Consider the following 57,671-nt stretch of genomic DNA (forward strand, 5'->3'; position numbering starts at 1 on the left):
GAAAAACAGGCCGCTTAAATTAACCAGGGGTGCCAACTACCTTGACACTTACCGTGACCGACAGACCGCATAATAGGTGATCAAATGGATACGACCGAAGAGTTAAATGGAACGTACTTCTACCACGGAGAAAGCAATCTATCTCCGAGTGAACTTTTCGATGTAATTTTCCTTGAACAATTTTGTGATGAGTTAGGTATTGGCATCGAATCTGGTGCAGCTATTTTATCCGGCCAACCATGGTTAAAGACACGACAAAAACCAGGGGCAGCAATAAAAGGCACAAGTGTTATATCTAAATATGGGAGAATGCTTCTGAGAGATGCACGAACTCCATTTGGTATTAGAGTTCCGACACCCATAGGCTTTAAGATGCAAAAGACCAACAAACTTGCCGCAGTTATCGCTCGTTATGTTCCCTGGTTGGGCTGGATTGGTCTTGTGAACTCAATTTACCAAATATCAAGAAAAACTCAGGCAAAATACAACCTGATAGCCCGTCCAAAAGATCGCATACAATGGACATCCTTTTAATGAAAAGTATTCAAGACCAAGTTTTAGACTTGTTTAAAGAAGAGATATCAACCTGTTTAGATAGAAACTGGAAAGAAATCCCTCTGGAATTTGGCTATGATTTATTTAATGCTCCCGGCGATGACCTACATGAGGTATTGGATAAATTTGAGAAAAAATTCAACGTGGATTTATCTGGTGTCAATTGGTCGTGCTATTTTCCGTGGGAAAACACACCGCTAATAAAACGGTGGTTCAAAGTGAAACGTGAAGATGTAGAGAGAACCCGCAAGCCATTAACCGTGGAAATGTTTGCCGAATCAGCCGAAGCAGGAAAATGGCTTTATGACTAAGCAACTATAATGTGTATTAGCTCAGACCTGAGCTGACAGTTACCGCTTATTTATACAGGTATCTGTCAGGTTACATCTGGCTTAAATTCTTCTCAGCCCAGATGCGCTTTCCATCAAGTAATGTTTCCATCGGTGTTCGCCCACAGCACATTTTCCCCTGATGCGTTCGCTCATCATTATAATAAGCCAGCCATTCGGCAGCAACACCGATGCGTTCCGCAAGCTTCAGAGCTTCGTTGCGAAATTCAGGCGGGTGCTGTTTACGGGGCTTTTTTGAATTGATGCTGGTTTTGTCATGAGTCACCTCTGGTTGAGAGTTTACTCACTTAGTCGCGTGTCCATTGTTCGCGAGCAAGATCACGACCAATACTGACACGGAATTCCATAGTCCGTTTTTAAGCGTATTGTAGTCATTTTTATGTCAAAAATATTGTGAGATAATTTCTCTGAAATTATATATAAGAGCACATAGTGAGACCACAAGTAGAAATAATGATGAGATGATTTCAATTTTCCGGCCATGTTTTTCCGGTATCCATCGCCCCACAGTCAGGATATAAAGCGATAAAACGCTAAAATCGAAAATAATCCAGACAAGCGATAACGTCATAATGCTGGCTGTGAAATCCTGAGTCACTGCAATAAACTGTGGAAAAAAAGAGATAAAAAAAAGAATATCTTTTGGGTTTGAAATACCCGTTAAGAATCCTCTTGCCAAGCCCCCTCGTTCGCTTATTACTGTCTTTCCTTCAATATTTCCTTTTCCGATATTTTGCCACAAACTGGTTGTGGCCCCCCAGCCAATAAACAGCGATCCTACTATACCCAGTAGACACAAAAAAACAGGGGGGAGGGACACCACACCTGCCAGCATCAGGGCGGCCAGCACAATCAGAACCAGAGAAGCACCATTCGTGCCGACTACTGTGGCAAAGGCCTTCCGGCTGCCATATCGTGCCGCTGTTCCGGTGACCAGTGCAACAACCGGGCCGGGAGTCAGCAACAATGTTAAAACCGCCAGCATGTACGTCCCCAGTAAAGTCATGTTCATGACTTTTTTTTCTCCTTATGAATGTGAAGCGGGCAGCGACTAAACTCAGCAGCACCGGGCTCCCTGAGCTGGTACTGCTTCCATTCCAGATTGTTCTCATCACCATAAAATCCCAGCTCGTCAGGTATATGACCGTTGTTATAGTTACGGACGCGCATTCTTATTTTTTCTCTGACTTTAATTCCTTTAATATCCTGATGGCTGGCCAGAATATCAAAATGGGCCCGGGGATTGATGATAAAAACCACCCGTTGCCCCAAATTCCTGCTTCTAAAGCGTTTATGGCCGGGACAACTGATGTTGATAAATAATTCCGTCCCGCCAAAACAAAATGACCAGGCACTATCATCAGGAGAATCCGGAATTGCATCCGGCCAGGAATGAAGATCGCCATCATGCATTTCCTGCAGGCGCTGCCAGGCAAAGAGGTGGGCTGCATCCAGGCTTTCAAAATCAGACGGTTCAAATATCATCACCAGTGGACTGTAAAGCCGCTCTTCGGGCCGGGTGTTATGCGTGCGGTCGATAAATGCCCTCATACTTTCCAGCATGTTATGCAACATCTCCTGATGGCTAACAAAAGTAAAAAGGAGCGAGTTGATTTTCCAGGCGTGCCGACCAAACAGGCAGGGAAAGTCAGAGTCATTAAGACGATCCGAGATATCTTTAAAACCCTCCAGTCTCCAGTCGCTGGCTGAATCAGTCTTTTTGTAGCCCCGAATTAACATTGTGAGGTCTGCCTGCCTGACTATTTTTCCATTGTTAATCAATCCGTTATTCATCTCATTTCCTTATGTGTATAGTCTTGATGTACGGTATTATTCCCACGGGGCAGGGTATTGAAAAACGGAAAAAGCTGCGATTTAATGTGAGTTAAACTCACATTTGATCATTAATATGACCCTGCCACCTCTTTATGCTTTACGCGCTTTTGAAGCTGCCGCTCGCCTTGGATCATTTAGTAAGGCCGCAGTACAGTTGAACGTGACACCAGGTGCTATTAGCCGTCATATCCGTACTCTGGAAGAGTGGTTTGGGTGCGAACTTTTCCAGCGCAAGGGCCCACGGGTGGAGGTGACAGATGCAGGTCGTACACTGGGAAGACAACTGACTGAAGGGTTCCTGTCTCTTGAATGTGCCTGCTATGCTTTTCGTAGTAACAGCCGGGAGATCCGTCTGAAAGCGCCATCCACGCTGACCATGTGCTGGCTGCTGGATGTGCTGAATGCCTTTCGTGAACATAACTCAACACCGGTAATTGAGATCTCCAGCGTCTGGATGGATATTGATACCGTGGACTTCAATAGAGAACCTTATGACTGCGCGATCCTGCTGGGAAATGGCCGATTTGGTGCGGATACGGAAAGTCGTCCTCTGTTTGATGAATGGCTTGTTCCACTGTGCACACCGTCATTCGTCAGCCAGGTACAGAGGGACATTTTCAGTTGTGAACTTATCCATCCTTCACCTGATCGACGTGACTGGCGAAGATGGCTTAAGCGGACCGAAAAATTCGGCAATCTCAATACTGCCAGGGGTAAGGTTTTTGACACCCTTGAACAGGGAAACCTGGCGGCAATAAGTGGTCACGGTATTTCGGTTGGTGATTTACTGCTTAGTCTTGAGGCGATTAAAAGCGGCCTGCTGGCTTTACCGTTCACTGAAGCCGTTTCTACCGGGGATGGTTACTGGCTTGTCTGGCCAAAAGGTACACCGCGTAGAAAGAATATTGGACTGCTTTATGACTGGTTAAAAGATGCTGTGCCTCATCAGATTCCAGAGGAAGTTGTCCTTTTGCGCTAATAAGGGATTAGCCACATCAATATTATCAACGGCTTGGAAGTGTCTAGATTATCTATGGCGATTCATATCTCTTAAGTTAAGAGACTTCTACTGTCTGGTTTTCCATGGGGCCCATTCAAGCGTGTTTTTAGTCTCCTGTTTACCTCTCTCTCAAAGAGTTTAGTCTCCAGGATTACCGGGACGGTTCACTCAAGATTTATGTCTTTTTGACTCTCTATTTGACCTGTACTTTTTTATCTTTAAATAGATCATTTCCCTTGCATCGTAAGTTATAAGTAGTGAAATTGTTTCTCTAAATAGAAATCCTGCGATAAATAACAATACTCCACTTGAAATTCCAAAAAACCAGCGTTGTTTTTTTATTAATGATTTTATGAAATACGATACTCTTTGACTATTAAATGAATCACATATTGTATCTATCGTTATGTTGTCGAGGTTTACTTTTATTTCATTTTTTTTGGTGCATTGTTCTTTCTTTATGATCCATGAGTTTTCTGATCTCCCTAAAAAGCTATATTCCATTGCTTCGTTAGCATTAAACCAAAACCAACCAGTGCCATCTATTTTTATTAATCCGGCTGGTTTTATTGCTATCACAAATGCACCCAAGAAAGCAAAAAAAGGCACGAATAAAAACATAAAAATACTTGGTGGAATAGCTTTGTTTACTTTCTTTATTTTCAGTGTATCAATTTTTAAGTTTCTTTTTAATTTTGCAATTAATTTAAAATCCAGTTCGTATTTTCTAACCCATGACTCAAGTTGAGCTGTCTGCTTTTTAGATATAGCATATGTGTTATAGTGATAATTAAACTTTTCTATTTCGATTATTTCGCTAAGCAAATCACCACTTCTTTCACATTTATGACCTGTCCAGAAAACCCAAAACCTATCCGATAAAGAGAAGCCTGACTTTGCCTTGTATTTTATAAAAAAAAGAGAGCTTATTGCAAATAAACCAACGATAAGAAATAAGATGAATTTATTTTCGATAAGTGCTGATATTGGGGAAATAAAAGCATCCAACAATGTATTCATATTTAACATACCCTCATAAATTAATATCTCTCAGATACAACTATTTTTTAGTGGCCACGCTCTAACGATACCAACAATGCCATCCATCGTTATAAGACTACTTTACGTTCATGGGAGTACTCATGCTGGTTATAAATCCTTCCCTACTTAAAAAAACAAACCAAAATTATTAATATAATAAGTTAGATATGAATTTATTGCTTTAATAAATATATGATTATTTATCTTTACTCTACACTACCCATTTAATTCCGATATATAACCATCCGTTCAGAATAACTACTTTATTATATAGCTAGTTTATATCTTTCACCTTCAACTCGCCTTTATCTAGCCACACGGAAAAAGTCACACTATAACTATTCCCATTTTTCATAGTGTGATCTTCTTTTATCCGTATTGCATTAATAGAAAACACATATGATTTACCTGGTTCAAAGGTAAAGCCGAAATTAGAGATGCATTTATTTGAATGTAAACCAGGTGCATTTTCAATAGTAAATTGTCTATCTACCACATTTTCACTATTACCAATCTCATTTATACTTAATAAAGATATGCTTTCGTTTTCAGTATCAGGCAGCGTAACACAAATACCATCCCCTACTACACTTACATTAGCCCGATGATTTTCTGGGCGAGTATCATTTATGTGGCAGGATGTTAAAAATAAAACAGAAATAAATACACTTATGCTTTTCATCATATCGTTTTCTTATAAAATTGATGCTGGCAATATTTTTCTATATAGAAAAATGGCATTATTATCTAATGCTCCCTGAAAACCAGCCTGACGGCCAATTTCGCTTTTCAGACCATTTACACCATATTTTTTTAATAAAAAGTAATCGGCAATAATCTGAGCTTGTTGCTCCATGCTGTATTTACTTAAACTCTTATTCAGATCGATGGTATATTTGTAAGTTGATGCCCAGCTAAATAAACCTCTTGTTCTAACCCACATTCCGTTCTGATGTTGCCAGACATGTGTCATTTCATGCATAAAAAAATGCTGGTTAGATTTTGAAGCTAAAGAGAAATCATTAAGATATGTTTCTTTTCTGAAATACATTTCACCATTTGGTGTCATCCCAACAAACTTCCCTTGCAAACCAAATGGAAGATAACTATCACAATGAACCCATACCTTATTCCATTGAATTGAACTACCGAAAACTGTCTGAGCTAAATTTTTCTCCCCTAATGTTAAGAGGCGTAAAGAATTTTCCGTTTCCATAAGTAATCCTTCGTTAGAAACACAAACACGATCATAATGAGTAAATGATAAATCCTGTGTAAAAGAAACTAAACAGGAGATATATTTTTAGGAATTATGCTCGAAAACATAAAAATATCCAATTACTCATTGCCATTTACATAATAGTATGCCAAGGAAGCCTTTCCATATAATCCGCCCAAATTTGCAACCACTTCCTACATTCAGCATCATAAGTATAAAGGTTAGAGATCCCTTCCACGCCGCCACGAGTATGGCCCAGTACAGCCTCGGCAACCTCATTCGGACACTGTAGCGTGGTAACCCTGTGTGCGCAGTACGCCGCAGGTCATGAGGCGTCCAGTGAGGCATATCAAGCATTTGACCGCTTTCACGTAAACACCATGAGTTTTCTGTGAGGTACTTCTGTTGGATTGATTTCTTAGTTGCCTGTGAAGGGAATAGATATTTATCCGAGTTGAGGCGCAGGACTTTAAGAAAATCGACAGCCTGAGTGGATAACTGGACATACCGTTCAACACCGGTTTTGGTTTCCCGAAGATGTATGGTGCCGTTTACAAGATCCACATCATCCCAGGCCATATTGCATACTTCACCCGTCCGGCTCCCGGTCCAGAGCGTCAGACGCAAAACGTTTTTTGATCGTTGGCGTATACGCCGACCCCGGCAGCCAACGTAAAAATTGAGCCAGCTCTTTTTCACTTAAAATGCGCGTACCGTTCACTGGTCAGTTTGATTCTGGTCTGTCGCAGACTGGACTTTGCCAAAAGAGCCGGGTTAGCAAAGCTGTCTTCAAACCTGCCCAAACCAATGGCAAATTCCTAAGCAGAAGAAAATTCACGCAACAGACTGCCCACCTGTACCTTTACACCACGTTCGATGACACCGTTAACCAGTTCAACGATATCTTTACGCGTGACCTCCGCAGCGATGCGCTTACCCAATTTGGCCGCCGCATCATTTTGCAGGGTTCGGCGTACTTCGAGTTGCCCCTTTTTCTTACGCGCCCCTGGAATAATTTTCCCATCCACACTTTTGCGATCTTCTATACGCTCAGTCAGGTACAGTTCAACCAGTCCCTCAATGGTCAACTCAGCAATCTTCGGCTTTTGACTTTCTTCCTTTAGCCGAAGCTTCTCTTTTTTCAGCTCAGTGGCAGGACAACGCCCTTCCTTCCTGATTTGCTTTAACGCCTGCAATTTCATTCTTGCCATTGCTAACGAAGTTTGCGGGAAGCTTCCAATTTTTACCTGTGACAGCTTATTGGTCACTGGGCTAGTATAGCGGTAGAAAAAGGTCTTGATACCTGAAGCGCCACAGGAGACACGTAAACCCCGCTTTTCACCCGTATTGGATTTATTTTTATCCGCAGGCTTCATCATTTCGATAGCTTTGGATGACAAAGGTTTACCTGCCGGTTTATCTGTCATATAAGATCCATTTTCATGGTTAACTGATTGATTTACTGAGACTGAAATCCAGTTATCGCTGCTAAGTGTAGGTTGTGCGTTTATGCAGTGCAATTAAACCATAACCTACAGAACAACCTGCACTTTTGCCTACATTAACAAGTAGGATTTAGTGATTTTTTGTGAGACGACGTGATACTTAATGAGAACAAAAAAAATCACAATTAACTTTAAATTCAATGGAATATATAAACCATGTCGCTGAATGACAACATAAACGTAAATTCGCACACCCCCATGATGCAGCAGTACCTTCGCCTGAAGGCTGAACATCCAGAAATTCTGCTGTTTTACCGTATGGGAGACTTCTATGAGCTGTTCTATGATGACGCAAAGCGCGCTTCCCAGTTACTGGATATTTCGTTAACCAAACGCGGGGCGTCGGCAGGTGAGCCGATTCCCATGGCGGGCGTGCCTTATCATGCGGTGGAGAACTATCTCGCCAAACTGGTGCAGTTAGGGGAATCGGTCGCTATCTGTGAACAAATCGGCGATCCGGCGCTCAGCAAAGGCCCGGTAGAACGAAAAGTCGTCCGTATCGTCACGCCTGGCACCATCAGCGATGAAGCGTTATTGCAGGAACGTCAGGATAACCTGCTGGCTGCAATCTGCCAGGGTGAGCGCGGCTTTGGCTACGCCACGCTGGATATCAGTTCCGGTCGTTTTCTGCTGTCTGAACCTTCCGACCAGGAAACTATGGCGGCAGAACTGCAACGCTCCAATCCAGCCGAACTGCTCTATTGTGAAGATCTGGCGGCCATGTCGCTGATCGAACACCGCCGCGGGCTGCGCCGCCGCCCAATATGGGAGTTTGAGTTAGATACCGCCCGTCAGCAGCTTAACTTACAGTTTGGCACTCGTGACCTCAGCGGTTTTGGCGTGGAACAGGCCCAGTTGGCGTTGCGGGCGGCTGGCTGTCTGTTGCAATACGTGAAAGACACGCAGCGCACTTCGCTACCACATATTCGCTCGCTGACCATGGAACGTCAGCAGGACGGGATCATCATGGATGCCGCCACCCGCCGCAATCTTGAGATCACCCAGAATCTGGCGGGCGGCACTGAAAATACCCTTGCCTCGGTACTGGACAAAACCGTCACACCAATGGGCAGCCGCATGTTAAAGCGTTGGCTGCATATGCCGGTTCGGGATGCTAACGTCATCGTCAATCGTCAGCAGAGCATCGGCGCGCTACAGGACTTCTTCGCCGACCTCTCTCCCCTGCTCCGTCAGGTCGGCGATCTGGAACGTATTGTGGCCAGACTGGCGCTGCGTACAGCCCGTCCCCGGGACCTGGCGAGAATGCGTCACGCGTTTCAACAGTTGCCACTGCTGGATGCTATGCTGGCCGATCACGACACGCCGCATCTGCAAACACTGCGCCTGCAAATGGGGCAATTCGATGAATTAAGAGAGCTGCTGGAAAGAGCGATTGTCGAAGCGCCGCCAGTACTGGTGCGTGATGGCGGTGTGATTGCTCCCGGCTACAACGAAGAACTGGATGAGTGGCGAGCGCTGGCCGATGGGGCGACAGATTATCTTGAGCGTCTGGAAATCCGTGAACGTGAAAAGCTGGGGCTGGATACGCTAAAGGTCGGGTTTAATGGCGTGCACGGCTACTACATTCAGGTCAGCCGCGGACAAAGCCATCTGGTGCCGATCCATTATGTGCGCCGCCAGACACTGAAAAATGCCGAGCGCTACATCATTCCTGAGCTAAAAGAGTATGAAGATAAAGTGCTGACTTCCAAGGGGAAAGCACTGGCCCTGGAAAAAACGCTGTATGACGAACTGTTCGATGTGCTGTTGCCGCATCTGGAAGCGCTACAAATCAGTGCGACCTCTCTGGCTGAGCTGGATGTGCTGGCGACGCTGGCAGAACGAGCCTGGACGTTGAATTATCACTGCCCGACCCTGACTGACAAGCCAGGTATCAAACTCATCGCGGCCCGCCATCCGGTTGTCGAACAGGTCCTGAAAGAGCCGTTTATCGCCAACCCGCTGTCACTGTCGCCACAACGCCGAATGCTGGTGATAACCGGGCCAAACATGGGAGGTAAAAGTACCTATATGCGTCAGGCGGCCTTGATTACCTTGATGGCCTATATCGGCAGCTACGTTCCTGCCGATGAGGCGCTAATTGGACCGATCGACCGCATCTTTACCCGGGTAGGCGCAGCTGATGATCTGGCCTCGGGGCGTTCAACTTTTATGGTGGAAATGACCGAAACCGCCAATATCCTGCACAACGCCACTGAATACAGTCTGGTGCTGATGGATGAAATTGGCCGGGGTACTTCAACCTATGATGGTCTGTCGCTGGCCTGGGCTTGTGCCGAAAGTCTGGCTAACCGCATCAAAGCGATGACACTGTTTGCCACCCACTATTTCGAGCTCACCACCCTGCCGGACAAAATGGAAGGCGTAGCAAACGTGCATCTGGATGCGCTTGAGCACGGCGATACCATCGCCTTTATGCACAGCGTACAGGAAGGTGCAGCCAGCAAGAGTTATGGTCTGGCCGTTGCCGCCCTCGCTGGCGTGCCCAAAGAAGTTATCAAGCGGGCGCGGCAGAAGCTGAAAGAGCTGGAAACCCTGTCTGGCAACGCCGCCGCCACTAAAGCCGATGGCCCGCAGTTGCCGTTGCTGGTAGAGGAAACCTCGCCGGCGGTGGAAGCATTGGAAGCACTGGATCCTGATTCCCTGTCGCCACGTCAGGCGCTGGAGTGGATTTACCGCCTCAAGTCACTGCTGTAAAACTGACCTGCATATCCCACACGGGGCTTTTTTCATGTAATAAAAAAGCGATGACCTTTAAAGCCATCGCTTTTTTTATGAAGATCAAACTAAGCTGAATCATTCAACTTGCAGAAAGACCGTCGGCGAACAAACCCCAAACACCTACTCAGCTAAGGCGACTGGGGTGCGCCCACCAATGCATCTACAGCTTGCTGTATGAACGTACTTTGTGGTTACTCACGAAACAGGGCTTCAATATTCAGTCCCTGCGCTTGCAAAATCTCACGCAAACGACGAAGACCTTCAACCTGAATCTGACGAACACGTTCACGTGTCAGACCAATTTCGCGTCCCACATCTTCTAACGTAGCCGCTTCATAGCCTAACAGACCGAAACGACGCGCCAGTACTTCACGCTGTTTGGCGTTCAGTTCGAACAACCATTTGACGATGCTCTGCTTCATATCATCGTCCTGGGTGGTATCTTCCGGACCGTTATTTTTCTCATCGGCCAGAATGTCCAGCAGCGCTTTCTCAGAATCCCCCCCACCTAACGGGGTATCAACCGAGGTAATACGTTCATTGAGACGCAGCATACGGCTGACATCATCAACAGGTCTGTCAAGCTGCTCGGCAATCTCTTCGGCACTGGGTTCATGATCCAGCTTATGGGCCAGTTCACGCGCAGTGCGCAGATAGACATTCAGCTCTTTAACAATATGGATAGGCAAACGGATTGTACGGGTCTGGTTCATGATAGCCCGTTCAATAGTCTGACGAATCCACCAGGTCGCATAGGTTGAAAAACGGAACCCTCTTTCAGGATCAAATTTCTCAACAGCACGAATTAACCCAAGGTTACCTTCTTCAATCAGATCCAGCAAAGCCAGACCACGATTGGTGTAACGCCGGGCTATTTTCACGACCAGACGTAAATTACTTTCAATCATGCGACGCCGGGATGGAATATCACCACGCAACGCACGGCGAGCGAAGAACACTTCTTCCTCTGCCGTCAGAAGCGGGGAATAACCAATTTCACCCAAATAAAGCTGCGTCGCATCCAGTACGCGTTGTGTAGCCCCCTGCGATAACAGTTCTTCCTCTGCTATGTCGTTATCAACAGGTTCATTACCGACAAGAGCCTTCTCATCAAAAACATCGGCTCCATTTTCGTCGAATTCCGCATCTTCATGTAACTCGTTAACTTTCAGCGTATTTTGGCTCATATGCGGCTCCTACCCGTGATCCCAGGGCAGAACACCAGGGCTCTGCCGGTTTATCGCTGCGGCAAATAGCGCAACGGGTTTACGGATTTCCCCTTGTAACGAATTTCAAAATGCAATCTAACCGAGCTGGTGCCGGTACTACCCATGGTCGCAATCTTCTGACCCGCATTAACTTCCTGCTGCTCGCGGACCAGCATCGTGTCGTTATGGGCGTATGCACTCAGGTAATCATCATTATGTTTGATGATAATCAAATTACCGTAACCGCGCAGAGCATTACCGGCGTACACAACACGCCCGGAGGCAGTTGCGATGACAGGTTGTCCTCGCGATCCCGCGATATCAATACCTTTATTGCCCCCTTCAGAAGCAGAAAAGTTATCGATTATCTTACCGTTAGTTGGCCAACGCCAGCTTCCCACAGGGGTAGTACTGTTCGTTGTACTGCTAACGGTCGGAACGGTAACCGGCGCTGTTGTCGTTGCAACAGTATTGGTGCCGGATGAAGGTAACATTTTGCCTTCACTTGCTTTACCTGAATCCTCAGAATACGTAATAACTGGCTGCTGTGCAACCGTCGTGCTCTGGATTTGTCCTGGGGAACTCTGCGTGGCAACTCCGCCCGCTTTATCATCCTCTGCGGTAATGGCATTGCCGCCAGTCAACGTCCCACCAGAGCTATTACTCACCTGCAATTGCTGACCAACATGAAGACTGTATGGTGAAGACACATTATTTCGCTGTGCTAAATCACGAAAATCGTTACCGGTAATCCACGCAATATAGAACAACGTATCACCACGTTTAACCGTGTAAGTCTGTCCGCTATAACTACCTTTAGGAATATTACCATACGACCGATTGTAAACTATGTGCCCATTCTGGGTCACAACGTTATCATTTTCACCACTGGCGCTGGCAGCCATCGCCGGCGAGCTGGCCGCATTAGACGAATTGGCAGAAGCAGAAATTGCAGGTGGACGGGTGACCAGACCATTGCCACCCGATTCACTGTTCATCCCAGAGTCATTACCGCCATCGACGGAGCTGATAGGGGCCTGAGTATTATCGCTGGAACAACCAGCTAACCAAAAACCAACCAGTGAAACGGCCACAATACGGCGCAAGTTAAATCCCGGGCTTCCCGTGCTCATTTATATCCCCCGTTACGGCAAAACAATATCAACTATCCGGACGCACGCGCCGCAAAACCTGGCGCCAGCAATAAGTAACAACTAAAATTGATTGCGATAGTAACAACATCGTCGCCCTACTGCCAATTCACAGATGTATACAATGACGAACAATTCAGGCCAGATCGCCCTTCACCAATGGCACGAATCTAACCGGCTCGATAGTCTCCACCACAAACTCCCCTGCCTGGCGTGTAATGCGCTTTAGCTGCTGATGCTCTTCACCCACCGGCAGTACCAATACGCCCCCCTCATTCAACTGCGACATCAGTTCCACCGGGATTTCCGGTGGCGCGGCAGTGACGATAATGGCATCGAAAGGCCCGCGGGTACGCCAGCCCAACCAACCATCACCGTGGCGGGTCGAGACATTATGTAAATCAAGCTGTTTCAGGCGGCGCTTGGCCTGCCACTGCAGCCCTTTGATCCGTTCAACAGAATAAACATGTTCGACCAGATGAGCCAGAATGGCAGTCTGATACCCCGAACCGGTACCAATTTCCAGCACCCGGGACGTCGGCGTCAGCCCCAGTAATGACGTCATTTTCGCCACCATGTAAGGCTGTGAGATAGTCTGACCGGAACCAATAGGTAGCGCCATATTCTCCCAGGCTTTATGCTCAAAAGCTTCGTCGACAAAACGCTCTCGCGGCACACTCTCAATCGCTTTCAACAACCGCTCATCGTCGATACCCAGTTGGCGCAGTTGGGTCAACAGGGTATCAATGCGCCGAATCACCATTCGCGGCACACCTCCGCATTAGCCAGCCAGGCCGTCACTACCTCCTGCGCATTATGGGCCGTTAAGTCCACATGCAGCACGGTGACTGAAACATATCCTTCGTCAACGGCGGCAAAATCGGTATCCGGTCCGGCATCACATTTTTCACCTGGCGGCCCAATCCAGTACAGGGTGTTGCCGCGTGGGTCCTGCTGCGCGATCACCTGATCGCTGGGATGACGGCGACCACAACGGGTCACACGAATCCCCTTCAGCGCAGAAAGAGGCCGGTCTGGGACATTAATATTGAGAATACGTCCTGTACGCAGCGGTTCACGCAACAGCGCACGTAATATTGAGCAAGTTACCGCAGCAGCAGTATCATAGTGTTGGTGACCATCAAGAGAAACCGCCAGAGCGGGTAACCCAAGGTGACGCCCTTCCATCGCTGCCGCAACAGTACCGGAATAAATCACGTCATCCCCCAGATTAGGCCCGGCATTAATACCGGACACCACAATATCGGGTTGTGGGCACATCAAAGCATTGACGCCCAGGTAAACACAGTCAGTTGGTGTGCCCATCTGTACCGCAATATCGCCATTAGGATAGCTGAAAGTACGAAGCGGCGTTTCCAGCGTGAGCGAATTGGATGCGCCACTGCGATTGCGATCGGGAGCCACGACTTGCACGTCAGCAAATTCGCGCAATGCCTTAGCCAGCACCTGAATACCTGGCGCATGAATCCCGTCATCGTTACTCAGCAATATTCGCATCTAAATCACAACCCCTTGATTTAAAACTATTATCTATTATTCCACACCACAAACATCCAACGACCAGTTGCACTGTCAATACGACAGCGGGCTGGCTCTGATACGGTGTTCAAAAACAGGCAAAGTGCATTCTATCGCGTAGAGGCAGTCAGTGGTAGCCAGAAGCAATGACACTGGCAGATATCAACAGATTGAGTGAAGGAATGTGACCATAATGGTACAAAATATCCAGAGAATACATAGCCATGTATAAAGTTAAGACGCCGTCCGGCACATAATACAGTGGAAAATTCAGCCGTTTCCCTGAATAGGCTCAGGCAGGGCAGAACGTTCAGGCTGAAGGCTTTGCGCCAAAATTTTACTTAAAATATGTTTGAAAGCCTCATTATTATTATCCCTTCGCCAGATAAAATATAAAATATTGTGCAACAAATGGATGGGATCTAATGGTCGATAAACAACATTATCCAGTTTAAATGTTGCCGCACTTTGTGGTACCAGAGCCATACCAAAGTTAACATTAACCAGAGACAGGATATTGACTGTACTGCTTTCATAAAGTACAAAGTTAGGTTTAACATCCGCTTTATAAAAAGCTTCCATCAATAGATCATAAAAAGGTTTCCAGGACGCTGAATACATAATAAAGGATTGATTATCAAGATCCTCCAGTCTGATAACAGCTTGTGATGCCAATGCATGATTTTTAGGGATCGCCACAATAAATGGCTCATTGATACAAATACGGCTATCTATATTAGCGCGTGTCGGGACAATTCTCGAAATCCCTAAGTCATTCTGTTGCAGATAAACAGACTCTATCAGCTCATAAGTCGAAAGTTGATGCAAAGATATTTTTATAAATGGATACTCCTTTTTCAGCATGGCGAGAATTCTGGGTAAGAATTGATAAAAAGCATTAGCGACGAATCCCAATGAAACCGATCCTTCTTCACCATTAGCTATCTTATTGGTGAATTGTTCGACCTGATGTATATGTTCCAGTAATTTTCTGGCTTCCCGATAAAACGCTTTTCCAGCCGAGGTTAAAGCAACAGAACGCGTACTTCGGTCGATAAGTTTTACATTCAGTTGGAATTCAAGTAACTGAATTTGTCTCGTTAACGGCGGCTGGCTCATATTAAGCGATACGGCGGCCCGTCGAAAATTCAATTCTGTCGCCACCGCAACAAAACAGCGGAGTTGGTTCACATTAAGCATGACTTATTCCACACAAAATCCCAACCTGGATACATCAGTTCAAACTAGGTCACCCCCCTTTTTTTTGCAATCTCACCCGCTGGGAGTGTGATTTTGGTCAAAATAAATCGCGCTATTACAGAGTGGGTATCAATGTTCAAGATGGACTACTTAGTCACTAACACATTGATATATCCCGCTAAGATAATCAATATCTTTAAAAAAGGTGACTCTAATCACATTAAAAAAAAATTTTCATTCCATTTAAAGCATCAATTATGACAACAAGTAAATTAGACAGACTGTCAGCAATTAATCATGCTGAATGGAATATTGATATTTAATTTTTCATTAACATTATTAATTGTATTAAATTTCTGCCAAGGAGTCCTTAATGCCAATTATTAATCGGGTCGAAGTCATTGAATTTAGCTATGATGTGAAAGATATGGGTGCCGCTTTCAACAATGCGCATAATCATGTCGGCTACGTAAAAGGATCAACCCTTAGTTTGTCAAAATACGCACTGGTGGTTGACTGCGATGACGGATCACGCGGTGAATACGTGGCACTTTGGGGGGCCACCAAACCGGCACTGGCACAAACACTGATGCTTGCCGGTGATTTGCCGGGTCGTGACTCTGATCAGCGGGAAGCGTTTTATACACAATGGAACCGTCGCCTTTGCCATATGGATCATATGGGACAAGGGCCAGTGGATATCGTGTTGTGGGATCTCGCCGGTAAACAATGCGGAAAATCTATTTCACGTATGGTTGGGCAATATCGCAATAAACTGCCTGCCTACGCCAGTACCTATCATGGCGATGAAGGTATGTTTGATAGTGTTGAAGCGTTTACCGATTTTGCCGCAGCATGTTATGACATGGGTTATCGCGCGTTTAAACATCACGGCTGGTTTGATGGCGATCCACAGCGCGAAGCGTCTTTGATTAGAGCGTTAGGTAATACCGTCGGCGATAAAATGAAGCTGATGTATGATGCCGCTTCTGATCTTAAAACGTTTGCGGATGCTTTATATGTCGGGCACGCCTGTGACGATGCCAACTTTTTCTGGTATGAAGATCCTTATCGGGATAACTCAATCTCCGCATTTTCTCATAAAAAATTAAGAAGTTTACTTAAAACACCTTTGCTTATTACCGAGCATGTCAGGGGACTGGAAGCCAAATGTGATTTTATCCTGGCGGGAGGGACGGACTTTGTCCGCGTTGATCCCGAATATGACATGGGGATTACTGGTGCGCTGAAAACCGCGCATATGGCCGAAGCGCTGGGGCTGGATGTAGAAATTCATGCTCCCGGCCCCGCACATCGTCAGCTAATGGCCACCATTCGCAATACTAACTTTTATGAGTTAGCCGAAGTGGGACCAAAATTAAAAAATATTTTACCCCCTTGTTATGCATGTGGTTATCAAGACGAACTGGATTCCATTGACAGCCAGGGGCAGGTGACCGTACCCGATGGTCCGGGATTAGGCGTTATCTATGACTGGGACTGGCTTAACCGTCACGTCACTAAACGGCATATATTCGAAAAATAGCCGTTTTATGCTAACGGATAATTCGACTAATTCCCATTAGATACATATTAGTTGAGCGTGAGGCTCAGCTTTTAAGAGAGTTTTTATGAATAGCGCATATTTTTCAGGTGTGAATGCAGCGGTACTCACAGCATTCAACAGAGATTTATCGGTTAATTATGAAAAAACCGTCGAGCATGGCCATTGGTTACTCAATAATGGCTGCAATGGACTGGCTGTTTTAGGTACAACCAGTGAAACAAACTCCCTGAGTCTGAATGAAAGGGAAATGTTGCTGGAAAAAATGATTGATGGGAATATCCCCGCTGAAAAAATGCTACCCGGCACCAGTACGTGCGATATTCCCAGCACCGTGAAATTAACCCGCCATGCAGAGCGGATGGGGTGTCGTGGAGTATTACTATTGCCGCCATTCTATTATAAATCACCCTCTACACAAGGATTATTTGATTATTATAGTGAAGTTATTGGACGTGCAGGTGGTGACATAAAAATCTATCTATATCACTTTCCTCAGCAGTCCGCCATTCCTGTCACGCTGGATCTGGTTAAACGTCTATTGGATAAATACCCTGATAAAATAAAAGGCATTAAAGACAGTAGCGGTGACTTTCAAAACACCAAAGCCTATATAGATAATTTTTCCCAATATGGATTTGAAGTCTATTCCGGTGCTGATGCCAGCTTCCAGGAAGTACTAAAAATTGGTGCTGCTGGCTGTATAACGGCAACAACAAACCTTGTTTCATCTTTAGCTGCAAAAATTTACCAGCATTATAACGATAAACAAGGTAATCACGCGCAAGAAAAATTAACTGCAATGAGAAAGATTGTAGCAACAGGCGATACCATCCCGACCGTAAAAACACTGCTTAGCGCAATAATGAACGATAATACCTGGGAAACGGTCCGCCCTCCGCTCTGTTCACTGTCTCCCTCTCTTAAGACACAGCTTCTTTCATCTTATGCCGAGTTTATTAGCGTATAGCGGAGTCATTGCCATGGATCTTACAATGAATAAAGCGAATATAAGATATACGATGCCCGAGTCCATTGGAGGCGCGATGCTGATGCTTTATATCACCAGAATCACGAAAAAAAATTTGTATAATTCCCCGTATAAATAAAACACCAACCTGTATGCCTACAATGATTTTAAAGAGGTCTTCAGCATGTCAAAAATAATACCTTATCAGCCATGTGATCATTATTTTAAGATTTGAATTATGACGAAAAGAGTATTCCATTAAAACGGAAACCAGACGAGTACATCATACTCATTATGTTACCTTTTAATGGTTCTCCAATAACAACAAGCCACCTGGCGCATGGAGATCCACATGCCGATATCGTTAAAGGCGTTCGCCGCCCGTTCAGATTCAAAAGCAGCGGCCAGGACACATGTCCGTTATTATGTGCTTGCACTGATCCTGCTGGTTACCGCTATCAATCTTGGAGACCGGGCTAATCTTTCTATTGCAGGGGATGGCCTGTCCCATGACCTGGGTTTAGATTCGGTCACCATGGGCTATCTTTTTTCCGCTTTTGCCTGGGCCTATGTGCTGGGTCAGTTGCCTGGCGGCTGGTTTCTGGATCGCTTCAATTCGGTTAAGGTCTATGGTACCGCTTTGTTTTTATGGTCATTCCTCACTTTCCTCCAGGGAACGGTCGCCTGGCTACCGCAGGGCATGATCGTCGCGACGTTGTTCGCACTACGTTTCCTGGTCGGACTGGTCGAAGCCCCGATCTATCCGGCGAACAATTATATTGTCGCGGCCTGGTTTCCACTCACCGAGCGTGGGATGGCCACCGCGATATTCTCTTCCGCCCAGTATGTGGCCATGATCGTGTTCGTTCCACTCATGGGCGTCATCAGCCATGTTCTTAGCTGGCACTATGTCTTCTGGTTTATGGGGTCGGCAGGCATGCTGCTGGCGCTATTCTGGTTTTGGCAAATGCGTAGCCCGGATAACCATCCCCGCGTAAACCAAGAGGAACTGGAATATCTGAGAAAAAACGGCGCGCTCATTGATATCGAAGCAGCCAAACGCCGCTCATCCCCGCCCAAACTGTCTTCCATCAGTATCCTGTTTAAAAGCCGGATGATGCTGGGGATCTACATCGGTCAGTACTGTATTACTGCGTTGCAATATTTTTTCATCACCTGGTTTCCTATTTACCTGGTGAAAGGACGGGGAATGAACATTATGGAAGTCGGATTTATCGCCGCACTCCCCGCGGTATGTGGTTTTATCGGCAGCATTCTGTGTGGCATCCTCTCTGATCAATTGATGAAACGTTGGGGATCGGTGACCCTTGCCCGCAAAACTCCCTTTATCATTGGTATGGCTTTAGCGACCGGGCTGGTTTTCTGCAACTTCACCCATTCTATCTACGTCATCGTGGCGTTAATGTGCCTGGCACTATTAGGCAAAGGTCTGGCCCAAATTGGCCTGGCGGTGGTTGTGGATACCTCCCCTCCCCCTATCGTCGGGATGGCCACCGGTATATTTGGTATCGCCGGTAACATTTCCGGGATAACCACGCCTGTTGTCATTGGTTACACCATTCATGCTACGGGCTCGTTCGAGCTGGCGCTGTATTTTGTCGGCGCTCACGCACTGATCGCCATGTTGAGCTATCTGTTTATTGTCGGGCGTGTGCAGCGTCTGGATATGACTGAAAATATCCCCACAGGAGTCGAAGTAAAATGATGCCAGCTAATTCCAAACGCTTTACGCTTTGCAGCCTTGAACGCTTTTCACTCGCGCTACTGATGCGCGCGGGTGTACCAGAGGAACGCGCACTCCCCATGACTCAGCGCATGCTGGACGCTGATCTGCTCGGTCACAGCACCCACGGTTTGTGGTTTATGAGCGCCTATCTGGAACGCATCGCCGCGGGACAAATTTCTCCGCAGGCAGAATTGCAGGTCATCCATGACCAGCCCAATGCCTTCGCATGGCATGCCCACCGCGCCCCCGGCGCATGGGTAATGCACATAGCTACTGAAGAACTCTTACGCCGGGTCGGTTCTCATGGCGTGGTCAGCGCCACGATTGCCGACTGCTCACACATTGGCTGCCTGCAAACCTACCTGCTGCCGCTGGTTGAAAAAAACCTGTTAGTGACGCTGTGCGCCACCAATCCGGGTGTACGCTCTGTCGCGCCTTTCGGCGGTAGCGATTCCGTTTTAACGACCAATCCGGTGGCCTGGGGGATACCGACGCGGGGTGCACCGATTCTGATCGATCAATGTACCTCGGTAGCCAGCAATACGTTCTTCAAAAGTTTCGCCGCTAAAAAACACATGTTGCCGGAAGCCTGGTTACTCGACAGCACCGGGCAACCAACCCATGATCCGGCGGTCCTGCAACATACGCCGCCTGGCAGTATTCTTCCGCTCGGTGGTCTGCAACTGGGTTATAAAGGGTTTGGTCTGGGCCTGATGGTTGAAGCGTTCAGTCTGGCGCTGGGCGGCAGCGGCAGACGCCAGGAACCTGATATGTATGGCCAGGGGGTGTTTATTCAGGTGATCGATCCAGACTGCTTTGCAGGACGAGAAGCTTTTCTGGATGAAATGGATTATCTGGTCGCCAGTTGTAAAGCCAGCCGACTGCGCCCGGATTCAAAGGAAATTCGCCTGCCTGGCGAGCGGGCGCTTGCTGAACGCGAGCAGCAGTGGGTTCAGGGTATCACGTTGAACGAAGAGGTGCTGTCACGGCTACACCCCTGGACAGAACATTTCGATCTTCCTTTCCCGGAGTCACTGCCGCATTGAAACCGTATCGGAGTCATCTGCGGCTATTCATGGACAGCCGTGTTACTCCCCGATCTCGGCCTCATCCTGCTGATGCAAGATTTCCCGTATCACACTGGTGGCGTAACTGCCCGCGGGTAGCCAGAAGTTGAGCTCGATAGTGACGTTATCCTGCCATTCCCAGCGTAAATCACGCGGGATAACCAGCATCGCACGACGAGCGGCCGCCACCTTCTCACGTTCCAGCAGGCCAGTCAGTCCCGTTTCATCCACCAGGCTTTGTTGTTCAAATGCCAATGCCTCGCCTTGTGTTCCCCAGTCGCCGCTGCCGGGAAGCGGAGCGGTGACCCGCAGTTCATTGTTGAGTACCCGGGTCTGTAATACCGCCAGTTCCACCTCTTCAGCGACAAACCAGCTACCGCGACCAGTAAGCTGGAGCGCATCTCCCGCCAGCACTGAGGACAGCGACCCCAGTTGCGCCAGACGATCACTCACGACCTGGTTGAACAGCGCGCTGCGGGCAGCGGAAAGCAGGAAGCTACGTTTATTACGCTCGCGCACGCGAATTTCATCTGCCGCCCAGCGTCGGGCCTGCAACAGATTATTGTCGTTATGTCCAAAACGCTGTGCACCAAAATAATTGGGTACGCCAGTGGTGGCGATCTGCCGCAGACGTTGTTCCACTGCGTCATGATCGGAGACTTGACGCAGGATAAGCGTAAAAGTGTTGCCCTGCAGAGCACCGGTACGCAATTTGCGACGATGACGGGCGCTTTCCAGCACTTCGCAACCCGCCAGTTGAAAAGCGGAGAAGTCCGGCGTTTCTTTACCCGGTATACGCAAACAAAACCATTGTTCGGTCACCGCATGGCGATCTTTCATCCCGGCAAAGCTGACATCACGCGGGTGAATAGCGGCAAATTTTGCCAGCGCCTCGGCTACAAAACGACTATTGCAGCCATTTTTGCGCACACGCACCAAAAAATGTTCGCCATCGCCATCTGGCGAGTACCCCAGATCTTCAATAACAATAAAATCTTCCGGGTTCGCCTTCACGACCCCGGTAGCCACAGGCCGCCCGTGCAACCAGCTCAGCTCGGCACATCCCATCACTGCTCCACCTTAAACAGCAGCGCCACCGCCTCACAAGCAATGCCTTCTCCCCGACCAGTGAAACCCAGCTTCTCGGTCGTGGTTGCCTTAACATTCACCTCATCCATATGAATACCCAGGTCTTCGGCGATGTTAATGCGCATCTGCGCGACGTGCGGCAACATTTTCGGTGCCTGAGCAATCAGGGTCACATCGACATTACCAACACGGTAACCTTTCTTTTCAATCTGACGTAACGCTTCACGCAATAACACACGGCTATCCGCGCCTTTATAAGCCGCGTCGGTATCCGGGAACAATTTGCCGATATCCCCCAACGCCGCCGCACCCAGTAGCGCATCGGTCAGCGCATGCAGTGCCACGTCGCCATCGGAATGGGCCAGCAAGCCTTGTTCATAAGGAATTCGTACACCGGCAATAATCAGCGGACCTTCGCCGCCAAACGCGTGAACATCAAAACCGTGGCCGATACGCAAATCCAGCTCTCCTTAATCAGGTGATTGTGTCAGGTAAAATGCCGCCAGCGCCAAATCCTCTGGCCGCGTAACCTTAATATTGTCGCTACGGCCCACCACCAACTCCGGATGGTAGCCACAGTATTCAAGCGCTGAAGCCTCATCTGTGATGGTCGCTCCCTCGCGTAACGCTCTCTGCAGACAATCCCGCAGCAGTGTCAGAGGAAACAGTTGCGGCGTCAGTGCATGCCACAACGCCTCGCGCTCTACCGTATGCGCAATGGCTTGTTTACCGGTTTCTGCACGCTTCATCGTATCGCGTACCGGCGCGGCGAGTATCCCTCCCACCTGGCTGGTCGCAGTGATAGTCAGTAAACGCGTTAAGTCATCGAGATGCAAGCAGGGACGCGCAGCATCATGCACCAACGCCCAACGCGCAGTAGGGGCGGCCAGCAAACCAGCCAGCACAGAATCGGCCCGTTCTTTGCCGCCTTGCACCACCGTGATACGTGGATCAGCCGCCATCGGCAAGCCAGAAAAGAACGGATCGGTCGGGCTGACGGCAACGATGATGTGTCGGATGGCCGGATGGGCCAACAGACTGTCGAGCGCATGCTCAAGGATGGTTTTTCCGCCAATAGAGAGGTACTGCTTAGGGCATTCGGACTGCATGCGGCTGCCAATCCCGGCGGCGGGAACGATGGCAATAACGTCCGGAAAGGAACCTGCAATATCCATAAATTATCGTTGCTGATTGTTCAGGTTACCCTGCTGCGCGTTTCGTTTGTTTTGATCCGGCACAAGGCGATAAAAAGTCTCACCAGGTTTGATCATCCCCAGTTCATTGCGTGCACGCTCCTCAATTGCTTCAGAACCGCCGTTAAGATCGTCGATTTCTGCAAACAACTGATCGTTGCGCGCTTTTAGCCTGGCGTTACTGGCCTGTTGCACTGCAACATCGTCATTAACGCGTGTATAGTCATGTATGCCGTTCTTGCCTAACCACAGCGAATATTGTAGCCAGCCGAGTAATACAAGTAACAGCAGCGTAAGTTTTCCCATCCCCGCCCCCTGAAAAACGGCTCAATCATCCCATAACTTTCCATCCGACTCCACTCCACCGGTGAAATAGCCACAGATTGGCGAATTGATGAGCAATCCCCAACCTTCAAAGCGCACTTCAGGCAAAATTTTGTAACCACCGGGGGCATTCAGACATCAAATTTTACCGCGAATGCGACAGAGTCATACGATCCAGTCAGTTACCAGCCGCTTAAAAGCGTGAATAATAACCAAAAAAGGCTGAGCACCGCCACTGCCGTGAGCAACAACGTCAAGATCAGATGACCGCGCAATAATACGCTGACTGCGATACCCATCAATACCGATACCGGCAGTAACGCCAGGAAGAAAGGCCAGGTGTAGAGGAAGAAAAACAGCGTATTGGAGCCGTACAGAATAAACGGGATCGCGAGGGCGAACCAGTAAGAGGCGAAACCCGCCACCCCTCCGGGGAACGACCAGGAAATCTCTTCCTGGTCTCGGTCTTCTTTGCGGGCCAGCATGGGCGTAACATTATGCATAGGTATCCTGTTGGCGCGAAAAACGGCCCGCTCTGAGGCGTTTTGCCGTAGCTATCTCAGGGTTTGATAATATCGCGCTCACGCAGCAGATCTAACACTTGAACCAGCAATTTTGTTACCAATTGTTCGCCATTGAGGTGGATTTCAGGTTCGACTGGCGCTTCATAAACCGCGTCAATGCCGGTAAAGTTACGCAGTTCACCCGCACGGGCTTTCTTGTATAATCCTTTAGGATCACGCGCCTCACAAATTTCCAATGGAGTATCAACAAATATTTCGATAAAGCGCCCTTCACCTAACATATCCCGCACCATCTGACGCTCGGCACGGTGTGGCGAGATAAACGCGCTTAGCACCACCAGCCCGGCATCAACCATCAGTTTGGCCACTTCACCGACCCGGCGGATGTTCTCCTTACGGTCATCATCGCTGAAGCCAAGATCACGGCATAAACCGTGACGCACGTTGTCGCCGTCCAGTAGATAAGTACTGACCCCCGACTGATGCAAAGCCTGCTCCAGCGCGCCCGCCACGGTAGATTTACCCGAACCGGAAAGCCCGGTAAACCACAATACCACCCCCTGATGGCCGTGCTGACGCTCGCGTTCCGCTCGCGTGACCGCATGCGCATGCCAGACGACGTTTTCATCATGTCCGGCGGCCATCTTATTTATCTCCCAAAAGATCGCGCGCGCCCCAGTGTGGGAAATGGCGGCGAATCAACGCGTTCAACTCCAGCTCGAAGGCGCTGAAATTACGGTTGTCCGCTATCACCTCGTCCAACGGCTCGAGGATCATCCCCGCCCCAACAGTGACGTTGCTCAGACGATCAATAAAGATCATCCCTCCGGTTACCGGGTTTTGCTGGTATGTGTCCAGCATCATCGGTTCGTCAAACGTCAGGTCGACCAGGCCAATGCCGTTCAGCGGCAGGCTTTCCGCCGTGTGCTGCGTCAGACTGTTGATCTCCACCTGATACTGGATACTTTCAACCCGGACGCGCGTCTTCTTACCGGCAATTTTAATGTCGAAACGCTGCCCCGGCGCCAATGGCTGTTCCCCCATCCATACCACATCAACGCTGGCGCGCCGCACAGGTTTCATTACCGCATCAGCGTCGACCAGCAGATCGCCACGGCTGATATCGATTTCATCCTTCAGCACCAGGGTCAACGCTTCACCGGCTTGCGCCTCGGGTAAATCGCCATCGAAGGTCACAATACGGGCAATGGATGACTCCACGCCGGACGGTAACACTTTCACCCGCTGCCCAACCTGCAGTGAACCGGAAGCCAGTGTCCCGGCATAACCGCGGAAGTCAAGATTAGGACGGTTGACATACTGGACCGGGAAACGCATCGGCTGCTGCTCCACGACACGTTTGATTTCGACAGTTTCCAGCACGTCCAGCAAAGTCGGACCACTGTACCAGGGCATCGCCTCGCCCGAACTCGCGACATTTTCGCCTTCCAGCGCCGATAGCGGCACAAAGCGAATATCCACATCAGCCGGTAACTGCCGGGCAAAATCCAGATAGTCCTGCTTAATCTGCTCAAAACGCGCGACGCTGTATTCCACCAGGTCCATCTTGTTGACGGCGACAACCAGGTGTTTAATGCCCAGCAAGGTGGAGATAAAACTGTGACGCCGGGTCTGATCCAGCACGCCTTTGCGAGCATCAATCAACAGGATAGCCAGATCACAGGTTGACGCGCCAGTTGCCATGTTACGGGTGTACTGTTCGTGTCCTGGCGTATCGGCGATGATGAATTTACGCTTCTCAGTGGAGAAATAACGATAAGCCACATCGATGGTGATGCCCTGCTCACGTTCGGCCTGCAAACCATCCACCAACAGCGCCAGATCCAACTTTTCACCCTGGGTGCCATGACGTTTGCTGTCGTTATGCAGCGAAGAGAGCTGGTCTTCATAAATCTGGCGCGTATCGTGCAGGAGACGACCAATCAGCGTGCTCTTGCCATCGTCGACGCTGCCACAGGTCAGAAAGCGCAGCAGGCTTTTATGTTGTTGAGCGTGCAACCAGGCTTCCACGCCACCCTGGTCAGCAATTTGTTGTGCAATGACAGTATTCATCTCGTCGGCTCCTTAGAAATAACCCTGGCGTTTTTTCAGCTCCATCGAGCCGGACTGATCACGGTCAATCACCCGGCCCTGACGTTCACTGGTGGTGGAAACCAACATCTCTTCGATGATCGCAGGCAGTGTCTGTGCCTCAGATTCCACCGCGCCGGTCAGCGGCCAACAGCCGAGGGTACGGAAACGCACCATTCTCTGCTCGATAACTTCACCTGGCTGTAAATGAATACGATCGTCATCGACCATCATCAACATACCGTCGCGCTCAAGCACCGGGCGCATCGCGGCCAGATACAGCGGAACAATATCGATGTTTTCCAGGAATATATATTGCCAGATATCTAACTCGGTCCAGTTGGAGAGCGGGAACACCCGGATGCTCTCACCTTTATTGATCTGGCCGTTGTAGTTATGCCACAGTTCAGGACGCTGGTTTTTCGGATCCCAGCGGTGGAAACGGTCGCGGAAAGAGTAAATACGCTCTTTCGCGCGGGACTTCTCTTCATCACGACGGGCGCCGCCAAAAGCAGCATCGAAACCATACTTGTCCAGCGCCTGTTTTAACCCTTCGGTTTTCATGATATCAGTGTGTTTAGCACTGCCATGTATGAACGGATTAATGCCCATCGCCACCCCTTCAGGGTTACGGTAAACCAGCAGTTCGGCGCCGATTTCTTTCACTGTGCGATCACGGAACGCGTACATTTCACGGAATTTCCAGCCGGTATCCACATGCAACAGTGGGAATGGCAGTGTACCCGGATAGAACGCCTTACGCGCCAGATGCAACATCACCGATGAATCTTTGCCGATCGAATACAACATCACCGGGTTGCCGAATTCCGCCGCGACTTCACGGATGATATGGATACTTTCCGCTTCCAGTTGACGCAGGTGAGTGAGTCGTTTTTGATCCATAACTTTTCCTCAAGCCAAATTCACAACAGCCGACTCACGTCCGGTCTGCTGCGCTGAATGTTGAAACCACGCCAATTGCTGATGCAGGTTAACCACTTCTCCAATCACGAGCAGTGCCGGCGTTGGCGCGCGTTGCGCAAGTTCATCTAATGCTTCCAGTGTCCCTGTCAGCACCTGCTGATCCTGACGCGTCCCACGACTGATCACCGCCACTGGCGTACGCGCATCACGCCCATGGCTAATCAGTTGGGCTGAAATTTCGGCCGCCTTAAGCGTGCCCATATAAATCGCCAACGTCTGGCGGGCCCGGGCCAGCGACAACCAGTCCATACCATCACCATCGCTGCGGCCATGACCGGTAATAAACAGCGCGCTTTGTGCATGATGGCGATGCGTCAGTGGGATCCCGGCATAGGCGGTTGCCCCCGCTGCCGCGGTTATCCCCGGCACCACCTGGAAAGGAATGCCCGCCTCAACCGCCACCTGCAACTCTTCGCCGCCGCGTCCGAAGATAAACGGGTCCCCCCCTTTCAGACGTACCACTCGCTTGCCCTGCGATGCCAGCTTCACCAGCAGACGATGGGTCTCTTCCTGCGATACGCTATGCGCATTGGCACGTTTACCCACGCAAATACGCTCAGCATCGCGGCGGACTAAATCGAGAACCTCATCGCTCACCAGATGGTCGTACAACACCACATCGGCTTGTTGTATCACCTGCAAACCGCGCAACGTCAGCAGCCCGGCATCGCCTGGCCCCGCGCCGACCAGAATGATTTCGCCCTGATTTGCTTCAGGATGCGCCAACTGCCGATCCAGCGTCTGTCGCGCCCCGGCGACATTGCCGGATGCGACCTGGCTGGCAAACAGACCATTGAAAGCGCTTTCCCAAAAACGCCGACGTTGCGACATCTTGCCAAACCGTTGTTTGACTTTATCCCGCCACTGTCCGGCAATTGCCGCCATCTGCCCGAGGTTACCCGGCAGTAGCGCTTCCAGCTTTTCGCGCAGCAGACGCGCCAGCACTGGCGCCGTACCACTGGAGGAAATAGCCACCACCATCGGCGAACGATCGACTATAGACGGGAAAATAAAAGAGCACTTCGGCTGACAGTCCACCACATTGGCGAACAGACGGCGCTCGCGGGCATCACTAAAGATACGGTCGTTCAACTCACCATCATCGGTCGCGGCAATCACCAGGTAAACGCGGTCCAGTTGACTGCTTTGGTACTGATGTGCAAACCATGTAACCGTTCCCCGGCCTTCCAGTATCGCCAGTTCCGGACAAAGCGCCGGCGCCACGACCCATACCTGCGCTCCTGCACGCAGCAGCAAGTCAATTTTGCGCACAGCAACAGCTCCGCCGCCAACGATCAGCACCGGTTTGTTTCGGATATCGGCAAAAATCGGGAGATAGTCCACATCAGCCTTGTCGTAAATAACAAAAAGTTATCGCGACTATACGGCTCCTGCTTAAGGGTTATGAAATTACTAATTGGAATGAGTAGTTACTTAATGGAATAACGACCCGGCAAAGCTAAGGACAAAATGTGCTTAATGGATGATATTCAGACCATTTCAGAGAGAACGAAATTGTGCAATGGCGGTCACACTTTCATACTGATGAAGTAAAATATTTTCGCAGGCTCGTCACAGGATGACGACTAAGGATACCACATGTTTTCCCGACTCCGTTTGAGCGCGTTAGCGACGTTGCTCTCCTGCTGTGCTCTTGTTCCTCTGCACGCGACAACGGTTGCCGAGGGCCATTATGCTGAGCAGCAACTACGCTATATCGCCACCTATTTTCCCGGCCGGATGGCGGGTAGCCCGGCAGAGATGCTGACCGCGGATTATCTTCAGCAACAGTTCCTGCAACTGGGCTATCACAGTAATAAACGAAATTTCATCACTCATTATCAGTACATATCGCAGGATGGCCGGGTTACGCCACACATCGTGACCGCGACGTCCGTGGTCGCCGCCCGGGCCGGTGCTATGCCGCAGCAGATAATCATTATTAGCCACACCGACACTTATCTGCCGCAAAGCGATAGCGACCGCCATAAAAACCTCGGCGGCCTGACGTTACAAGGGGCCGACGATAACGCGTCCGGGATAGCCGTTATGCTGGAGCTGGCGCAACGTCTGAGCAAAGCGCCCTTGCACTACAGCCTGCGTTTTGTCGCGCTGAGTGGCGAGGAACTGGGTCAGCGCGGTGAAAACGATTATCTCTCGCGGATGACACCAGAAGAGAAGAAAAACACCCTGCTGGTTATCAAACTGGATGACCTGGTGGTAGGGAATAAGCTGTATTTCGACAGCGGAACTAACACGCCTGAAGCCGTATCGCGACAGACTCGCGACAGAGCGCTGGCCATCGCCCGGGTCAACGGTATTCCTTCTGCGACCCGGGGTAAAGAGGTCAGAATGGAACCTGCGGTGGATTTGTTTGATAAAGCCGGCTTCCCGCTACTCAGTATTCGCGCCACCGACTGGGAGTTGGGAAACAAAGATGGTCAGCAGCAGCGCGCCATCAGTCCGCATTTTCCACAAGGCACCACCCGACACCAGGCCTCGTTAGATAATCTCCCTTATCTGGACCGCTGGCTACCCGGACGCATTACCCAGAGAATGCATGACAGCGTTAAAATTCTTCTGCCGCTGATCGACGAGCTGGCAAACCCCAAAACGCTCTCCCCTAAATAATGCAAGTTGCAGGGAGACCGCAAGCGTCATGCGTTCCGGTCAGTGATACAGCGGGCTGAACGCCGCCGACACATCGCCACGTACACTATTATCGATATAAACCTTAAGGAGTCGCCATGTATATCGTCAGTCTGAATTACATCCGCCCGATTGCAGAAGTAGAAGCGGTGCTGGATGCCCATATCGCGTGGCTGGATAAGTATTTTGCTGCCGGGGTGTTTATCGCCGCAGGCCGCAAGGATCCGCGTACTGGCGGCCTGATAATCGTAGATGATGTCGAGCGCCAGCGGCTGGACAGCATTCTGGCGGAAGATGCCTTCCAGACAGTAGCGGAGTATGAAATCACGAAGGTGAATGTCACTCGCGCCGCCGATGAGTTCGCGGCACTGGTGGGACGTTGAGCAATCACCAAACGTTTTACCAGCGCCCCGCCTTATGTCAGTAAAGATCTGAGTCAGGAAGCTGATGGTTGCCGCATGAACGCGGCAACCAGAATGACATGCATATCTTTACGCCGTATGCTGAGGTTACTCGTGCAATCCGCACTCGCGTTTCAGACCAAAAAATCGGGTGTCCTCTTCCGCCATTCCCGGTTCCCATTTACGCGTCGTGTGTGTATCACCCACTGACAGATACCCTTGCTCCCACAGAGGATGATAGCTCAGGCCATGCGTCTTGAGATACTGATAAACCTGACGGTTATCCCAGTCGATAATGGGTAAGACCTTGAACACACCGCGCTGGATAGCCAGCACCGGCAGACTGGCACGGCTGGCTGACTGCTCGCGCCGCAAACCGGCGAACCAGGTCTGCCCGTTAAGGGTCGCCAGCGCGCGATTCATCGGTTCCACTTTGTTGAGCTGATTATAGCGCTCGATCCCTTCCACTCCCTGCTCCCACAGCTTGCCGTAGCGCGCCTCCTGCCAGGCGGCGCTCAGGTCCGCGCGAAACACCTTCAGATTCAGCTTGAGCTGGTCAGTCAGTTGATCAATAAACTGGTAGGTTTCCGGAAACAGATACCCCGTGTCCGTGAGGATCACCGGAATATCCGGCTTCGCCCGTGTCACCAAATGCAGACTGACGGCGGCCTGAATGCCGAAGCTGGAAGAGAGTACCGCTTCACCGGGCAAGTTTTCCAGTGCCCAGCACACCCGCTCTTCTGCCGATAATTTTTCCAACTGTGTATTGATTTCCGCCAGCGCCATCACGCGCTCGACTTTCGGCAACGCATTTAAAGCAGAGAGATCGAGTACCGTCATATCACGCCTCCGTCATTCCCAAAAATCGTGAGCCGGGTCAACAACCGGTTTCACTACGCCAGTACGGATGGTGAAATCGCCAAAACCTTCACCCGCTTCACGTTCCCTTGCCCAGCGACCCATTAATTCATCAAGGGTAGACAAAATTTCGTCTTCCGTGATGTTTTCACGGTACATCCGCGGGATACGGGTACCAATGCGGTTCCCACCAAGATGCAGGTTATAACGTCCCGGCGCCTTGCCGACCAGACCGATCTCGGCCAGTAGCGCACGACCACAACCATTCGGGCACCCCGTGACGCGCAGCACGATGTGCTCATCGCCCACACCATGCGCCGTCATGATATCTTCCACGCGGGTAACAAACTCAGGCAGGAATCGCTCGGCTTCAGCCATCGCCAGCGGACAGGTCGGGAACGCCACACAAGCCATAGAGTTTTCACGCTGCGCGGTGACGCTTTCCATCAGGCTATGCTCGCGGGCCAGCGTTTCAATTTTGGCTTTATCCTCTTCCGGCACACCCGCCACAATCAGGTTCTGGTTAGCGGTCAGGCGAAAGTCGCCTTTATGCACTTTCGCGATTTCAGCGATACCGGTTTTCAGCGGACGGCCAGGATAGTCCAGTAGGCGGCCGTTTTCAATAAACAGCGTCAGATGCCATTGATCATCAATGCCTTTTACCCAGCCGAAACGGTCACCACGCGTAGTAAATTCATAAGGACGGATCGGTTCAAACGTGAACCCGGCGCGACGTTCAACTTCCGCTTTAAAGGTCTCCACGCCGACACGTTCCAGCGTGTATTTGGTTTTGGCATTTTTACGGTCAGTACGGTTCCCCCAGTCTCGCTGAGTGGTCACCACCGCTTCCGCCACCGCCAGGGTTTTATCCAACGGCAGATAGCCGAACTCACTGGCTGTCCGCGCGTAGGTCGCTTTGTTGCCGTGATCGATAGATAAACCACCACCGACCAGCAGGTTAAAACCAACCAGTCGACCATTTTCAGCAATCGCGATAAAATTCATATCGTTGGCATGCAGATCCACATCGTTATGCGGCGGCACCACGACGGTCGTTTTGAACTTACGCGGCAGATAGGTTTCACCGAGGATCGGCTCTTTATCAGTGGTGGCGACTTTTTCCTGATCCAGCCAAATCTCCGCATAAGCGCGCGTTTTCGGCAGCAAATGCTCGGAAATTTTCTTCGCCCATTGGTACGTTTCCTGATGCAACTCAGATTCCACCGGGTTAGAGCTACATAACACATTGCGATTAACGTCATTCGCCGTCGCCAACGCATCCAGCCCTACTTCATGCAGCATCTGATGTGCAGGCTTGAGATTGCCCTTCAGGATACCGTGAAACTGAAAAGTCTGCCGATTGGTCAAACGGATGCTGCCATACAGGGTATTCTCTGCGGCAAAATTGTCGATGCTCAGCCACTGCTGCGGCGTAATGACGCCGCCTGGCAAACGACAGCGCAACATCATCGCATGACGCGGCTCCAGCTTCTGTTCGGCGCGCTCGGCGCGAATATCACGGTCGTCCTGCTGATACATACCGTGAAAACGGATCAGTAGAAAGTTATCGCCGCGAAAACCACCGGTCAGTCCATCATGCAAATCGTCTGCAATGGTGCCTCGCAGGTAATTACTCTCTTTTTTCAGGCGCTCGGCATCAGTCAGCTTGCCTTCAACCACCAGCGGGCCTGGATGTTTTTCAGTCTTCATTAGTAAACGTCTCGCTGATAACGGCGCTCAATACGCAGCTCACTTAAAAATTCGTCGGCAGTGTCACGATCCATACCACCAAACTCCGCCACCACATCCAGCAGTGCCTGTTCCACATCCTTCGCCATACGGTTGGCATCACCACAAACATAAATGTGCGCGCCCTCCGCTATCCAGCGCCACACCTCGGCCCCTTTAGCACGGATTTTATCCTGTACATAAACCTTGTGCGATTGGTCGCGAGACCAGGCGAGGTCAATATGGGTCAGCAAACCGTCTTTTACGTAGCGCTGCCATTCAACCTGGTAGAGGAAATCCTCGGTAAAGTGGGGATTACCAAAGAACAACCAGTTTTTGCCTTGCGCGCCATCGTTATCCCTCTGCTGCATAAACGCGCGGAATGGCGCGATACCGGTGCCCGGACCAATCATAATAATCGGTGTATCCGGATTGGCAGGTAAGCGGAAGTTGTCATTGTGTTCAATGAACACGCGCACCTCGCCGTCCTCTTCCAGACGATCAGCCAGGAAGCTGGACGCGCCGCCTGCACGAGCGCGTCCATCAATGTCATAGCGCACTACGCCGACGGTAATATGTACCTCGGTTTCATTTTCCGCCTGCGAAGAGGCGATAGAATAGAGACGCGGCGTCAGTGGACGCAAAAGTTCGGTCAATTGTTCCGCGCGTAGCTCAATCGGCGCCTGGCGTACCATATCAACAATTGGCATTGACTGGGCGTAATGCTGTAATTCGCTCTTATCGCCGACCCGCGCCAGCAGTTTCTCGTCACGCGCCAGCCTGGCGTATTGTTCAACAATCTGCGCAGTGTTCACGGTCAGTTCAACATGTTTTTGCAACGCTTCATGCAGCGGCAGCGTCTGACCGTTGATCTCAACCGGTTCATCGCCTTTTAGCCACAACAACTCAAGCAACTCCTGCACCAAAGCAGGATCGTTCTCATACCACACGCCCAGCGCATCGCCCGGCTGATAACGCAGACCAGAGTCACCCAGATCAATTTCGATGTGGCGCACGTCTTTATCGGAGTTACGCCCGGTGATCTTCTGGTTTACCGCCAGGCTGGCGCTCAGCGGTCGTTCTTTACTGTACGGACTGCTGAACAGCTCATGGGCCGTACCCGCGGCAGTAACCGCCGCCACGGCGGGTGTTTCACCCGGCACACGGGATTTCAGGATCTCAACAATCTGCCCGCGCCACTTTTCAGCCACTGCCGCGTATTCCACATCGGCATCCACCCGCGCCAGCAGGCGTTCTCCGCCCCTTTCCGCCAGCTTCTGGTCAAAATCTTTACCCGCCTGGCTAAAGAATTCATACGAGCTATCGCCCAGGCCAAAGACCGCAAAGGCGGTGTTATCCAGTTTCGGCGCCTTTTTCGACATCAGGTATTTGTGCAGCGCCACCGCTTCTTCTGGTGGTTCACCTTCACCCTGGGTCGAGGTCACGACTATCAGTAGCTTCTCCTGAGCAATCTGCTTGAATTTGTAGTCGCCCGCATTGACCAGATTGACGTTCAGTCTGGCGGCCAGCAGATCATCACGCAGTTGCTCAGCCAGACGGCGGGCATTGCCGGTCTGCGAAGCGGAAAGCAAGGTAATCGTCGGCAGTTCAACTGGCGTCGGTGCGCTGACTGCCGTACTGCCAGGCATCGGGTTGACCATGCCCCAGAAATAACCGGAAAGCCATGCCAGTTGCGCGGTAGAAAAATCACCAGTCGCCGCTTGCAGGCGGGCGAGTTGCTCCGGACTAAGCGGAAGCAGAGAACCTGGGGGTACCTGTGTCGTCATTGCGTTGAATCTTCCAGTGAAGGGCGCTGGGGCCAAAAATCAGTAAGTAAGACAGTGTTAGGGTAACGACTGGCATAATAACCCTTAAATAAGGGTTGGTAATAACAAATAACCAAAATGACTAACCGGTTTTACAACTAAAACATAGTGATAAAACCGGTTAATTAATCAATTAGAAATCAGAAAGTTACGGGCTCTCATTTTTCACTGGCACCAATCCGCCGGGAAAGAATGGCGAAACGGATGCGAAAAAAAGGATTTTCCGGTAGACTTCGCCGGTTTTTCCAGAAATAACCGAGACTGTCACATATGGCTACCACGCTGTTTAAAGATTTCCAATTCGAGGCGGCTCACTATCTGCCTAACGTCCCTGCCGGGCACAAATGTGGGCGCCTACATGGGCACTCCTTTCTGGTGCGGCTCGAAATTACCGGTGAAGTGGATGCGCATACCGGCTGGATAATCGATTTTGCCGAACTGAAAGCCGCCTTTAAACCGGTTTACGACCGTCTGGATCATCACTATCTGAATGAGATCCCAGGACTGTCCAATCCCACCAGCGAAGTGCTGGCGCAGTGGATTTGGGATCAAATGAAGCCGAAGCTGCCATTACTGAGCGCGGTAATGGTCAAAGAAACCTGCACCGCAGGCTGCGTCTATAAAGGCTGAGCAGGATACCGCCTGTACGCTATCAGGCAATATTCAGATATTTATGCGTCTGCAATGACAAGCGCCAGTTACGCGCGATACAGGTTGCGATACACAACTTAGTCGCATCGTCCTTCTGGCTGATCGGCTGTAGCGCCACAATGCGGTTTTTCTGATCGTCCAGCGTTGCCAGTAACCGGTCCAGCGCCTCAATATCACGCTGGCGCGCCACCGGATGTTTCACCTCGTTAGCGCGAACCAGTGCCTGATGCAACACATCATAGCCGCCACGCATATTCACTTTCGGTGAAACGGTGACCCAGGTCGATTCACTACAGCGCACATTATGGGTGCCACTGGTTTCAATCTGGCAACTGAAACCATGCTGCTCCAGCGTTGCCGTCAACGGCGTCAGATCATGGATGCAGGGTTCCCCCCCGGTTATCACCACATGTCGTGCTGTCCAGCCATACTGTGCAATCACCGCCAGCAACGCCTGCGCATCAGCCGCGCCCCAGGCATCCGTCTCGGTCGTCTTTAGCAGAATACCGCCCAGTGAGGTCTCCCGCGAGGCCAGCTTATCCCAGGTGTGTTTGGTATCACACCAGCTACAACCCACCGGGCATCCCTGCAGGCGGATAAAAATTGCCGGAACGCCGGTATAAACCCCTTCGCCCTGCAACGTCTGGAACATCTCATTAATCGGGTACTGCATCACCGTCTCGACTGGAAGTGAAAATAAGGGCGCAGATTATGCCAGATCTGCCGCATCTTAACCAAATATCATCATCTCGCGCAGCCGCTCATCTTTCCCTTGTGGTGACTTATGAACCGCCTGCGAGGCTAATCCTGATGATCGCACACGCGCTCCATTCATTCGCGTCCGATGATTTATATTGGCTAATTTTTTCGATTCACAATAAAAAAACCCCGTCCGGAGACAGGGTTTTCAGAAAATCCTCAGCCCTGAAGAGGCCGGGAATTGTCAGGCTTACTGACCTTTAACTTCTTTCAGGCCATTGAATGGCGCACGGCTTCCCAACGCTTCTTCGATACGGATCAACTGGTTGTACTTAGCAACACGGTCTGAACGGCTCATAGAACCGGTTTTAATCTGACCCGCCGCAGTACCTACCGCCAGGTCAGCGATAGTCGCGTCTTCCGTTTCACCTGAACGGTGAGAAATAACCGCGGTATAACCGGCATCTTTCGCCATTTTAATCGCTGCCAGCGTTTCGCTCAGCGAACCTATCTGGTTGAATTTGATCAGAATGGAGTTAGCGATACCTTTGTCGATACCTTCCTTGAGGATTTTGGTGTTGGTGACGAACAGATCGTCGCCCACCAGTTGGATTTTGTCGCCCAGCACTTTGGTCTGGTAAGCAAAACCAGCCCAGTCAGATTCATCCAGACCATCTTCGATAGAAACGATAGGATACTGTTGGGTCAGATCAGACAGGAAGTGCGTAAACTCTTCTGAGGTGAAGGATTTATTGCCTTCGCCCGCCAGCACATATTTACCGTCTTTGTAGAATTCAGACGCAGCGCAGTCCATCGCCAGGGTGATGTCTTTACCCAGCTCGTAGCCTGCGGCTTTTACTGCTTCAGCGATAACCGCCAGCGCTTCAGCGTTGGAGCCCAGGTTTGGCGCGTAGCCGCCTTCGTCACCCACCGCCGTGTTCATCCCCTTAGACTTCAGTACTTTCGCCAGGGTGTGGAACACTTCAGAACCCATACGAACCGCTTCTTTCAGCGTCTTCGCGCCCACTGGCTGAATCATGAATTCCTGAATGTCGACGTTGTTGTCGGCATGCTCGCCACCGTTAATGATATTCATCATTGGCAGTGGCATAGAGAATTTGCCTGGGGTGCCGTTCAGTTCAGCAATGTGCTCATACAGCGGCATACCTTTCGCTGCGGCAGCGGCTTTGGCAGCCGCCAGAGACACGGCCAGAATAGCATTAGCGCCGAATTTAGATTTATTCTCAGTACCGTCAAGATCAATCATGATCTTGTCAAGATTGGCCTGGTCTTTCGCATCTTTACCAATCACCGCGTCCGCGATTGGGCCATTAACCGCAGCAACAGCTTTGGTGACACCTTTCCCCAGGAAACGAGATTTATCCCCGTCACGCAGTTCCAGCGCTTCGCGAGAACCGGTAGAAGCGCCTGATGGCGCAGCAGCCATACCGACGAAGCCACCTTCCAGATGTACTTCTGCTTCAACGGTCGGGTTACCACGGGAGTCGATGATCTCACGACCGATGACTTTAACGATTTTGGACATTAGTTTTTCCTCAGTACAAGTTAGCTAAACTCAGACAAACTACGCGTAAATATCCATCATCATGCGCACTGCAACGGTCATTCTCCCCACTCTCACTAACTCAAGTAAGCAGATGGCGAGGAGTCCGACCGCCGCTTTGCTGGATCCCGCACGCTAACAGCGATGACGTTTTCACGCGTCGTTATGAAAACACTTATTTTGCCAAACGCTTCTGGTACTCGCTGGCGGCCTTAACAAAGCCAGCAAACAGCGGGTGACCGTCGCGAGGTGTTGAGGTAAATTCCGGATGGAACTGACACGCAACAAACCACGGGTGGTCAGGGATCTCAATGATCTCTACCAGTTGGTCATCCCCGGAGCGTCCTGCCACACGTAAACCAGCTGCTTCAATTTGCTTTAACAGCATGTTATTCACTTCATAACGGTGACGATGACGTTCAACAATCGTGTCGGAACCGTACAAGCGGTGTACCAGACTGCCTGGGGTCACCTGACATTGCTGGCTTCCCAGACGCATGGTGCCACCCAGATCACTCTGCGCAGTACGGACTTCAACATGACCATGTTCATCACGCCACTCGGTGATCAATGCCACCACCGGATACTTACAGTCTGGCACAAATTCCGTAGAGTTCGCGCCGGCCATACCGGCGACGTTACGCGCGAATTCCATCAGTGCGACCTGCATTCCCAGACAGATGCCAAGATAGGGAACATGGTTCTCACGCGCGTAACGAGCCGTCATCACCTTGCCTTCCACCCCCCGATAGCCAAAGCCGCCAGGAATGAGGATTGCATCTAAATCTTTCAGTACTTCGACACCGCGAGTTTCGACATCCTGCGAATCAATTAGTTTGATGTTTACCGTCAAACGATTTTTCAGGCCGCCGTGCTTCAGCGCTTCAATCACTGATTTATAGGCATCCGGCAATTCAACATATTTGCCGACCATGCCGATGGTCACTTCGCCGCCCGGATTGGCCTCTTCATAAATCACCTGCTCCCATTCGGACAGATTGGCTTCCGGCGCATTGAGATTAAAACGTTTGCAAATATAGTCATCCAGCCCCTGCGATTTCAGCAGACCCGGGATTTTATAAATAGAATCAACATCTTTTAATGAAATAACTGCTTTTTCCGGCACGTTGCAGAACAACGCGATTTTAGCCCGTTCATTCGCCGGTACGGCACGGTCTGAACGACAAATCAACACATCAGGCTGAATACCAATAGAGAGCAGTTCTTTCACGGAATGCTGGGTAGGCTTGGTTTTTACTTCACCGGCCGCCGCCATATAAGGCACCAGCGTCAGATGCATGTACATGGCATGCTCACGACCCACATCGACCGCCATCTGGCGAATGGCTTCGAGGAACGGCAGGGATTCAATGTCACCGACGGTACCACCAATTTCCACCAGCACCACATCATGGCCTTCACCGCCTTCGATGATGCGCTCTTTGATGGCGTTGGTAATATGCGGGATCACCTGGATGGTCGCCCCCAGATAATCGCCACGACGCTCTTTACGCAGGACATCTGAATAGATACGTCCGGTGGTGAAGTTATTGCGACGGCTCATTTTAGTGCGGATGAAGCGCTCATAGTGCCCCAAATCCAGGTCGGTTTCAGCGCCATCATCCGTGACGAACACTTCGCCGTGTTGCGTGGGACTCATGGTCCCCGGATCCACGTTGATATACGGGTCCAGCTTCATGATGGTCACGTTAAGACCACGTGCTTCGAGAATGGCGGCCAGGGAGGCTGCGGCAATGCCTTTACCCAGAGAGGATACGACCCCGCCGGTCACAAAAATATAGTTCGTTGTCATGCTGAACCTGAGAAAGTAGGTTTAAAGACGATGGAATAACCAGGACGGGAAAACAGTATACCGGAATCCCCTGAGTGCCACAATTAATCGTTTCTGGTTATCTGCCAACCACCGTATTGACCGCCACGATGTTACCCTGGCGCACTGTGTTTGAGATTGACGCAAATCACATTTTTGTTGAATCGAGTCAGCCATTATTCCTGCGCTTTGATTTGTCGCCAGGCGTCTTCCATCTGCTCCAGCGTCGCGTCCTGCATCTTCAGCCCCTGAGAAGCCATTATCTGTTCGACCTGGCGGAAGCGGCGTTCAAACTTGTCGTTGGCCTTTTGCAGCGCGATTTCCGCTTTGCTGCCAAGATGGCGAGAGAAGTTCACGGTGGCAAACAACAGATCGCCGATTTCTTCTTCCAGTTTCTGCTGGTTGACCTCCGCCTGTTGCACTTCATGCATCACTTCGTCGATTTCCTCATACACCTTGTCCAGCACCGGTGCGAGAGTATGCCAGTCAAACCCCACATTGCTGCAGCGTTTCTGCATTTTGTACGAGCGCATCAGGGCTGGCAACGTACGCGGAATATCATCCAGTGCCGAATGTTGCTTTTTTTCTGCCCGTTCCTGGATTTTGATCTGCTCCCAATTAGCCAATACCTCATCGCTGTCGCGGACCATAACCGCCCCGAAAATATGGGGATGACGGCGTTCCAGTTTATCGCTGATAGTGTTGCAGACGTCATCGAAATTAAAGTACCCGGCTTCGTTGGCCATCTGGGCATAAAACACCACCTGAAACAACAGATCGCCCAGTTCGCCCCGTAAATCGTCAACATCCTCACGGCTGATAGCGTCCAGCACTTCGTAAGTCTCTTCCAGGGTATAAGGCGCGATGCTGGCAAACGTCTGCTCGCGATCCCACGGACACCCCCTTTCGGGATCACGCAGGGTTTTCATGATGCCCAACAGGCGATCTAAAGAATTCATCATCATTCCAGTTTGTTTAACGTCAATACCGTCAATGTGGTGTATGACTGACACGGTCAGTATGTGGACGACCCGCGCGCAATCCCCAGGAGCGTGAGTCTGTCACCAGGGGAACGCAGCCCGGACGGAAAAAGGCAAAAATCAGGCTGCCTTAACGATCAATGCAACCTCCTGGCGTCGATGATATCGGGCACCTGATTCAACCTCGCCAGCACCCTTCCCAGCACCTGCTGGTTATAGATTTCAATATCCATATCGATGGTCGCTAATTGCTTTTTCGTGTCGCTCCGGCTGGACACGCCCAGCACATTCACTTTCTCATTCGCCAGAATGGTGGTGATATCACGCAACAAGCCGCTGCGATCGTTGGCGACGACACGTACCACCAGCGAATAACCACTGGAGTAACTTTCGCCCCAGACCGCATCGACGATACGTTCTGGGGCATGAGACATCAGCTCACTCAGTTGATCGCAGTCGGCACGGTGGATAGAGATACCCCGGCCCTGGGTGATAAAGCCGATGATATCATCACCGGGAATAGGCTGGCAGCAGCGGGCAATATGGTGCATCAGATTGCCGACGCCTTCGACCACCACCCGGCCGCTTTCTTTACTGCGCGGAGCGCCAGACTTCTGGGTCAGTTGGCGCAGAGCCTCGCGGTCCTCTTCCTCAGCACTCGGCTTGTTCAGGCTGGACTGCAGGAAGTTGGTCATCTGGTTCAAGCGGATATCACCACCGCCAATCGCTGCCAGCAGCTCATCCAGTGAATTGACGTTATAACGCGGCAGCAACAGCTTCTCCGCTTCCTTCAGACTGATATCGAGATGCCCCAGTTCGCTGTCGAGGATCTGTCGGCCCGCCACAATGTTCTTGTCACGATCCTGCTTACGGAACCAGGCGTGGATTTTGGAGCGTCCGCGGCTGGTAGTGACATAGCCAAGATTCGGATTCAGCCAGTCGCGGCTGGGATTAGGTTGTTTTTGGGTGATGACTTCTATCTGATCGCCCATCTGCAACTGATAGGTGAACGGGACGATACGGCCGCCAATTTTAGCGCCAATGCAACGATGGCCGATATCACTGTGGATATGATAGGCAAAATCCAGCGGTGTGGAACCCGCAGGCAGATCCACCACATCCCCTTTCGGGGTAAAAACATAAACACGGTCATCGAACACCTGGCTGCGCACTTCATCCAGCATCTCGCCAGAATCGGACATCTCTTCCTGCCAGGCTATCAATTTACGCAGCCACGCAATGCGTTCCTCATGACCCGATGCGCCGCGAGAGCTACCGGTGGCGCCACCTTCTTTATACTTCCAGTGAGCGGCGACCCCTAACTCGGCATCTTCATGCATCTGACGGGTACGGATTTGAATTTCAACCGTTTTTCCCTTCGGTCCAAGCACCACCGTGTGGATTGACTGATAGCCGTTAGGTTTTGGATTGGCGACATAGTCGTCGAATTCACTGGGCAGATGGCGGTACAAAGTGTGGACAATGCCCAATGCGCCATAGCAGTCCTGCAAACGCTCCGCCACAATGCGTACCGCTCGCACGTCAAACAGCTCATCAAAGGTCAGTGACTTCTTCTGCATCTTACGCCAGATACTGTAGATGTGCTTCGGCCGACCATACACCTCGGCTTTTACGCCCTCTCTGACGATTTCGGCACGCAGCGTCTGCACAAAGGCCTCAATGTACTGCTCACGATCGATACGCCGTTCGTGTAACAGTTTGGCGATGCGTTTATATTCATCCGGGTGCAAATAACGGAAGCAGAAATCTTCCAACTCCCACTTAAGCTGCCCAATGCCGAGGCGGTTCGCCAGCGGCGCATAGATATTGGTACACTCTTTAGCGGCCAGCACCCGTTCGTCTTCCGGCGCATCCTTCACTTCACGCAGGTGAGCAATACGCTCGGCCAGCTTGATCACCACGCAGCGGAAATCTTCCACCATTGCCAACAACATACGCCGAACATTATCGACCTGCTCGGAAGCCATAGAGTCATTATGGGTGGCTTTCAGTTGACGGATGGCGTCCATATCACGCACGCCATGCACCAGAGAGACAATAGCTTTGCCGAATTTTTCTTCCAGCACCGCCTCCGATACCACGTTGGCATCAGCCAGAGGAAACAGCAGCGCCGCCCGCAGGCTTTCACTGTCCATACTGAGCATTGAGAGGATTTCCACCATCTCCACACCACGCCACAGCAGGAGCGCGGCATCGACATGCTCCCTGGTCGCTTCTTCACAATAACGCCAGGTGTCGGCCAGTCGTTCACATGACTGCTGGTTAGTGATCCCCAAACTGGTGATCCATTGGTCGAGTGCAAACTCACCAGCCGTATTCAAATGTGCACTTCTTACCGCAACCATATCCTCTCCTGGCTTACTCCCGCTTGGGAGTCTGTTTTCGGCAAAATAACACCATAGATTCTACATGCCCGGTATGGGGAAACATATCAAGCAGCGTAATCCTTTCCAATTGGTAGCCGGAAGTCAGAAGACGCTGACTATCCCGGGCAAGTGTCGTCGGATTACAAGAAACATAGACCACACGTTCTGGAGCAAGTTTAATGATATGGGACATCACTCCTGCCGCGCCAGCGCGAGCCGGATCCAGTAAAACCTTGTTAAATCCTTTTGCAGCCCAGGGCTGCGTCGCCACGTCCAGTTCAAGATTGTGCTGAAAAAACGCTATATTATGCAGATGATTACTGGTTGCATTATACCTGCCCTTCAGGACTAATTCCTCAACCCCTTCCACGCCGGTGACGTTTTTCACTCGTTTTCCTAAAGGAAGTGTAAAGTTTCCCATGCCACAAAACAGATCCAGCACCCGATCTTCTGGCTGCAAATCCAGCCATGTCAACGCCTGGTCGACCATGCGTTCATTCAGCGCGCCGTTAATCTGAATGAAGTCGCGCGGGCTGAAATGTAACCTCAAATTATCTATCTGATAAAAAGGCATTTCACCATTAACCTGCACCAGCGTATCGCTGTCAGGTGCCAGAAACAGCGCGACCTGATGGTCATGCGAAAATTGTTCCAGTTTTTGCTGATCGGCCATGCCAAGTGGGTCAAGGTGGCGTAAAACCAGCAACGGGCCATTATCCGCCAGCACCAACTCAACATGTCCCAGGCGTCGAACCACCGATAATTTGCTCAGTACTTGCTGCAACGGCTGGAGCAATGCATTAAGTTCTGGCGTCAAAACAGGGCATTGGTCGACCGGCACCAACTCACTGGAGGCCGCCTGACGAAACCCCATCTGTAATGTCTGGTTGCGCGGGTCGACCTTAAGCCCCAGGCGGGCGCGACGGCGATAACCATAAGACTCTCCGGCGATGATAGCGTCGACCACCACCGGCTGGCGCGTTTCCTGACTGAGCAAACGCGCCAGCGCATTGGCTTTACTCTGCTGCTGTAGTGCGGATGAAATATGCTGCTGCTGACAACCGCCACAGCGGGTATAATGTGGGCATTTCGGCTCGACTCGCTCAGGACTGGCCGAGAGGATGCGTTTGGCTTTTCCTCGCGCCCAACTGCGTTTATCCTCGGTTATCTCTACTTCTACTTGCTCGCCGGGCAACGCACCGCTGATGAATAACGTTTTGCCATTAAGCCGTCCTACGCCCTGTCCTGTTCCATCAAGATCATTAATGACTGTGGTCATGATCTGGCGGGTCGTCACGCGCCGTTTTGCAGAGTAGAATTGCGCCATTATTCGTTTCATTCCGAGTATTTTTAGATAAAAAGCGTGCGTAGCCTACACCAGCGATTGAACAAATTCGACCTGAGTTATGCTGGTCAGTACCCGCACCACAGGGATAATTATGACCCAATACAGCCTGCGGGCACGTATGATGATTTTAATTCTGGCCCCGACACTGATGATTGGCCTGCTGTTGAGTACCTTCTTTATTGTTCATCGTTACAACGAGCTGCAACTCCAACTGGTGGACGCGGGAGCCGACATTATTGAACCACTGGCCGTCGCCAGTGAATATGGTATGACATTTCACAGTAAAGAATCTGTCCGTCAGTTGGTCAGTCTGCTGCATCGCCGCCATTCAGATATTGTTCGCGCCATTACCGTGTTCGACGCGCAAAATCATCTGTTCATCACCTCTAATTATCGTATTGATGCGGAAAGACTGAGCGTACCGAAAGGGGCCCCCTTGCCTGCCACCTTCAGCTATGAGCGACAGGGCAATTCGATGATCTTACGCACCCCTATCTTGTCAGAAAGCCATTTTCCGGATGGGCCATCGGATCACAATGCCAGTTCAGGTAACAACACGTTGGGCTATGTGGCGATAGTGCTGGACCTACAGTCAGTCAGGTTGCAGCAATATAAAGAGGTGTTTGTTTCCACTTTGCTGCTGCTGTTCTGCCTAGTTATTGCCATGCTGTTCGCCTACCGACTGATGCGTGATGTCACTGGGCCTATCCGCGATATGGTCAATACGGTCGATCGCATTCGTCGTGGGCAGCTCGACAGCCGTGTAACCGGCCATATGCTGGGTGAGCTGGATATGCTGAAAAACGGCATCAATTCAATGGCGATGTCGCTCACCGCCTACCATGAAGAAATGCAACAAAATATCGATCAAGCGACCTCCGATCTGCGTGAAACTCTGGAACAGTTAGAGATCCAGAATGTTGAGCTGGACCTGGCCAAAAAACGCGCGCAGGAAGCGGCGAGGATCAAATCCGAATTCCTTGCCAATATGTCCCACGAACTGCGTACACCGCTTAATGGCGTGATTGGCTTTACCCGACAAACCCTGAAGACGTCGTTGAATATTACCCAACGCGATTACCTGCATACTATTGAGCGCTCAGCCAACAATCTGCTGAGTATCATTAATGACGTGCTCGATTTTTCCAAGCTGGAAGCGGGCAAACTGGTGCTGGAGACGATCCCCTTCCCGCTGCGGGCTACGTTGGATGAAGTCGTGGTATTACTGGCGCAATCCGCCCATGAGAAAGGGCTGGAACTGACCCTGAGTATTCAGCATGATGTGCCGGATAATGTCATTGGCGACCCACTACGCCTACAGCAAATTATTGTTAACCTACTGGGCAACGCCATCAAGTTTACTGAGTATGGCAATATTGATATTCGCGTCGAAAAGCGCTCAATGAGCAACAACCAGGTCAATCTGGAAGTGCAAATCCATGATACCGGCATCGGTATTTCAGAGAAGCAACAGTCGCAGTTGTTCCAGGCTTTCCGCCAGGCCGATGCCAGTATCTCACGGCGCCATGGTGGTACTGGATTGGGTCTGGTCATCACGCAGAAACTGGTCAATGAAATGGGCGGTGAGATCTCATTCCACAGTCGGCTCAACCTGGGGTCCACTTTTTGGTTCCATATAAATCTGTCCCTCAATCCTAATGCCGCAAGCGATCCACACGCGGTAGACTGCCTGCAGGGCAAACGCCTGGCCTACGTTGAAGCCAATCCAACCGCGGCCCAGGCGACGCTGGACCTGCTGACGGCCACCCGAATGACCGTCACCTACGGCACCACGCTGGAAGATCTGTCCGAAGCGCACTACGATGTGCTGCTGATTGGCTTACCCGTTAGCAGAGAACACGGCCAGGAGATCAGTAATCATGAACTGCTACCGGCCCTGCGACGTGCCGATAATGTGATTATGGCGTTACCGTGCCAGTTACAAGTCTGTGCGGAGGATTTAAAGGCCCGTGGCGTTAGTGCCTGTTTGCTTAAGCCGCTTTCGCTCTCCCGCCTGTTACCCGCTCTGCTGGATAATCACTCGCGTGAAACAGAATATCGCCCGGGAAGACAACGCTTGCCGCTCACCGTGATGGCGGTGGATGATAATCCGGCTAACCTGAAGCTGATCGGCGCGCTGCTGGAGGAACAGGTGGGAAATATTATCCTGTGCGACAGCGGTGAAATGGCGATTGAGTGTGCCAAAAAACAGGCGCTGGATATCATTCTGATGGATATTCAAATGCCGAAAATGGATGGTATCCGCGCCAGTGAACTGATCCGCGAGCTACCAGAGCACGCCTCCACGCCGATTGTGGCAGTGACTGCCCATACACTGGACAGTGAGCGGGAACATCTGTTTAAAGCGGGAATGAATGATTATCTCGCCAAACCGATTGATGAAGTCAAACTCAGCCATCTGCTGGCTCGTTATTCACCGGGCGTGATAGCGGGTTTACCTAAACTTCCCGAAATTTCCGCCTCGCTGGACTGGGAACTGGCGCTGCGCCAGGCTGCCAATAAACCTGATTTAGCCCGCGATTTGCTACAAATGCTGGTCGATTTTCTACCGGATGTGCAGGCGCAGGTCGAACATAATATGGCGGAAAACAATGCTTCAAGTCTACGTGATATCATCCACAAGCTACACGGCAGCGCCAGCTACAGCGGGGTACCACGGCTAAAACAACTGTGCCAGAAACTGGAACAGAGTCTGCGCAACGATAACAACATTGCTGATATTGAGCCTGAACTGTTTGAGCTGCTGGATGAAATGGACAATGTCGCCCGGCTGGCAAAAGAAAAGTTGAGTCTGCAGGATTAATCGGTTGATGAGATTTCAGCGTCTTTAAGCAAGGTCAGCCCTCCCCGGAGCTGTCCTCATCGGAAATAAGGCGGAATTACTCCGCCCTCATCATTTGCCCAATCGCCAGTGATGCAGCAATATTTCGTGCGGTCATCCGCACATTTTCCGCCGCATTTTCTAACGCGTCTTCCAGCGTACAGATGCTGTAAATCACGCTAAAAACCGCATCCAGTCCATGCTGATGCACCACCGCGACATCGGAAGTCAGGCTGCCAGCAATACCGATGACTGGCTTGTTATAGCGTTTCGCTATCTTTGCCACACCAATCGGTACTTTGCCGTGGATAGTCTGACTATCAATGCGCCCTTCTCCGGTGATAACCAACGAGGCATCCTGCACCAATGCATCCAGTCCCAGTGCCTCGGTAACAATTTCAATCCCCCGACGTAGTTCCGCATGGCAAAATGCGTGCAGTGCTGCCCCCATCCCGCCAGCCGCTCCGCCGCCGGGTACCGACAACACATCGATATCCATCTCACGACGGATAACGTCAGCATAGTGCGCCAATGCCTTATCCAGCTGGATAACCAATTCCGGCGTGGCGCCTTTTTGCGGACCAAACACCGCGGAAGCGCCCTCATCACCCAGCAACGGATTGGTGACATCACAGGCAATTTCAAAACGGCAGTTTCTTATCCGGGGGTCAAAATCACTGATATCAATGCTGGCCAGTTCGGCCAGGTGTCCACCGCCGTAACCAATCTGTCGGCCTTGCTTATCCAGCAATTTTGCCCCCAGCGCCTGAACCATCCCGGCGCCGCCATCATTGGTCGCACTACCGCCGATGCCAATGATCAAGCGCTCGACACCTTTATCCAGTGCGTCACGGATCAACTCTCCCGTACCGTATGACGTCGTTACCAAAGGATTGCGACGGGCAACAGGAACCAATTCCAATCCGCTGGCCGCGGCCATTTCGATAAAGGCGCAACTGTCATCACCGGACAGGCCATAAAAAGCCGCAACAGGCTCGCCCAGCGGGCCGGTGACGTTCAGGTGGATCAGGCTACCATTGGTCGCTGCGATCATCGCTTCAACCGTTCCTTCCCCACCATCCGCTACCGGCAGTTTAATATAGTTTGCCTCGGGAAAAATCTCGCGAAACCCCAATTCAATCTGCGTGGCGACTTGCTGAGCCGACAGACTCTCTTTATATGAATCCGGTGCGATTACTATTTTCATACTTTACCATCCGTGCCCTGTTGGTCTAACCCGGGGCAATCTGCAGAGCTGGTGCCGACTCAGTTGCAAGCCGGACCATAACCACGGTACTACTTGCTTATCTCAACTTTGGCTAACGTCTCATAATAACGCGCCAGCGCACTGTGATCGGCATTGCCAAGCCCATCGGCACGCAACGCCTGCATCATTTCCATTACCGCAGCAGTCAGCGGCAGTTGCGCCCCGACACCGTGAGAGGTATCCAGCGCGTTGGCAAGATCTTTAATATGCAGATCGATGCGGAAGCCCGGTTTAAAATTGCGCGCCAGCACCATTGGCACCTTGGCATCCAGCACGGTACTTCCCGCCAATCCACCACGGATGGCCTGATAAACCAGATCCGGACTCACTCCTGCTTTAGTGGCCAACGTTAATGCTTCCGCCATTGCCGCGATGTTCAACGCCACAATCACCTGGTTGGCCAGCTTGGTCACATTCCCCGCGCCAATTTCACCGGTGTGTACCACCGAGCCCGCCATCGTCTTCATGAGGTCGTAATACTTGTCGAACAGTGCTTTGTCGCCACCCACCATCACTGACAACGTGCCATCGATAGCTTTAGGTTCACCGCCGCTAACCGGCGCATCCAGCAACGAGATGTTCTTCTTCGCCAGTTCTGCATGGATTTCACGGCTGGCAAGTGGGGCAATTGAACTCATATCAATCACCACCGTGCCAGACCTCGCCCCCTGAATCACTCCCTCTTCACCCAGCAAGACTTCTTTAACATGCGGAGAATTCGGCAACATGGTGATAATGACCTCGCACTGCTCCGCCACCGCCTTAGACGACGCGGCTGAGGTCGCCCCCAGGCTAACCAACTCCGCCACACTGTCCGCATTGTTATCACGGACCACCAGCGTATAACCCGCCTTAATCAGATTTTTGCTCATGGGTTTACCCATGATGCCCAGACCAATAAAGCCAATTTTCATCTCAATTCTCCTGAAGTGTGGATTATTTTTTAAAGCGATCGCACAGGGCCTGAGTCGCCCCACGGAAGACACCAAGATCGCTCCCTACTGCCACAAAGCCGGCCCCCCATTCCAGATAACGGCGAGCATCGGCCTCAACCGGTGCCAGGATGCCGCTGGGTTTACCGGCTGCTTTTGCCCGTTCAAAGACATGTTTGATGACTTGCAATACTTCCGGGTGCGTCGGCTGGCCAAGATAGCCCAGCGCCGCCGACAGGTCCCCGGGACCGACAAAAATACCGTCCACGCCGTCCACAGCCGCAATCGCGTCAATGTTGTCTACCGCCTGCTGTGTTTCAATCTGTACCAGCACGGTAATATTGTCGTTGACCGTACTGTTGTACCCCGGCACGGTGCCGTACATGTTGCTACGATGAGAAACCGACACGCCGCGGATCCCCTGTGGCGGATAACGGGTGGAGGCAACAGCCTGTATCGCCTCTGCGGCTGTTTCCACGAAGGGGATCAGGAAGTTGGAAAAACCAATGTCCAACAGACGTTTAATGATAACCGGCTCGTTACACGGCGGACGGACCACCGGCGCACTGACACTGCCCTTCAACGCCATCAGTTGCGGCACAAAGGTGCTGATATCATTGGGGGCGTGCTCACCATCCAGCACCAGCCAGTCAAATCCGGCCAGTCCCAGCACTTCTGTGGTGACAGGATTTGCCAACGCACACCAACTACCGATTAACGTTTCTCCGGCCAGCAGGCGCTGACGAAAGCTGTTAGGGATGTTTACATAACTCATCACTCTCTCCTGAAGAAGTTAGCGCACCAGACACGGGCGTTTGTTATCAAAGGTCCAGTTCGGTACCAGAAATTGCATTGCCTGCGCATCGTCACGCGCACCCAACCCGTGCTGCTGATACAATTGATGGGCTTTCATTACCTGATCCATATCCAGTTCCACGCCCAACCCCGCTTTCTGTGGAACCTGAACGCGGCCCCCTTTGATCTGCAAAGGGTGTCGGGTCAGGCGCTGGTTGCCTTCCTGCCAGATCCAGTGAGTATCAATTGCGGTGATTTTGCCCGGTGCCGCTGCGGCGACATGGGTGAACATCGCCAGCGAAATATCAAAATGGTTATTGGAGTGAGAACCCCAGGTCAGGCCGAAGTCGTGGCACATCTGCGCCACGCGGACAGAGCCCTGCATGGTCCAGAAATGTGGGTCCGCCAGCGGAATATCGACGGACTGTAAAGACAGCGTGTGGCCCATCTGACGCCAGTCGGTGGCAACCATATTGGTGGCGGTAGGCAGGCCGGTCGCACGGCGGAATTCGGCCATGACCTCCCGCCCGGAGTAACCTTGTTCTGCGCCACAGGGATCTTCGGCATAAGCCAGTACACCGCGGAGCTGCTTACCCAGATCAATCGCCTCATTAAGTGACCAGGCGCCGTTAGGATCCAGTGTGATACGCGCCTCAGGGAAACGTTTAGCCAGTGCGGTCACCGCTTCAGCCTCTTCGCTGCCCGCCAGCACGCCACCTTTCAGTTTGAAATCGTTAAAACCGTATTTCTCCCAGGCGGCTTCGGCCAGTCTTACTACCGCCTCCGACGTCAGCGCTTCTTCATGACGCAGGCGATACCAGTCGCAACGCTCATCAGGCTGGCTTTGATAAGGTAACGGTGTCTTCCGGCGATCGCCGACATAGAACAGATAGCCCAGCATTTCAACCTGGTCACGCTGCTGACCATCCCCCAACAACGAGGCCACATTGACGTCCAGATGCTGGCCCAGCAGGTCCAGTAATGCAGACTCAATACCGGTAACAACATGGATAGTGGTACGCAAATCAAACGTCTGCGTTCCACGACCGCCCGCATCCCGGTCAGCAAACGTATTGCGCACATGACTGAGCAGATTTTTGTATTCGCCAATCGAGTGACCGGTCAGTAACGCCACCGCATCTTCAAGCGTCTTACGGATTTTTTCACCACCGGGAATTTCGCCCACCCCTGTATGACCGGAATTGTCTTTGATAATGACAATGTTACGGGTGAAAAACGGCGCATGAGCGCCACTGAGATTCAGCAGCATGCTGTCATAGCCGGCTACCGGGATCACCTGCATTCCTGTAATCAGCGGCGTCGCTGTTGTTTGGCTCATAGTGTATTCCTTCTGCATGATCCGGGCTCAGCGCCCGAAAGCCGGACGTTTACGATCAAAGGTCCAGCCAGGAATCAGGTATTGCATCGCCGTGGCATCATTACGCGAACCACCTGGCAGCGTTTTATAAAGCGCGTGCGCTTTCTCAAGCTGTGCCCAGTCCAGTTTCACCCCCAACCCGGGGGTGTCAGGTACCGCAATTTTGCCGTTGCGGATCTGCAAAGGTTCTACCGTCAGGCGCTGATCGCCTTCCTGCCAAATCCAGTGTGTATCAATCGCTGTCGGTTTACCCGGTGCGGCGGCCCCCACATGCGTGAACATCGCCAGTGAGATATCAAAATGGTTATTAGAATGGCACCCCCATGTCAGGCCCCAGGCATCACAAAGTTGGGCCACGCGTACCGCCCCACTCAGCGTCCAAAAATGCGGGTCCGCCAGCGGGATATCCACCGCGTTGAGCATCACTGCGTGGTTCATCTCACGCCAGTTAGTCGCAATCATATTGGTCGCCACCGGCAAGCCAGTGGCGCGACGGAACTCGGCCATCACTTCACGGCCAGAATAACCCTGTTCTGCGCCGCAGGGATCTTCAGCGTACGTCAGGATTCCCTGCATGTCTTTGCACAGCGCAATCGCTTCTTCCAGCCGCCAGGCACCATTGGGGTCGACGGTGATACGCGCGGCGGGAAAGCGTTTTTTCATCGCTTTCACTGCCTCGATTTCCTGCTCGCCAGGTAACACGCCGCCTTTTAATTTGAAATCTTTGAAACCGTATTTGTCCTGCGCCGCCTCCGCCAGTCGCACCACGGCAGCGCTGTCCATCGCCTGCTGGTGGCGCAGGTAATACCACTCATGGCTGGCCTTCTCTCCCGTCAGATAAGGCAGTGGGGTTTTCTCCCGATCACCGATGTAAAACAGGTAGCCCAGCACCGTCACTTCATCACGCTGCTGACCGGGCCCCAAAAGCTCGGCAACCGGCACGTTGAGGCATTGACCCAGTAGATCCAGCAACGCCGCTTCCAACGCAGCAACCGCATTCACCCGCAGTTCAAACGTCCAGGCACCTTTGCCGAACGTATCGAAGTCTGCCGACTGGTTGCCCTTGTGTACCTGCTGCACCAGACTGTTCATCCGTGCGACTTCCTTTCCCAATACCTGCGGTAAAGCCTCCATCAACGTCTGGTAAATGGTCTCGCCCCCCGGCGCTTCACCCACGCCAGTATGTCCGGCACTGTCGGTCAACACCACAATATTGCGGGTAAAGTAAGCACCGTGAGCGCCACCAATGTTAAGCAGCATGCTGTCATGGCCCGCAACCGGGATAACTTTCATCTCAGTGATAACAGGACTGCTTTGCGTGTTCATAACCCATCCTTCAAAAAGGTTTCAGTTCAATGCGCTTAATGTCTGTTACCAGTACCAGGTAGCTCAACACCGCGACGAGCGCATGGATGCCAACGTAGATCAACGCACCGTTATACGATCCCGTCGTGGCGATGATGTAACCAATAACAATGGGGGTGACGATGCCGGAAATATTGCCGAACATATTGAACAGACCGCCGCTCAGGCCACTGATCTCTTTCGGTGCGGTATCCGCCAGCACGGCCCAACCCAGCGCGCCAATCCCCTTGCCAAAGAATGCCAACGCCATAAAGAACACCACTATCCATTCGGTATTGACGTAGTTACACACCACCATTGAAATCGACAGCAACATCCCCAGCACGATGGGCATTTTACGGGCGAAGTTCAGCGAGCCGGTTTTACGCATCAACCAGTCAGAAATAACGCCGCCAAGCACTCCGCCAAGAAAGCCACAGACAGCGGGAACCGAAGCGACTATCCCGGCTTTCAGAATCGACATGCCGCGCGCCTGCACCAGATAGACCGGAAACCAGGTAATAAAAAAGTAGGTTACGCCGTTAATGCAATACTGCCCCAGATAAATGCCGATCATCATTCTTGACCCCATCATTTGTTTAATCTGGTCCATTTTTTCACTCCAGCTAACCTTGCGCTGTTCCTTCTTCTGATCCATGTTAATCAGCGCGCCCCCCTGCTCCATATACTCCAACTCAGCTTTATTCACGCCAGGGTGCTCGTTTGGATCGCGGATCACTTTCAACCAGATGAAACTAATGATGATCCCCAGCCCTCCCATAAACCAGAACACATGAGCCCAGCCCACAGCAGAAACCAGCCAGCCCATAATTGGGGCGAAGATAACGGTGGCGAAATACTGTGCGGAATTAAAAATCGCTACCGCAGTGCCACGCTCCTGGGCTGGGAACCAGGCGGCAACGATTCGGCTGTTGCCAGGGAATGATGGGGCTTCCGCCAGGCCAACAACGAAGCGCAACATAAACAGCACAATAATGGTGGTGAAACCACTGAACAGATCAACGAATCCCTGCAACAGGGTGAACAGCGACCAGAGGAAAATACTCCAGAAATAGACACGGCGGGAACCGAAGCGGTCCAACAGCCAGCCACCGGGGATCTGCCCAATAACATAGGCCCACGAGAATGCCGAGAAAATATACCCCAACTTCACCGCATCCAGACCAATATCTTTCGCCATAGAGGAACCGGCAATGGCAATTGTTGCCCGGTCCCCGTAATTGAAAGAAGTAACAACAAATAGCATTACTACTATCCAGTAACGAGTATTTGTTCTTTTTTGCACAGCGCTCACAGCACTGCTGATTGAATTCATGATGCACTCCTGAAAAATAGCCCGTAAGCTATTTTCATTCTGAACTGTATACACATCGCGTTGAGTATCAGAATGATGTTAGATTAAACATAGCGATTAAAATTTCATTAGCAGAAACGCTTAACGTGGCGATCATTCATCATCAGTGCCCAAATTATAGAAATGGTAGAACGGGAATGCATCGGGCAAATGCCCTGGTAAAATATATAAAACAAGTAATTATTTTGGCATTTGAACAATATATTGCGGGCTGGCTCACGAAACGCTGGCAATTTGCGGGAGTTGTCACATTATATGGTTATTCCCTCTTTATTTGTGAGCACACTCACTAAAAGCCAGTCTTATGCATAAAAAAGATGCGGCTGTTCAACCACTATGTCAGACATTTGCATAATGTTTTTTACCCACCAGTCCTTTTATACTGTTGACAGCAGAAACGTGTCTTAACGCTGGCGAGTCATCGATCATTAATCAAGGAAAGAAAAAACTCTCTCTACACTCTAAAGTCAGGATTTGTCGAGCAATGAATATGTCAAGAAACGATCCCCCGCTATATATTCGGGTGCATGAAAACGATAACGTCGCTATTGTGGTTAATAGTAATGGTCTGACCGCAGGTACTGAATTCCCCTGTGGTCTGGTATTAAAAGAACATATTCCACAAGGCCATAAAGTCGCATTAAGCGATATTGCCAAAGGTGGTAATATTGTTCGTTACGGTGAGATTATTGGCTATGCGGTACGTGATATTTCACGTGGCTGTTGGATAGATGAATCGCTGGTGGTCCTGCCAGAAGCGCCGGCGCTGGCCAGCCTACCGCTCGCCACAAATCCCCCTCCGGCTATGCCGCCACTTGAAGGCTACACCTTTGAAGGTTATCGCAATGCGGATGGCAGTGTGGGAACGCGTAATCTGCTCGGTATCACCACCAGCGTACACTGCGTGGCGGGCGTGGTGGATTACGTGGTGCAAATTATTGAACGTCAGCTGTTGCCCCGTTATCCAAATGTCGATGGCGTGGTGGCGCTGAACCATTTATATGGCTGTGGCGTGGCGATCAATGCCCCGGCCGCAGTGGTGCCAATCCGTACCATCCATAACCTGGCGCTGAACGCCAACTTTGGTGGTGAAATAATGATCGTCAGTCTCGGCTGCGAGAAGTTGCAACCGGAGCGCCTGCTGGAAGGTACGCCGGATGTACAAACAATCTCGCTGGGAGATGAGGATGTGGTACGCTTGCAGGATGAAAAACACCTCGGCTTTGAGTCAATGGTGAATGATATTTTGCAGGTCGCCGAACGTCATTTGCAGCGCCTCAATCAGCGCAAGCGTGAAACGGTTCCTGCCTCTGAATTGATCGTCGGCATGCAATGTGGCGGCAGTGATGCTTTTTCCGGCGTGACGGCGAATCCCGCCGTGGGTTTCGCCTCCGATTTGCTGGTACGGTGCGGAGCAACAGTGATGTTTTCCGAAGTGACCGAGGTGCGTGATGCAGTACATCTACTGACACCGAGAGTCGTCAGCAAAGAGGTGGGACAGCGACTGTTGGAAGAGATGGCATGGTATGACAACTATCTCAATATGGGCCAGACTGATCGCAGCGCCAACCCTTCTCCCGGTAATAAAAAAGGTGGCCTGGCGAATGTGGTCGAAAAAGCACTGGGGTCTATTGCTAAATCAGGCCGCAGCGCCATTGTTGAAGTGCTTTCAGCTGGTCAGCGTCCGACCAAACGAGGATTAATTTATGCCGCCACGCCAGCCAGTGACTTTGTCTGTGGTACTCAGCAGATGGCTTCCGGCATTACCTTGCAGGTTTTCACCACCGGACGAGGAACGCCTTACGGGCTGGCAGTCATACCGGTTATCAAAATGGCGACACGCAACGCACTGGCTGACAGATGGCATGATTTGATGGATATCAATGCAGGGACTATCGCCACCGGTGAGGAAACTATCGAACAGGTGGGTTGGCGACTATTTGAACTGATTCTGGATATTGCCAGCGGCCGAAAGAAAACCTGGTCCGACCGCTGGGGCATTCACAATGCCTTGTCGGTGTTTAACCCCGCACCGGTAACTTGACAGGAACGAGCCACAGGCTCTCAACTATCAGGACGGAAGAAAACGTTTAGCTAATCTGTTTAGCCCACTGTTCAACCCACGGAGAAGTCATCTCTTCGGGTTCGGGATTTTCCGTCGCATCGACCAACAATACGTCACCGATGCGCTGTGCAGATTGTTCCTGCAACAGCGCATCAAACTGCTTGCCGCCACCGCAAAAAACATCGTAGCTGCTGTCACCCAGCGCAATGACGCCATAGCGCAATGTTGGTTGATAACCAAGATTATCTTTGATCGCATGAAACAACGGTGCAATGCTGTCAGGCAGGTCGCCCTGGCCGGTAGTGGAAGTAATAACCAGCGCGACATCATTGCTATAACGCAACCAGTCTTCCAGTGAAGGATCTTCAAAAATCGTGACCTGGTGCCCCTGTTCAACCAGCAGCGGTTCTGCTTCTTCTGCAACCAACAGTGCGTTACCGTATACCGTGCCAACGAAAATACCTACCTGAGCCATGCTTTTCTCCTTTCCAGGCGCTTATTCTGATGCACTATCCTGAGGGGTTAACGGGGCAAACTCAACCCCAAAAAAGAAGGAAGCCAATCCTGCCAGCCGACAGGTTTGTTCACCGCCACCAGCCATTCATCCTGATATATAATTTCCAACATCACGGGGTAGGCTCAAAAAGCTGATCAAGTTGATTCAGGGAATACAACAGGGTCGCACGACCGGGAATATCACTTTCTAGCGCCATTTCAAAATAAGGCGCGATGGCAAGGCGGGTTGGCAAATCAACACCAGAATTCAGTATAGCCCGCATTCTCGGCAGGAAGACCCACTGCAGCCATTGCACCGGTAGCATGGTATCGAGACAAAAAGGTTGCTGGCTTGAAAAAGCATCAGTATCAGGGGCACCAGATTCCCATAACCCCGCGTCATGAATGACCCGTTCAATGCCCTCTAAACGTTCCCGAATCTGCTGTTCTCGCTGCATCAGCACTCTCCTGTCTGTCGAGTTTTAAAAAGTGTGCCAGCATAGCATTCTCAAGGGAAACGATAAAAAATATGAACGAAAAAAAGGAGCACTGTAGAAACAGTGCTCCTGGTTCGTTTGCAGCCATCCAGCTACATTAGTGCTCCCTGCTCGTCCTTGATAACTATTTCCTTTCAGTTTTCCCTTCAATTCACCATCTATGGTGATAATCCTTAGCATCCTGGCTCGCTGCCTATACTGACAGCTCCCATTCTCCATCCTGGAGGTGTCCCTTAACTCGTCCTGAGTTGTTCCCTCTATTCTTCGTCCTGAAGACTTTCCTTGAAACATCTTCCAGATGTGTCCTGACTCAATCCTTAAGCCACAGCATCCTTTCCGACATGGCTTATTTTGCCCGAATGTCATAAGCTAACAATATGGCTTACAGCTATTTTTTGATCAAAACGTTTTTTTTACAAAACCAACATTAATCAACTTTATGATTTAAAATACTTTTGCAGTATACCCACAAGAATAATCTGTATATATAAAAGCGATCTCTCACAAGATATGTGAGACATATCTCACACAACTAAAGGCCCTTTTCCGCAATTCTTAGCTGGAAGCGTTAATGATGAGATAAATGTCATCAGATTGTCCGCCAGTACGGTCCGTTTTGGCGAACCTGGCTGCTCCAGAATCACCTCCCCGCTCAGGTTACATATTGAGATGACCTCCAGTTCTGAAGCGGTCGTAGCAATAAATAGTGTCGGTGAGTGCTTCAGACGACGTTTCATCACCAGATGACCAATCAGGTTTTCTTGTAAACGAACGAAATCGTCCTCGCTCCAGGTTTGCAGCAGAGTACAAGGATACCCCGCCACGTTGACCGCCATATCTCCAGCAAACTGCGAGGTATA

The 57,671-nt window shown here is 50.8% G+C and carries 50 protein-coding genes and 2 pseudogenes (1 of these 52 running past the window's edge); 13 read left to right on the forward strand and 39 right to left on the reverse strand.

Features of this window, described 5'->3' with window-relative positions; translation table 11 throughout:
- Positions 1-84: 84 nt before the first annotated feature.
- A complete protein-coding gene (locus EH228_RS19220; RefSeq protein ID WP_152323222.1) occupies positions 85-534 on the forward strand; it encodes an STM2901 family protein in 450 nt (149 codons plus the stop codon).
- Complete coding sequence (locus tag EH228_RS19225) at positions 519-866, forward strand: DUF1493 family protein (protein ID WP_152323223.1); 348 nt, start codon at positions 519-521, stop codon at positions 864-866. The genes EH228_RS19220 and EH228_RS19225 overlap by 16 nt, the downstream gene beginning before the upstream one ends.
- A 70-nt stretch (positions 867-936) precedes the next feature.
- On the opposite strand, the pseudogene EH228_RS20310 reads toward EH228_RS19225, so the two are convergent.
- The 3 genes and pseudogenes from EH228_RS20310 to EH228_RS19240 form a co-directional block, all read right to left on the reverse strand.
- Positions 937-1,062 (reverse strand): annotated as a pseudogene (locus tag EH228_RS20310) (IS481 family transposase); the annotation flags it as partial.
- Between the two features lie 225 nt (positions 1,063-1,287).
- Entirely contained in the window at positions 1,288-1,917 is a 630-nt protein-coding gene (locus EH228_RS19235) for a LysE family translocator (protein WP_152323225.1), read from the reverse strand.
- The gene (locus EH228_RS19240) at positions 1,914-2,699 is read right to left on the reverse strand and encodes a YqcI/YcgG family protein (protein WP_152323226.1); all 786 of its coding nucleotides are present in this window, start codon (positions 2,697-2,699) and stop codon (positions 1,914-1,916) included. Before EH228_RS19240 ends, EH228_RS19235 begins: the two co-directional genes overlap by 4 nt.
- A gap of 115 nt (positions 2,700-2,814) precedes the next feature.
- On the opposite strand from EH228_RS19240, the gene EH228_RS19245 reads away from it, so the two are divergent.
- Positions 2,815-3,720: a LysR family transcriptional regulator gene (locus EH228_RS19245; RefSeq protein ID WP_152323227.1), complete on the forward strand. Its 906-nt coding sequence runs from the start codon at positions 2,815-2,817 to the stop codon at positions 3,718-3,720.
- Between the two features lie 189 nt (positions 3,721-3,909).
- On the opposite strand, the gene EH228_RS19250 is transcribed toward EH228_RS19245, so the two are convergent.
- The 4 genes and pseudogenes from EH228_RS19250 to EH228_RS19265 all read right to left on the reverse strand — a co-directional run bounded on the left by EH228_RS19250 (position 3,910) and on the right by EH228_RS19265 (position 7,428).
- A complete protein-coding gene (locus EH228_RS19250) occupies positions 3,910-4,761 on the reverse strand; it encodes a DUF6216 family protein (RefSeq protein WP_152323228.1) in 852 nt (283 codons plus the stop codon).
- Between the two features lie 295 nt (positions 4,762-5,056).
- On the reverse strand, positions 5,057-5,467 hold the full coding sequence (locus EH228_RS19255; protein ID WP_152323229.1) for a putative T6SS immunity periplasmic lipoprotein: 411 nt from the start codon (positions 5,465-5,467) through the stop codon (positions 5,057-5,059).
- 9 nt (positions 5,468-5,476) lie between these two features.
- The gene (locus tag EH228_RS19260; protein WP_193323393.1) at positions 5,477-5,998 is read right to left on the reverse strand and encodes a type IV secretion protein Rhs; all 522 of its coding nucleotides are present in this window, start codon (positions 5,996-5,998) and stop codon (positions 5,477-5,479) included.
- 136 nt (positions 5,999-6,134) lie between these two features.
- Positions 6,135-7,428 (reverse strand): annotated as a pseudogene (locus EH228_RS19265) (tyrosine-type recombinase/integrase).
- A gap of 234 nt (positions 7,429-7,662) precedes the next feature.
- Between EH228_RS19265 and mutS the strand changes: the two are divergent.
- Positions 7,663-10,224, forward strand: coding sequence for a DNA mismatch repair protein MutS (mutS, locus tag EH228_RS19270; protein WP_193323394.1), 2,562 nt, complete (start codon positions 7,663-7,665; stop codon positions 10,222-10,224).
- Positions 10,225-10,439: 215 nt separating this feature from the next.
- On the opposite strand, the gene rpoS is transcribed toward mutS, so the two are convergent.
- From rpoS to EH228_RS19295, 5 genes are all read right to left on the reverse strand, one after another.
- Positions 10,440-11,435 (reverse strand): RNA polymerase sigma factor RpoS, encoded by a 996-nt coding sequence (rpoS, locus tag EH228_RS19275; protein WP_152323230.1) that lies wholly within the window; start codon positions 11,433-11,435, stop codon positions 10,440-10,442.
- 50 nt (positions 11,436-11,485) lie between these two features.
- Positions 11,486-12,589 (reverse strand): murein hydrolase activator NlpD, encoded by a 1,104-nt coding sequence (nlpD, locus tag EH228_RS19280; protein WP_152323231.1) that lies wholly within the window; start codon positions 12,587-12,589, stop codon positions 11,486-11,488.
- Positions 12,590-12,743: 154 nt separating this feature from the next.
- Positions 12,744-13,370, reverse strand: a complete 627-nt coding sequence (locus EH228_RS19285) for a protein-L-isoaspartate(D-aspartate) O-methyltransferase (RefSeq protein WP_152323232.1) — start codon at positions 13,368-13,370, stop codon at positions 12,744-12,746.
- Positions 13,364-14,125, reverse strand: a complete 762-nt coding sequence (gene surE / locus EH228_RS19290; RefSeq protein ID WP_152323233.1) for a 5'/3'-nucleotidase SurE — start codon at positions 14,123-14,125, stop codon at positions 13,364-13,366. The genes EH228_RS19285 and surE overlap by 7 nt, the downstream gene beginning before the upstream one ends.
- Positions 14,126-14,416: 291 nt before the next feature.
- Positions 14,417-15,346, reverse strand: a complete 930-nt coding sequence (locus tag EH228_RS19295; protein WP_152323234.1) for a LysR family transcriptional regulator — start codon at positions 15,344-15,346, stop codon at positions 14,417-14,419.
- 373 nt (positions 15,347-15,719) lie between these two features.
- Here EH228_RS19295 and EH228_RS19300 point away from each other — a divergent pair, with 373 nt between their 5' ends.
- The 4 genes from EH228_RS19300 to EH228_RS19315 all read left to right on the forward strand — a co-directional run bounded on the left by EH228_RS19300 (position 15,720) and on the right by EH228_RS19315 (position 20,673).
- Complete coding sequence (locus tag EH228_RS19300) at positions 15,720-16,892, forward strand: enolase C-terminal domain-like protein (protein ID WP_152323235.1); 1,173 nt, start codon at positions 15,720-15,722, stop codon at positions 16,890-16,892.
- Between the two features lie 85 nt (positions 16,893-16,977).
- On the forward strand, positions 16,978-17,880 hold the full coding sequence (locus EH228_RS19305; protein ID WP_152323236.1) for a dihydrodipicolinate synthase family protein: 903 nt from the start codon (positions 16,978-16,980) through the stop codon (positions 17,878-17,880).
- Positions 17,881-18,232: 352 nt separating this feature from the next.
- A complete protein-coding gene (locus EH228_RS19310; protein WP_152323237.1) occupies positions 18,233-19,606 on the forward strand; it encodes an MFS transporter in 1,374 nt (457 codons plus the stop codon).
- Positions 19,603-20,673, forward strand: a complete 1,071-nt coding sequence (locus EH228_RS19315) for an Ldh family oxidoreductase (RefSeq protein ID WP_152323238.1) — start codon at positions 19,603-19,605, stop codon at positions 20,671-20,673. Before EH228_RS19310 ends, EH228_RS19315 begins: the two co-directional genes overlap by 4 nt.
- 42 nt (positions 20,674-20,715) lie before the next feature.
- On the opposite strand, the gene truD is transcribed toward EH228_RS19315, so the two are convergent.
- From truD to cysG, 9 genes are all read right to left on the reverse strand, one after another.
- Entirely contained in the window at positions 20,716-21,762 is a 1,047-nt protein-coding gene (gene truD / locus EH228_RS19320) for a tRNA pseudouridine(13) synthase TruD (protein ID WP_152323239.1), read from the reverse strand.
- The gene (gene ispF, locus EH228_RS19325) at positions 21,762-22,241 is read right to left on the reverse strand and encodes a 2-C-methyl-D-erythritol 2,4-cyclodiphosphate synthase (RefSeq protein ID WP_152323240.1); all 480 of its coding nucleotides are present in this window, start codon (positions 22,239-22,241) and stop codon (positions 21,762-21,764) included. Before ispF ends, truD begins: the two co-directional genes overlap by 1 nt.
- Before the next feature lie 12 nt (positions 22,242-22,253).
- On the reverse strand, positions 22,254-22,952 hold the full coding sequence (gene ispD, locus EH228_RS19330) for a 2-C-methyl-D-erythritol 4-phosphate cytidylyltransferase (protein ID WP_152323381.1): 699 nt from the start codon (positions 22,950-22,952) through the stop codon (positions 22,254-22,256).
- A 9-nt stretch (positions 22,953-22,961) separates the two neighbouring features.
- Positions 22,962-23,282, reverse strand: a complete 321-nt coding sequence (gene ftsB, locus EH228_RS19335) for a cell division protein FtsB (protein WP_152323241.1) — start codon at positions 23,280-23,282, stop codon at positions 22,962-22,964.
- A 200-nt stretch (positions 23,283-23,482) separates the two neighbouring features.
- Entirely contained in the window at positions 23,483-23,803 is a 321-nt protein-coding gene (locus tag EH228_RS19340) for a DUF3561 family protein (protein ID WP_152323242.1), read from the reverse strand.
- Positions 23,804-23,859: 56 nt separating this feature from the next.
- Complete coding sequence (cysC, locus tag EH228_RS19345; protein WP_152323243.1) at positions 23,860-24,468, reverse strand: adenylyl-sulfate kinase; 609 nt, start codon at positions 24,466-24,468, stop codon at positions 23,860-23,862.
- Between the two features lies 1 nt (position 24,469).
- Positions 24,470-25,897, reverse strand: coding sequence for a sulfate adenylyltransferase subunit CysN (gene cysN, locus EH228_RS19350; protein ID WP_152323244.1), 1,428 nt, complete (start codon positions 25,895-25,897; stop codon positions 24,470-24,472).
- 12 nt (positions 25,898-25,909) lie between these two features.
- The gene (gene cysD, locus EH228_RS19355; RefSeq protein ID WP_152323245.1) at positions 25,910-26,818 is read right to left on the reverse strand and encodes a sulfate adenylyltransferase subunit CysD; all 909 of its coding nucleotides are present in this window, start codon (positions 26,816-26,818) and stop codon (positions 25,910-25,912) included.
- 9 nt (positions 26,819-26,827) lie between these two features.
- On the reverse strand, positions 26,828-28,243 hold the full coding sequence (gene cysG, locus EH228_RS19360; RefSeq protein WP_152323246.1) for a siroheme synthase CysG: 1,416 nt from the start codon (positions 28,241-28,243) through the stop codon (positions 26,828-26,830).
- Positions 28,244-28,498: 255 nt separating this feature from the next.
- Here cysG and EH228_RS19365 point away from each other — a divergent pair, with 255 nt between their 5' ends.
- Together EH228_RS19365 and EH228_RS19370 are read left to right on the forward strand one after the other, a co-directional pair.
- Positions 28,499-29,530, forward strand: a complete 1,032-nt coding sequence (locus tag EH228_RS19365; protein WP_152323247.1) for an aminopeptidase — start codon at positions 28,499-28,501, stop codon at positions 29,528-29,530.
- 116 nt (positions 29,531-29,646) lie between these two features.
- Positions 29,647-29,931, forward strand: a complete 285-nt coding sequence (locus tag EH228_RS19370; protein ID WP_152323248.1) for a YciI family protein — start codon at positions 29,647-29,649, stop codon at positions 29,929-29,931.
- Positions 29,932-30,057: 126 nt separating this feature from the next.
- Here EH228_RS19370 and EH228_RS19375 read toward each other — a convergent pair whose 3' ends face one another.
- Genes EH228_RS19375 through cysJ form a run of 3 tightly spaced genes read right to left on the reverse strand, consistent with a single transcriptional unit; the run spans position 30,058 to position 34,322 of the window.
- Positions 30,058-30,789: a phosphoadenylyl-sulfate reductase gene (locus tag EH228_RS19375; RefSeq protein WP_152323249.1), complete on the reverse strand. Its 732-nt coding sequence runs from the start codon at positions 30,787-30,789 to the stop codon at positions 30,058-30,060.
- Positions 30,790-30,801: 12 nt separating this feature from the next.
- Positions 30,802-32,517, reverse strand: coding sequence for an assimilatory sulfite reductase (NADPH) hemoprotein subunit (gene cysI, locus EH228_RS19380; protein WP_152323250.1), 1,716 nt, complete (start codon positions 32,515-32,517; stop codon positions 30,802-30,804).
- Positions 32,517-34,322, reverse strand: coding sequence for an NADPH-dependent assimilatory sulfite reductase flavoprotein subunit (gene cysJ, locus EH228_RS19385; protein ID WP_152323251.1), 1,806 nt, complete (start codon positions 34,320-34,322; stop codon positions 32,517-32,519). The genes cysI and cysJ overlap by 1 nt, the downstream gene beginning before the upstream one ends.
- A gap of 309 nt (positions 34,323-34,631) precedes the next feature.
- On the opposite strand from cysJ, the gene queD reads away from it, so the two are divergent.
- Entirely contained in the window at positions 34,632-34,991 is a 360-nt protein-coding gene (gene queD, locus EH228_RS19390; protein ID WP_152323252.1) for a 6-carboxytetrahydropterin synthase QueD, read from the forward strand.
- Between the two features lie 22 nt (positions 34,992-35,013).
- On the opposite strand, the gene queE is transcribed toward queD, so the two are convergent.
- The 6 genes from queE to rlmD form a co-directional block, all read right to left on the reverse strand.
- Positions 35,014-35,685, reverse strand: a complete 672-nt coding sequence (queE, locus tag EH228_RS19395; RefSeq protein WP_152323253.1) for a 7-carboxy-7-deazaguanine synthase QueE — start codon at positions 35,683-35,685, stop codon at positions 35,014-35,016.
- Between the two features lie 276 nt (positions 35,686-35,961).
- The gene (gene eno, locus EH228_RS19400; protein ID WP_152323254.1) at positions 35,962-37,257 is read right to left on the reverse strand and encodes a phosphopyruvate hydratase; all 1,296 of its coding nucleotides are present in this window, start codon (positions 37,255-37,257) and stop codon (positions 35,962-35,964) included.
- A 193-nt stretch (positions 37,258-37,450) separates the two neighbouring features.
- Complete coding sequence (gene pyrG / locus EH228_RS19405; protein ID WP_152323255.1) at positions 37,451-39,088, reverse strand: glutamine hydrolyzing CTP synthase; 1,638 nt, start codon at positions 39,086-39,088, stop codon at positions 37,451-37,453.
- A gap of 194 nt (positions 39,089-39,282) precedes the next feature.
- Positions 39,283-40,065, reverse strand: a complete 783-nt coding sequence (gene mazG / locus EH228_RS19410; protein ID WP_152323256.1) for a nucleoside triphosphate pyrophosphohydrolase — start codon at positions 40,063-40,065, stop codon at positions 39,283-39,285.
- A 158-nt stretch (positions 40,066-40,223) separates the two neighbouring features.
- Entirely contained in the window at positions 40,224-42,452 is a 2,229-nt protein-coding gene (relA, locus tag EH228_RS19415) for a GTP diphosphokinase (protein WP_152323257.1), read from the reverse strand.
- Positions 42,453-42,465: 13 nt separating this feature from the next.
- Complete coding sequence (gene rlmD, locus EH228_RS19420; RefSeq protein WP_152323258.1) at positions 42,466-43,800, reverse strand: 23S rRNA (uracil(1939)-C(5))-methyltransferase RlmD; 1,335 nt, start codon at positions 43,798-43,800, stop codon at positions 42,466-42,468.
- Between the two features lie 112 nt (positions 43,801-43,912).
- On the opposite strand from rlmD, the gene barA reads away from it, so the two are divergent.
- Entirely contained in the window at positions 43,913-46,645 is a 2,733-nt protein-coding gene (barA, locus tag EH228_RS19425; protein WP_152323259.1) for a two-component sensor histidine kinase BarA, read from the forward strand.
- A 76-nt stretch (positions 46,646-46,721) separates the two neighbouring features.
- On the opposite strand, the gene EH228_RS19430 is transcribed toward barA, so the two are convergent.
- The 6 genes from EH228_RS19430 to EH228_RS19455 form a co-directional block, all read right to left on the reverse strand.
- Positions 46,722-47,870 (reverse strand): glycerate kinase, encoded by a 1,149-nt coding sequence (locus EH228_RS19430; protein WP_152323260.1) that lies wholly within the window; start codon positions 47,868-47,870, stop codon positions 46,722-46,724.
- Positions 47,871-47,959: 89 nt separating this feature from the next.
- Positions 47,960-48,844, reverse strand: coding sequence for a 2-hydroxy-3-oxopropionate reductase (gene garR, locus EH228_RS19435; RefSeq protein ID WP_152323261.1), 885 nt, complete (start codon positions 48,842-48,844; stop codon positions 47,960-47,962).
- 22 nt (positions 48,845-48,866) lie between these two features.
- Positions 48,867-49,637, reverse strand: coding sequence for a 2-dehydro-3-deoxyglucarate aldolase (gene garL / locus EH228_RS19440; RefSeq protein WP_152323262.1), 771 nt, complete (start codon positions 49,635-49,637; stop codon positions 48,867-48,869).
- Between the two features lie 18 nt (positions 49,638-49,655).
- Positions 49,656-50,996 carry a glucarate dehydratase gene (gene gudD, locus EH228_RS19445; RefSeq protein WP_152323263.1) on the reverse strand — a complete coding sequence of 447 codons (1,341 nt, stop codon included), beginning with the start codon at positions 50,994-50,996 and terminating at the stop codon, positions 49,656-49,658.
- A gap of 27 nt (positions 50,997-51,023) precedes the next feature.
- Positions 51,024-52,361, reverse strand: a complete 1,338-nt coding sequence (locus EH228_RS19450; RefSeq protein ID WP_152323264.1) for an enolase C-terminal domain-like protein — start codon at positions 52,359-52,361, stop codon at positions 51,024-51,026.
- A 10-nt stretch (positions 52,362-52,371) separates the two neighbouring features.
- The gene (locus EH228_RS19455) at positions 52,372-53,715 is read right to left on the reverse strand and encodes an MFS transporter (RefSeq protein ID WP_152323265.1); all 1,344 of its coding nucleotides are present in this window, start codon (positions 53,713-53,715) and stop codon (positions 52,372-52,374) included.
- Positions 53,716-54,238: 523 nt separating this feature from the next.
- Between EH228_RS19455 and garD the strand changes: the two genes are divergently transcribed.
- Complete coding sequence (gene garD / locus EH228_RS19460) at positions 54,239-55,798, forward strand: galactarate dehydratase (RefSeq protein WP_152323266.1); 1,560 nt, start codon at positions 54,239-54,241, stop codon at positions 55,796-55,798.
- A 46-nt stretch (positions 55,799-55,844) separates the two neighbouring features.
- Here the strand turns inward: garD and EH228_RS19465 are convergent, their stop codons facing one another.
- From EH228_RS19465 to syd, 3 genes are all read right to left on the reverse strand, one after another.
- Complete coding sequence (locus EH228_RS19465; RefSeq protein WP_152323267.1) at positions 55,845-56,294, reverse strand: flavodoxin; 450 nt, start codon at positions 56,292-56,294, stop codon at positions 55,845-55,847.
- Positions 56,295-56,445: 151 nt separating this feature from the next.
- Entirely contained in the window at positions 56,446-56,772 is a 327-nt protein-coding gene (locus tag EH228_RS19470) for a YqcC family protein (protein WP_152323268.1), read from the reverse strand.
- A gap of 563 nt (positions 56,773-57,335) precedes the next feature.
- Positions 57,336-57,671 carry the 3' portion of a SecY-interacting protein gene (syd, locus tag EH228_RS19475; RefSeq protein WP_152323269.1) on the reverse strand. It continues 240 nt past the right edge of the window, so the window shows 336 of its 576 coding nt (coding positions 241-576); its start codon lies off the right edge, out of view; it ends in the stop codon at positions 57,336-57,338.

It is taken from the genome of Erwinia endophytica (genome assembly GCF_009295515.1).
GTDB lineage: Bacteria > Pseudomonadota > Gammaproteobacteria > Enterobacterales > Enterobacteriaceae > Erwinia > Erwinia endophytica.

Excerpts from the sequence above, each read along its gene's own strand:
- gudD (WP_152323263.1), bottom strand. The coding sequence starts at position 50,996 with ATGAGCCAAACAACAGCGACGCCGCTGATTACAGGAATGCAGGTGATC.
- EH228_RS19430 (WP_152323260.1), bottom strand. The coding sequence starts at position 47,870 with ATGAAAATAGTAATCGCACCGGATTCATATAAAGAGAGTCTGTCGGCT.
- cysJ (WP_152323251.1), bottom strand. The coding sequence starts at position 34,322 with ATGACGACACAGGTACCCCCAGGTTCTCTGCTTCCGCTTAGTCCGGAG.
- EH228_RS19285 (WP_152323232.1), bottom strand. The coding sequence starts at position 13,370 with ATGGTGATTCGGCGCATTGATACCCTGTTGACCCAACTGCGCCAACTG.
- EH228_RS19450 (WP_152323264.1), bottom strand. The coding sequence starts at position 52,361 with ATGAACACGCAAAGCAGTCCTGTTATCACTGAGATGAAAGTTATCCCG.
- cysN (WP_152323244.1), bottom strand. The coding sequence starts at position 25,897 with ATGAATACTGTCATTGCACAACAAATTGCTGACCAGGGTGGCGTGGAA.
- queE (WP_152323253.1), bottom strand. The coding sequence starts at position 35,685 with ATGCAGTACCCGATTAATGAGATGTTCCAGACGTTGCAGGGCGAAGGG.
- rlmD (WP_152323258.1), bottom strand. The coding sequence starts at position 43,800 with ATGGCGCAATTCTACTCTGCAAAACGGCGCGTGACGACCCGCCAGATC.
- EH228_RS19220 (WP_152323222.1), top strand. The coding sequence starts at position 85 with ATGGATACGACCGAAGAGTTAAATGGAACGTACTTCTACCACGGAGAA.
- cysC (WP_152323243.1), bottom strand. The coding sequence starts at position 24,468 with ATGGCCGCCGGACATGATGAAAACGTCGTCTGGCATGCGCATGCGGTC.
- EH228_RS19255 (WP_152323229.1), bottom strand. The coding sequence starts at position 5,467 with ATGATGAAAAGCATAAGTGTATTTATTTCTGTTTTATTTTTAACATCC.
- EH228_RS19370 (WP_152323248.1), top strand. The coding sequence starts at position 29,647 with ATGTATATCGTCAGTCTGAATTACATCCGCCCGATTGCAGAAGTAGAA.
- queD (WP_152323252.1), top strand. The coding sequence starts at position 34,632 with ATGGCTACCACGCTGTTTAAAGATTTCCAATTCGAGGCGGCTCACTAT.
- rpoS (WP_152323230.1), bottom strand. The coding sequence starts at position 11,435 with ATGAGCCAAAATACGCTGAAAGTTAACGAGTTACATGAAGATGCGGAA.
- EH228_RS19305 (WP_152323236.1), top strand. The coding sequence starts at position 16,978 with ATGAATAGCGCATATTTTTCAGGTGTGAATGCAGCGGTACTCACAGCA.
- garL (WP_152323262.1), bottom strand. The coding sequence starts at position 49,637 with ATGAGTTATGTAAACATCCCTAACAGCTTTCGTCAGCGCCTGCTGGCC.
- EH228_RS19295 (WP_152323234.1), bottom strand. The coding sequence starts at position 15,346 with ATGCTTAATGTGAACCAACTCCGCTGTTTTGTTGCGGTGGCGACAGAA.
- pyrG (WP_152323255.1), bottom strand. The coding sequence starts at position 39,088 with ATGACAACGAACTATATTTTTGTGACCGGCGGGGTCGTATCCTCTCTG.
- barA (WP_152323259.1), top strand. The coding sequence starts at position 43,913 with ATGACCCAATACAGCCTGCGGGCACGTATGATGATTTTAATTCTGGCC.
- mutS (WP_193323394.1), top strand. The coding sequence starts at position 7,663 with ATGTCGCTGAATGACAACATAAACGTAAATTCGCACACCCCCATGATG.
- EH228_RS19250 (WP_152323228.1), bottom strand. The coding sequence starts at position 4,761 with ATGAATACATTGTTGGATGCTTTTATTTCCCCAATATCAGCACTTATC.
- eno (WP_152323254.1), bottom strand. The coding sequence starts at position 37,257 with ATGTCCAAAATCGTTAAAGTCATCGGTCGTGAGATCATCGACTCCCGT.
- mazG (WP_152323256.1), bottom strand. The coding sequence starts at position 40,065 with ATGAATTCTTTAGATCGCCTGTTGGGCATCATGAAAACCCTGCGTGAT.
- EH228_RS19315 (WP_152323238.1), top strand. The coding sequence starts at position 19,603 with ATGATGCCAGCTAATTCCAAACGCTTTACGCTTTGCAGCCTTGAACGC.
- cysD (WP_152323245.1), bottom strand. The coding sequence starts at position 26,818 with ATGGATCAAAAACGACTCACTCACCTGCGTCAACTGGAAGCGGAAAGT.
- relA (WP_152323257.1), bottom strand. The coding sequence starts at position 42,452 with ATGGTTGCGGTAAGAAGTGCACATTTGAATACGGCTGGTGAGTTTGCA.
- truD (WP_152323239.1), bottom strand. The coding sequence starts at position 21,762 with ATGGGATGTGCCGAGCTGAGCTGGTTGCACGGGCGGCCTGTGGCTACC.
- cysI (WP_152323250.1), bottom strand. The coding sequence starts at position 32,517 with ATGAAGACTGAAAAACATCCAGGCCCGCTGGTGGTTGAAGGCAAGCTG.
- EH228_RS19260 (WP_193323393.1), bottom strand. The coding sequence starts at position 5,998 with ATGGAAACGGAAAATTCTTTACGCCTCTTAACATTAGGGGAGAAAAAT.
- EH228_RS19375 (WP_152323249.1), bottom strand. The coding sequence starts at position 30,789 with ATGACGGTACTCGATCTCTCTGCTTTAAATGCGTTGCCGAAAGTCGAG.
- surE (WP_152323233.1), bottom strand. The coding sequence starts at position 14,125 with ATGCGAATATTGCTGAGTAACGATGACGGGATTCATGCGCCAGGTATT.
- garD (WP_152323266.1), top strand. The coding sequence starts at position 54,239 with ATGAATATGTCAAGAAACGATCCCCCGCTATATATTCGGGTGCATGAA.
- EH228_RS19310 (WP_152323237.1), top strand. The coding sequence starts at position 18,233 with ATGCCGATATCGTTAAAGGCGTTCGCCGCCCGTTCAGATTCAAAAGCA.
- EH228_RS19340 (WP_152323242.1), bottom strand. The coding sequence starts at position 23,803 with ATGCATAATGTTACGCCCATGCTGGCCCGCAAAGAAGACCGAGACCAG.
- EH228_RS19365 (WP_152323247.1), top strand. The coding sequence starts at position 28,499 with ATGTTTTCCCGACTCCGTTTGAGCGCGTTAGCGACGTTGCTCTCCTGC.
- EH228_RS19235 (WP_152323225.1), bottom strand. The coding sequence starts at position 1,917 with ATGAACATGACTTTACTGGGGACGTACATGCTGGCGGTTTTAACATTG.
- EH228_RS19245 (WP_152323227.1), top strand. The coding sequence starts at position 2,815 with ATGACCCTGCCACCTCTTTATGCTTTACGCGCTTTTGAAGCTGCCGCT.
- EH228_RS19465 (WP_152323267.1), bottom strand. The coding sequence starts at position 56,294 with ATGGCTCAGGTAGGTATTTTCGTTGGCACGGTATACGGTAACGCACTG.
- EH228_RS19300 (WP_152323235.1), top strand. The coding sequence starts at position 15,720 with ATGCCAATTATTAATCGGGTCGAAGTCATTGAATTTAGCTATGATGTG.
- EH228_RS19470 (WP_152323268.1), bottom strand. The coding sequence starts at position 56,772 with ATGCAGCGAGAACAGCAGATTCGGGAACGTTTAGAGGGCATTGAACGG.
- ftsB (WP_152323241.1), bottom strand. The coding sequence starts at position 23,282 with ATGGGAAAACTTACGCTGCTGTTACTTGTATTACTCGGCTGGCTACAA.
- EH228_RS19455 (WP_152323265.1), bottom strand. The coding sequence starts at position 53,715 with ATGAATTCAATCAGCAGTGCTGTGAGCGCTGTGCAAAAAAGAACAAAT.
- garR (WP_152323261.1), bottom strand. The coding sequence starts at position 48,844 with ATGAAAATTGGCTTTATTGGTCTGGGCATCATGGGTAAACCCATGAGC.
- EH228_RS19240 (WP_152323226.1), bottom strand. The coding sequence starts at position 2,699 with ATGAATAACGGATTGATTAACAATGGAAAAATAGTCAGGCAGGCAGAC.
- EH228_RS19225 (WP_152323223.1), top strand. The coding sequence starts at position 519 with ATGGACATCCTTTTAATGAAAAGTATTCAAGACCAAGTTTTAGACTTG.
- nlpD (WP_152323231.1), bottom strand. The coding sequence starts at position 12,589 with ATGAGCACGGGAAGCCCGGGATTTAACTTGCGCCGTATTGTGGCCGTT.